Below are 57,671 nucleotides of genomic sequence, written 5' to 3' on the forward strand. Positions count from 1 at the left end.
CGACCCCGATGGTTACCGCTGTTCGGGGCACGAGCGGAAATTTTATTATGCAATTCCCCCCATTGAGCGCGATGATAACTGCTCAAAAGCTCTCGCCCACTACAATTGAGGTAATGAAAACGGCAGTAAATCATTATACTGAAAATAGAAATCAAACATGTTGCCTTCGTCTAGTTCAAAAGATGTTCGGTCGCAGCCGTATCAAGTCTTCATGCTTGCCTTGTGTCTCTATGCCTTGGGGACATTGGCCTTTGAATCTTTCTTCTTGCTCGATCCATCCACCCACAAAATCCTTAAGTACGCTGACAATGCCGTTTGTGCGTTATTTTTTGTTGACTTTCTCATCAGTTTGTACCGCGCGCCAAACAAATGGCGGTATCTGTACACTTGGGGCTGGATAGATCTGGCATCGAGTATCCCTACCGTAGAAGCACTTCGCTGGGGTCGTATGACTCGCGTCGTGCGTATCTTCCGCGTCCTGCGCGGTGTTCGCGCCACAAAACTGCTGATATCTTTGATTTTGGACTGGCGATCGCAAGGAACCTTCCTAGCCGCAGCTTTGGTATCGATTGTGGTCATCGTCTTCTCAAGTGTGGCGATACTTCAATTTGAGGCGGGTGCCTACAACAGCAACATCACAACCGCAGAAGATGCCCTCTGGTGGGCTGTTGTGACTATCACGACCGTCGGATACGGAGACCGATACCCAGTGACCGCCGAAGGGCGAATTGTAGCAGTCTTGCTGATGATAGTAGGTGTAGGTCTGTTCGCTACATTCTCAGGATTTGTAGCGGCATGGTTTCTGACACCCGAAGCCAAACAGCAAGAAAGCGAGCTGGAAAGTCTACGGCAGGAATTAGCCACTATCAGGGAGCTGCTGGAGAAACGAGACCGGGATGAAGCGGCTTAATCATCAAAATCTTTGGGTTTGAAACCCCGTCCTTCTAGGACGGCTTTACAGCATCAGCGCTTAGTTCACAGATTAAATGCTATAGTGTAAACATGACGCAAAAAGCTTTCAACTACCGATTCTACCCAACTCCTGAGCAAGAGAATTTACTCTTGCGAACAATGGGTTGTACTCGTTTGGTTTACAACCGTGCTTTAGCTGCCAGAACCGAAGCATGGTACCAAGAGCAAAAACGAGTCGGGTATGCTGAAACTTGATCAATGCTCACTCAGTGGAAGAAAACCAAAGAATTGGATTTCCTCAACGAAGTGAGCTGCGTACCATTACAACAGGGATGGCGCCATCTACAAACCCCATTTAATAACTTCTTCGCCGGACGGGCTAAATATCCAGTTTTTAAGAAGAAGAGAAATGGTGGCAGTGCTGAATTCACGCCTGTCAGCATTTAGGTTTAGGGATGGTCAAGTATTCTTAGCCAAATGCACTCAACCGCTGCCAATTCGCTGGAGTCGGATGTTGCCCTCAAGGACCCGACCATCAACTATCACTGTGAAGCTTTCCGCTTCTGGTCGATGGTCAGTATCCCTACTGGTGGATGTTGAAATCGAGAAGTTGCCTGAATTATCCAGCCAAGTTGGAATTGACTTGGGCATCACCAGCTTACTCACTCTCAGTACTGGCGAGAAAATAGTCAATCCCAAAGGCTTCAAAGCTAAGTATCGCAAACTTAGACGGGCGCAAAAAGCGTTAAATCGTAAGCAAAAAGGCTCTCTCAATCGCCATAAAGCAAGGCTAGTTGTAGCAAAAGTACATCAGGAAATTGCTGATGCCAGAATTGATTATCTTGACAAACTAACAACTCGATTGGTACGCGAAAACCAAGTAATTGCCATTCAGGATTTAGCGGTGAAGAATATGATGAAGAATCCCAAACTGGCTCAAGCAATTAGCGATGCGAGTTGGGGAGAGTTGGTTAGACAACTTGAGTACAAGTGCGATTGGTATGGTCGTACTTTAATCAAGATTGACCGTTGGTTTCCCAGTTCTAAACGATGTGGCAACTGCGGTCACATGGTTGAAAAAATGCCGCTCAATATTCGTCAATGGGACTGTCCCCAATGCGGAACGCACCACGACCGGGATATTAATGCGGCAAATAACATCTTGGCGGCAGGGGAAGCCCTTGTCAGTCTGTGGAGCAACTGTAAGACCCCATGAGAGCTATTCTCGCAAGGCAGGTGCTACGAAGCAGAAACCGCGCCGAAGTGAGGTTTAGGAATCACCGTGCGTTCACGCCGGTGAGGATGTCAAAAAATTACTCGCTTCCCACTGGAACAGGACTTACGCAAATCACCTTTCTTTCTATGAAAAATCGTCGCTTTGGAAATAGAGATATGCCTCCCTTCCGCACTCGCGGAAGCAGCTTGAAACTTTGGTGATAGGATCTTCTTGCGTAAGTCCTGTGGAAGAATAGCCCCCGCGAAGCGCAGACACGAAGGACAGGAAAGAAGAGAAAAGAAGAAGTAGGTAATCTTCTAGCGGGACGGGAGTGATATAGTTTCCGGTTGGATCGGAATTACTCAACCCGGTCATGGCAAGCTCGCAATTAGCCATTAGCAATTAGCAATTAGCAATTAGCATTCCACTTGAGCTACTTGAGAAGATTTTGCAGTTCTTCCGATCGCTGTTTGAGGCGTTCTGCCAGCAAGTTGACAATAAATTTATGAATGGTTGCTGCTAACTTTGGCTCTTGATTCTCCATCCGCTCAAAAGCCTCAGGGTCGAGATAATAAAGACGACTGTTCTGGTCAGCCACCACTGAAGCCGTGCGGGGTTCTTTCCGGTAAAGACCCATTTCGCCCAGGATAGTGCCGCTGTCATAGGTCGCTAGTCGTTGAGTCTGACCGTTGGGTAGTTCGAGGACGACGCTGACTTGACCGGATTCCAGGAAGTAAAAACCATCGGCAGGGTCTCCTTGGTGCAGTAAGAATTCACCTTGCTTGATTTGAACCTGTTCCAGATACTGCATCAACTGGGAGCCATTCTCAAGATCGGGAAGCAGGATTTTAAGTTGCAGTGCTAAAGGCAAAAAGCGGCGACGACGCAATTTAGCTGTTTCTAGAATTTGGTTTTCACACCATTCCAGACCTCGATCTAAATCGGGAAATAATTGGCAGACGGGATCTTTAGGTTCTAAGCAACCCCCTTGCTCGAGTTGTTTAATGTTCTGGGATGAAAGGTTGGTAAACAACAAAGAGATCTGCTTTTGTTTGGCAATCTGTTTGAGCTTGGAAAAACTCATCACCCCTGAAGAGTCCAATCCACTGACCCGGCGAAAGTCTAGTACGAGAAAACCCACTGTAGGAAGCTCTGGATTTTCTAGCCGTTCGCGAATCCGATCGAGCAATTTGCGAGCCGTACCAAAAAAGATTAATCCTTGCAGTTCGAGAATATGAATTTGCTCTCCTTTTTGACGCAGCAGGCGTTCCTCGTTTGGCGGTCTTTGCACTTGGCTGTGGCGGTTTGCTCCACTGAAGGTATGCTTGGTGACAGCAATCTGACTGGTGTTGATGGCAAAGAGAATGACCGCAGCAATCATCCCAACAATAACACCTTGAAGAAAGCCGAATGCGGTCATGAAAAATATAATTAGGACGATCAGACAGTAATCGAATAGAGGAAATTTAAACCACGCCGAGTAGACCCAGGTTACGAGAGCGGATAAGCCGTTGAATATCAGTAGTCCACCAATAACTTGTTTTGGGCAGAAGGATAAAATTGATGCTCCCAACATCAGCATCGTTGCACAAAGTAGGGCGACCAACAACCCAGCTAAGCGACTTCTTGCCCCCAATCTGTAAACGAGACCTGACTGACTCAGATGGTGGAAGCCACCGATACCACCTCCAACAGCAGATACTAAGGTGGCTATTCCTGCTGTTTTGAGTTCGCGATCGAGATCGATATCTCGCTGGCTAACGACCTCAATCCCGCTGATATTGAGCAGGATGGAAATCGCTTGAATAAACCAAAGCGTGGCGAAATTGCCAATCAGTCCGAAGATAGTTTGCCAATTAGCTCCTGTCACGGCTGATAAAGTTAATGTTGATGCCTGCCACATTCCTGCTTCTGGAAAAGGACCTAGCAGTAGCCCTTTTTGACTGGCTGCGGCAACAGATGTGCCAGTCCACAGCAACACTAAGTAAAACGTCGCAATCCCAGCCAGTACCATTCCCGGCACTATCAGGAAATGACTATAGCGCTTCAAAATCAAAAATAGCAGCACCGCAAATATCAGTGCCGGTATCCAATTGATTAGTTGCTCTGACTGGACAAGCTTTGGCAAGGTAGAGAATTCCAGGGATAAACCCGTGACAATCCGAAAACCCCCCTTTACCAGCAGCCAGCCAGATCCAGCCAGGAATCCGCCGACGACTGGATAAGGAACAAACCGGATTAGTTCGCCGATTCTAAAGCGACCCAAAATTAAGAAAAAAATCGCGGTGACGGTGGAATTGAACGCAATTGCTGCGATAACCGTCAGCAAGATTTCTTCTGTTGAATTCGTTCCAGACATCGTGGCAGCAATTGTGCTAGTAACCAAACCCAAAATAGCTGCGGTAGTCTCTTGAGGACCGGCGATCGCGGTGGGATTGGCACTGAACAAAGCAACGATTGCGCTGACTACCGTCGAGGTAAACAGGGTCAATCCCAAGCCGATTGGTAAATACTGGGAGATATTTCCTGAGAAAATCAGGGTAGCAAAGGAGACACTGTAAATAACTGCAAAAATCCCGGCGACTAGACCAGCTGTGAGACTGGGTAGAAGGCGCGTCGGCTGCAATTCTTGTCGGCACCATTCGAGGTTCATAATAATGCTTTTTCCCTGACGCAAATAAATTATCAATCTCTTTTTGTGCAGATGATAACCTTAGCTATTCAGGCAAATCAAGGGTTGGCTGATTGACGCCAAGCTGTACTAGGGAGAATCTGTCACACGCAGAACATCAAATTTTACAAGATACAGAAGGGTACGAAGTAATTGTGTGGGGGAAACATCTGTATGAGAGTTGAGGATTGTTGCAATTGAGACTCGGCCGTTTTGGGCGAGCGCAGCTAATACAGCATCTATAGTTGAATTTGGGTTTCTTTTGTCTGCGCCAAAATTGGTTATCCAATTCTGCCGGATTTGTTGCAAACGCTCTGGTGTACTCATCGCACCAAGTTCGAGAACTAAATCCTGGTTGGGTGTTGTACTGGTGTAATGCGCAAACAATCTAAAAGGATCGTCACATAAAGGTACTGGTGGGTTACCTGGCTGAAGCGGTGCAGACATTGGTGCAGCAGCACGAATTTCTGCTAGTTCCTGCCAGAAATTTTCGTAAGCTGCGATTACAACTTTCCAATCATAAGTTTTCTGAGCGCGTTGTCGTCCGTTTTTTCCCAGACGCTTTCTCAGTTCAGGATTAGCAATCAAATCTACTATTGCTCTTGATGCTGCGTCAATATCAACTGCTATTGCCATTGATGAATGAGCAATATAGCCGCTGTAATTTAAAGTATTACTGAGATATGCAAAGGCCAAATCCAGCCCTAATCCTGGCTGAGGCATCAGTGTAGGAATTCTCAAACCATCGATTTCATGACGCACAGACTCTTGATAACCATTCCAATCTGAGACAATTACAGGTAACTCAGCAGCCATTGCCTCAATTGGTGTCAGTCCAAAAGTTTCTTGGATATTATCTACTAAGGACATAAAAATATCGGCGGCAGACCAAATCCCCGAACGAATTTCTGGTTTGCGTCCATCGACAAAAAGACAATTGACCGATGGACAGAAAATTTGGGCACTTTGTTTAAAGCTAACTTCCTCTGTTGCATCTTCAAACCAGCCAGCCTGCACAAAATGAATTTTGGCTTTGGTCGCTTGTGCCGCTTTTTCTAAAGCCAAATACATTGGCACAGGATGAGCCTTGGCATAAAAGCACAATCTACCCACAAACAGCACAACAATATCATCTTGGGGAATGCCGAGTGTTTGACGCAGACTTTTCCGGGTGTTTGTGGCATTATCCCCAAGATTAAAGGCATCGCAATCAATACCTAGAGGAATAATTGGCAGTTGGATATGAATATTTGGTTTACCGCCTGTGCGTTGAGCTAAATATTCAGCCCAGGTATTAAGAAGACGTTCAATGGCATTTTTAACTGCAACGGATGTACAGATGAGAGCATCCCAAGGCTGAAGCGGGGCAATAAGTAAATCACCAATGCTTGCCATGCCATCCATACTTGCAATAGTATGAGTTACTCCGCAGATACTGTATGCGCGTTGATCGTAAAATCGTCTATTCCAAGCATATTTAGATAGCATAGGGTCTGGGTGATAGATTGTTCCCGCTTGTGCCAGCACTTGATGATTGCTGGTAGATAACCACTTAACTTGGCGAGGACGTTTCATCCAAGGTTGAATGCGTAGGCAAAATTCAACGAATTCTTTTTGGCTAGATGTATAGCAATATAGTGAATCGGCTGTTCCATGTTGCACTAAAGCTTTCAGAAAACCTTCACCCGCAGCTTGACGACCTAGAAGCCTTACCCCAGATGTATCGTAACCATCTCTTTTGTAGAAAATTGCGGCTGTGTTATTCATATTTTGGATTGAATCAACCAAGCTACTCATCAATTTCTGCTCATCACTGCCTATTTTTACATAAAGGCTTATGAATGAAATATGCCTGATAGAGAAATCCTAATTGAATTGGGAAAATTTGTCGGGGTAGCGCCCCCGTGCCTACCCCGTTTGCCGTGGTAACCACGGTACGGTAGCCCCTACATTCATTTCACAACTCAAGAGGGATTGCTATATCATGTCAGGTTGCATTGATATCGTCAACAATGGGACAAGGGGGACAAGGGGGAATTGGGTAAAAAAACCCTGGCACTTGCACAACCGATGCGAAGCGACACGATATGATGATACAACCCTCGATAGGAGTGGATTGAAATAATTTTGGTCATGGTTTTTCCTTTGTTTTTCTAAGCCGATTATGCCAGTAAATTATCAATCTCTTTTTGAGCAGATGATACCCACAACAGTTAACAGCAATTCTTCAGAGGTTGCACCACTGGGCATCTTGGCGGCAATCGCAGCTGCGATCGCTCCTAAAATGGTCATCACTGACGGTACGGGAAGCACAATCGTCCCGACAAAGGAACGCCGCAGCGCCACTACTGTCCCGATGACGGCGGTGCTAAATAAAGTCATGCCAATTCCTGTTGCTAAAAAAGGTTCCAGCTTGCCGGAAAAAACCAGTGCTGCCATCGGGGTAATATAGGTCAGCACTCGGATTAATCCTAATATTAAACCAGCCGTGATATCATGTGCGTTGAATCACCCGTAATAAAAACCTTCTCTTGTGCGTTGTCTTGTAGGGAACATCAATTGGTTAAAAGTTTTTTCACGCAGCTGTTGGATGTTCCCTACTCCTAATTCAGGGTAATCGACCGGACATGATATGAGACTGGATAATAAATTGCGCGGTTGAAATTCTTCTTTCATAGATGGATGCACGCTTTAGACTAAAGTTTGGGTTAATTTAAAAAGTTTTGCAATTCCAGCGAGCAGTTTTTCAAACGTTCGGCTAGCAAATTCACGATAAATTTGTGAAAGGTGGCTGCTAGTAGCGGTTCTTCGGTTTCGATGCGAGCAAAAGCTTGGTTAGAAAGATGGTAAAGGCGACTGTTGCGCTCGCTAACTACTGACGCAAAACGAGGTGCGTTACCATACAAACCCATTTCGCCAACAATCGCGCCGGTGGTGTAAGTCCGCAATCGTTTTGTCTCACCATCGGAGAGTGCGACGACAACGCTAATTTGACCGGACTCTATAAAATAAAGCCCTTCAGAAGGATCGCCTTGGCGAAATAGAAATTCACCTTCAGATAGATGCACCAATTCCAGATATTGCATTAGTTTAGTCGCTTGCTCCGCAGAAAGAAAGCTGGTGCAAAGCTGCATGACCAATGGTAAAAAACGAGAACGGTGCAATTGACTAACTTCTAAAATTTGACTTTCGCACCACTCTAATCCTCGATCTAAATCGGGAAAAACCTGAAACACGGGATCGGGAGTTTCGAGGACGCCTCCCTGGTGGAATTGTTTGGCAGCAGTTGGCGGTAAATCGGTCAAAACTAACTGCAATGACTGCTTTTTAGCAATTTGCTTGAGTTTGGCAAAGCTCAAAACAGCGGAGGAGTCGAGTCCCGTTACCTGGCGAAAATCTAGGACGACAAAATGCAAGTTTTCCTTAGCAAGATCGAGTCGCTCTCGAATTTGATTGAGTAACTTGTTCGCCGTCCCAAAGAAGATTAACCCTTGCAGTTCCAGAATGTAAGTTTGCTCGCCTTTTTGCCGCAGTATCTCTGCTTGGTTTGGCGGTCTTTGCACGCGACTGCGGTAGTTGACGCCGGAATCTACCCGTTTTGCCACATCAATGCGGCTATAGTTGACGACAAATAGAATAATCTCTGCAACTAAACCGACTCCCACGCCTTGGAGAAAGCCAACTGCACCGACAACGACTAGAATTAACAAGAAGATAAAATATTCAGCTTTGGGCAGTTTATCTCCAGCATCCCAAAGGGATTCAATCAGTAAAGATCAACCGAAAAATAACAGCAAGCCGCCTAAAATTGGCTTGGGAAATAAGGATAAAGTAGCAGCGCAGAAAAATAATGCGCTCGCAAATACACCGGCTGAAACTAAACCCAAGAGGCGATTTCTAGCACCCAAGCGATACACTAACAATGAATCGCTCAATGTATGGTAACCAACCAGACCGCCACCCACTCCCACTGCTAAATTGGCAATGCCAGCCGCTTTTAATTCTTGATTAAAGTCAATATCGCATTCAGCAAAATCGCAATGGGACTGATAGCGGCAATCGTTAATATATCGCCAATTTGAGTTGAAATGACTGACCAATCCACCTGGATTAATTTTACGGGATTGAAAGGTTGCCAAAGACTTCCAGAGGTAAAAGTTTCTAGCAGCCAACCTTTAGCGATCGCATCTTCAAAAGAAGTATGGCTTGTCCATAAAAATAGATAAAACAATCCAATTGCCGCCACAATTGCAGTTGGCACGATCGACCAATGGTTGTAACGGCGTGAAATTAACACCAGCACGGCGGCAAATATCAATCCGGGTAACCACCGCAGCAATATGTCAGTTTGAAACATCACCGCAAGGTTGGAAAAATTCAGCTTTACATCGGTCATAATTTCGAGAGAACCGCGAAATAATAACCAACCCGTTCCTGCTAAAAATCCCGCGATCGCTGGGTAGGGAATAAACCGAATCAATTCCCCCACTTTGAATTGTCCCAACGCTAGGAGAAATGCTCCCGTTAACCAAGCAGTAAGGGCAAATGTGGCAAGTATCGTCACAAAAATTGTTTCTGCATCGGCGCTATCGGACAAACTGCTGTTAATTGCTGCTGCACTTCCCGCTAAAACTGCTATTGGTAGCGTGTCTATATCCGCCGTAATTGTGGGGAAGGAACTAATCAAAGAAATTACAACGCGAACTGCCATCGCGCTCGACAAAACAATGCCAATTCCCTGAGCGACTTGTCAAATCTCCTGAAAACAGCCGCCAAAAAAGTATCAAATAATACCCCAATGATGCCGAGCGGGAGTCCGGCTACCAGACTGATCGGCAATGTTTTAGCATCAAACTCTTGAAAGAAATTGGCAACCGGAAACGAAAGGTTGGCGATCGCGTTGTTAAAATTGCTATCCTCACTTTTTGTCATAAAATTCCTGAGTTGTGAACCTAGCCAGTAGGATGGAATTACACTTACTTAATTGGTTTGTCGCCAAGGCTCTAAATGTAGGGTGCGTTAGCCGAAAGTACGGCGGCTCAACCACCACATATGGTGTTGCAATGGGTTTGTAGTCAGCGACATTCCCCAGAGGTTGTGGTGTGTTAGGTTTCACTAACGCACCCTACACAAAATATTAAGCGACATTCCCCAGAGGTTGTGGTGTGTTAGGTTTCACTAACGCACCCTACACAAAATAGTCAGCGACATTCCCCAGAGGTTGTGGTGTGTTAGGTTTCACTAACGCACCCTACACAAAATAGTCAGCGACATTCCCCAGAGGTTGTGGTGCGTTACGTTTCACTAACGCACCCTACACAAAATAGTCAGCGACATTCCCCAGAGGTTGTGGTGCGTTACGTTTCACTAACGCACCCTACACAAAATAGCCTTGACCATGAGCAATTAGCAATTAGCAATTAACCAATAGCTCACGTTTGTACTAATGGTATCTCTTCCTTGACAGCAGAATCTCCTGATAGTGCCAAGTAGATGCCCAACAAAATTACGGCAAAACCTAGCAAGTTTAAAAATGTTAATCCTTCGGAGAAAAATACCCAAGCACCGATTGCTGCTAACACTGGATCGAGCATGAGAAAGAGGGCGACAAATCCCGATGACAAGCGATTGAGACTATAAACTAAAAGTCCTTGACCTACTACTTGGCAAATGATGGCGAGAGAAATAACTGCCACCCACCCTTGCCAAGTATAGGGGAAAATTCGCTCTCCAGCGCTCAGGACAAAGGGTAAGGTTAATAGAGTCGCACTCGCAGAACACCCCAACATAATTGCGATCGCATTTAACCGGGTTTGCAGTTGCTCTAAAAGCAGCAAATAAATCCCAAAGCACAGCGCCGCCAGTAAAGCCATAATATCACCAATGAGTTTGTCGGGACTCAGTTGCAGGTCATTGATTCCCAGAGCGATCGATCCGCCAATGGCAACGATCATACCGATGACAAATTTGCGATCAAATCGCTTACCCCAAAACAACCATCCTCCCAAGGTCGTAAACAGCGGCGTAAAGTTTACCAGCACCGTTGCATTAGCAACGCTGGTTTGAGTTAAAGACCATGCCCAAAGCATCAAGTCAGCTGCTAAAAAAATTCCCACCCCCAACAACTGCAACAGCACCCAACCTGTATAGATTGAATTAGGTTGGGGTTGTTGTTCCATTTCTTGAGTGCGCGTCCCACTCAATTTATGCCACAGCAGCATCACAATTGTGCTAATCCAAAAGCGATTAAACGCGGTAGAATAGGGACTGATTTCTTGTTCGCTCCATTTGATAAAAATGGCTGCCAAAGAGATGGAAACTAAGGCAACAATTAGACAAACCAGCGCCACTCCTGTTTCGTTTTTGTCTAAGTTTGGTCGGGATTCGAGTTGATGATTCATTCTAGTTTAAATTTTGGATTGGTAGATTGGTAGATTGACCTTTTTTAATAAGCTGAAAGTTTATTAGCAGCACTTTCTAAAATCCCAAAAGCACTTTGTGCCATCGGATTTCCTCGTCCATCCAACACGGGATTAATTTCGCAGATTTCAAACCAGCAAACTTTCCCTTGTTGGATTAAGCGAGAGATTAATTGACCAGCTTCTGTATCCGTCAATCCCCCCGCTACAGGGGTTCCCGTGCCTTCAGACACGATTTCCGGGTCCATGCTATTAACGTCAAAGGAAATGTAGATGCGATTGCAATCCTCTAACCTTTCCCTTACCTCTCGCACCACTTGAGGTACGCCTTTTTCCCGCACTTCTGCGGTGGTAAAGTTCTTGACGTTATGCTTTGCGATTAAATGGTCTTCTTGCAGTTCGGTATCTCGAACGGCGATGTAGACCAAATCATTATAACTTAGTTTCGGTGCAATTTCCCTAAGTTTTTTATCTTGTTCTAATATTCAATAGTTTTGGGATTGGGTGAGTTGATTTTGCACGTGCTTAACTAGGCGCAAACCCTCAATAATCGCTCGATAACCAACGTCTTTTTCACGAAGCTATCTACTTCTGTTTCAATACCACCAAAGTAATATCATCAAAAACTTTTTGCTCCCCAATATGCCGCCGCACATCTTCTATTACCGCTTGTCGGATTTCTTGTGGCGATCGCGCACAATTTAGTTTGACGATTTCACATAACCGTTCCACTCCATATAGCTGGCAATTAATATTTTCCGCTTCCGTAATTCCATCGGTGTATAACACCACTACATCACCCGGATTAAGTTGCACTTGTTCGGAAGCAATGAAATCAGCAATCTCCTCATCCAAGCCAATGGGAAAGCCGAGATTTATTGTATCAATCCGCTCAACTTGACCCCCAGCACGCACCACAATTATCTCTTCATGTTGCCCGCTGATTTTCAAAATGCCGTCGGCATAATCCAAAAGAGCCAGCGTCAGGTTTTTATCGGGGTTGATGCGCTGGATGTTGTGATAAATCGTGCGGTTGAGAATATCCAAAAATTGCACTGGATCGGTTTGGTTACTTTCCTGTAAAGTGCGAACGGCGGTTTGTGTCATCAGCATCAACACGCCACTTTCTAAACCATGTCCGGTGACATCGCCGATGCTAATTTTGACATTTCCATCTTGTTGCAGTACGTCGTAGTAGTCGCCGCCCACTTCATCGGCAGGTTGCATAAAACCAGCGATTTCTAATCCCTCAATTGACTCTAATTCCGACTGCTTGGGTAGAATCATCTGTTGCAGTTTGCGCGTTACCTCTAACTCGGCACTCAGGCGGAGATTTTCTTCTTTGAGGCGTGAGTTGAGTGCCATAATTTCTTGGTTAGCTGCGGCGAGTTGGGCAGTACGTTCTTTAACTTGCTCTTCTAGGGTACGATTGTATTCGGCGATTAATTTTTCGGCTTGTTTGCGTTGCGTGATGTCTTGAAAGGCAGCGATCGCATAAACAATTTTCCCCGTTTTATCGAAAATTGGCGTGGTGGAAATTTCCAATGCGATAGTTTGATTGGGATGGTGGAGTTCCAGATCGTCAGCTTTTGCAGGTTCGCCAGAAAGCGATCGCGCGATTGGCAGTTGGTCGGTGGGATACAACTGATTAGTTCCGGCACGATAAACTTGATATGTCTCTGACAATTGCTCGGTTTTGGCTTCCGGTATAACTTTTATACCCAGCAACTCCTGTGCTACCTGATTGGTGTAGTAGAGTTGTCCATTTGGTTGGTGAACAGATACACCCACAGGCATTGCTTCCAGGTACTGAGTCAACCGTCTTTCGCTGGCGGTGACTTCTTCATAAAGTTTGGCATTAGCAATCGAGATGGCGGCTTGACTAGATAAGATGTTTAAAACTGCCAACCTATCGGTTGTAAATGCCTTGGTAGTTAAATGATTTTCTAAATACAGAATGCCTACGAGTTTACCCTGATTGACAATGGGGGTACAGAGGAGTGATTTTGGTTGATTAGCAATGATGTAGGGGTCAGCAGAAAAGCTATTTTGGGCATCAGGATTGTCGAGTACCAGAGTTTCGCGGGTGCGATAGACGTAGTTAATTAAACTAACAGGAATTTCCTGGCTTTCTTCGACAGGCATCGATTGAAGTACAGTGATTTCCCCACCAGCAACACCAGTTGCTTCAATCACCAAATTAGCGGTCTGGGATAAAATCAAAGCGCATTTAGAAGCTCCAGCATTTTCTAGCACAACTCGCATCAAAGTGGAGAGCAATTTATCCAGATGAATTTCACTAGAGAGAGCTTGAGAGGCTTTGAGTACCGTTGCCAAGTCTAGAACATCTGAACTGCCCGAACTTGAACTGCTGGAAGAGAGGGTTGTCGCGAGCTTTTGGAAAATTGTTTCCCCTAGTTTTGGCGTTTTTGCCTGAACGAGAATGGGAGCAAGTAATTGAGGATAACGTTTTTCTAAATCTGCAAGTTTTGCCTTAGCTCCCCAACGAGCATAGCAGTAGTAGGCATTAGTTAGGTAAGTTTGGGCAATGGTTTGTTTGCCCCAACCTAGATAGAATTTGGCAGCGAGTTCGTTGGCTAGGGCTTCTTCGTTGACGTACTTGTTTTCTTGGGCTAATGCTATAGCGCGATCGTAGTAGTCCATTGCCTCTACATTTTGCCCCATAACTCGGTGACGCTCTGCTTCTACTAAATTAAATTTATGTGAATGATTCATCGGAGCATGATGCGCCCATTTCTGCATCTTTTCCTGGATGTCTGCTACTTGTTTGAGCAGTTTCTCTTGCTCAAATTCATCCACATTGGCATACACTGCCAGTGCTGTCAGAGACTCGTAGAAATAGAATACAGGCACGTTTATAAACCCTATACCTCCCGCCAAATACTGCTTGCCTATAGCCGCATTTTCGACGGCTTGAGAAAAATCTTCAAATAAATAACAAAGAATTAGTTTATGTAAATATATATAGTGCAGTCCTAGAATGACATTGGCTTCAATCAGGAGCGGTACAAATTTTTCTTCATTATAAATTTCACCTAACAAACAGCAGGGATTTTCAGCCTGTCCTAGCAAATTAAGCACTACTTGCAAAAAGATTTGAGTAAAGTTTAGTGTTGTTTCTTGCTTGAGGTTATCCAACACTTGACTGTATGCCCTTATTTCTTGTTCTAGTTCAGTCAGTTCCTGTCCCATTAAATAGGAATATTGACACTTATCTTTAACGCAATAACCAACGAATTCTAAATCACCTGTTTCTAATCCACTTTGATAGCCTTCTAAAAGAAGTGGCAAGGTTTCCCTGATATGATACTTTCCATGTATAATGAAAGCTGCAACGACGAAATATACTTTACTTTTAAGTTTTTTGTCATTAAATTTGGCAATCAAACTCAAAGCCAGTTTTCCAAATTGATAAGCAGATTCAACATCTTCAAGGACTCCATTTAATATAATGCCGTAATCAGCATAAAAAAAGGCAGACAAAGGTGCATTACCATATTGAAGAGATAAATTAACTTGGGAACATATAATTAGTGGAAACAGGGTAGGATCTGCAATAAAAGTACCAGGAACTATACTCGCTACAATCCTCATTGCTGCTAGCTTTTCCGCAGATGTCATGGTCGGTAGGTTAATTAAATCCTGGATATTTTTTCCAGCACATAGTGCAGCGGTTTCCTCCAATCCTCTTTGAATATCTAACTGGGTCGGCTCCTCTGGAAAGCTCACTCCTAGCTGCCTCAGTACTTGTAACCCCATATTGACAGCCTCTAGTGGTTTGTTCTGACCTGCATAAGCTTGGATTTTCACTTCATAGACTTTCAGTTTGTCCACAATAGTATTGGCTTCTTTCAGAATAACTTCTGCCCATTGCTCCATCCGCTCAAAATCGCTGTTAAGGTACGCTGTCTCCACTCCTGACTCATAGAGTGCCAGGGTTAAATCATACTGAGTTTGCCAACTATTAAAAGCTAGGAGTTCCATCCCCACAGTTAAATACTTTTGAGCTGCTGCATAAGCTGTAGAACCCTTAGCTTTACGTCCGGCAATTAAATTTAATTGAGCTAATTCATCTTTTTCAGTTTGATAGTCAATTAAATCCACCCCAATATTCAACTGGTTGACAATATCAAAAATCTTTTCTTCTCGTTCCTCTTCGGTCGTATTACGCAACAGCAGTCGCCCAATTTTCAAGTGGCTTGCCTGTTTTTGGTTTTCGGGAATCAGAAAATAAGCCGCTTGTTGGACGCGATCGTGCAAAAACCTGTAGGGGACGGAAAACTCCGATGTTTGTTTAACTTCAACTGCTTGAGAATCCTGAAAGAATTTGTAAAATTCACTAATAGGAATAATCAGCCCTTCTTGCAATGCTCTCCACAGGTCAGCCGCCGTCTCGGAAAGGGATTTCTCATGGACAATCGAGAGAGTGGCTAAGTCAAATTGGTTGCCAATGCAAGCGGCTAACTTCAACACTTCCTGAGTATTTTGAGGCAGCTTTTGCAATTGAGTTGCCATAAACTCGACCACATCATCGCTGACAGCTAGTGCCCTGACTTTGGCAATGTCGCACTGCCACCCCCCCGTTGCCCCCCCTTGGTAAGGGGGGGTTGGGGGGGTAAAATCAAAGAAGATTAACCCTGACTCATAGAGAGATTTGAGGAATTGATTGCTAAAGAAAGGATTGCTTTTAGTTTTGGTTAAAACCTGCTTCGTTAAAGGAACTGCCTGCTTTGGCGGACAGGAAAGAGTATCGGCAATCAGGCGGTTTAGGGAAGATTGGTCTAGGGGTGCTAAAGTAATTTGATTGACTGTCGCCTCAGTTTTCCGAATCTCATCTAACGTCAGCACCAACGGGTGTGCTGGAAATACTTCATTATCTCGATAAGCTCCTAACAATAAAAGATGGCTAGTATCCCCTTTGCTCATCAACAACTGCATCAACTTCAGAGAAGCAGAATCTGCCCACTGCAAGTCATCTAAGAAAATGACTAGGGGATGCTCTTGGGTCGCGAACACTCGGATAAACTTCTCAAACAGCAAATTGAAGCGATTTTGGGCAGCAGTCCCCTCCAGTTCTGGCACTTCTGGCTGCTTACCAATCAATAGCTCTAATTCTGGGATGACATCAATAATTACCTGAGAGTTTTCACCCAAAGCTGCCAATATTTTGGCTTTCCACGCTGCTAAAGAGGCAGTACTTTCGGTGAGCAATTGCCGCATCAAATTCTGGAATGCTTGTACCCAAGCAGAGAAGGGAATATCGCGCTTGAACTGGTCAAATTTCCCTTTAATGAAGTAACCGCGTTGCCGGACAATTGGTTTATGAACTTCATTAACTACAGCCGTTTTTCCAATCCCCGAAAAACCTGCTACTAACATCATCTCGGTGCTTCCAGAGCTAACTCTGTCAAAGGCAGCTAACAGGGTTGCCACTTCTGTTTCTCTGCCGTAAAGTTTTTCGGGAATCGTGAAGCGCTCGCAGATATCCCTTTGTGCCAATTCAAACAGAGCGATACTGCCTGTAGCTGAGTATTGTTCTAAACACCTTTGCAGGTCATGCTTGATGCCAAAAGCTGATTGATAGCGCTCCTCAGCCGTTTTCGCCATCAATTTCATCACCATATCATTTAATACCTGCGGGATGGCGGGATTGATTTCGATTAGGGGAGTCGGGTGTCTGGCAATGTGACAGTGGACTAACTCGAGTGGGTCATCCGACTCGAAGGGAAGTTTTCCGGTGAGCAATTGGTAGAACGTTACCCCTAGAGAGTAAAAGTCGGTGCGGTAGTCGATACCCCGATTCATCCTTCCTGTCTGTTCCGGGGATATATACGCTAGCGTTCCTTCCAACATATTGGGGTTAGTAATCTCCTGGTTCTCTCTCGGTAATAGGGAGGAGATACTGAAGTCAATTAGTTTTACTTCTTTAGTTTGGGGGTTAATTAGAATATTCTGGGGCTTGATATCTTTGTGAATAACTCGGTTGTGATAGAGTCCTTCTAGAGTTTGAACAATTTGGATAGCAATATTGAGAAATTCGCTTAAGATACCAGGAGCGGTAAATGGGGAATTTTCCCCATCACCTAAAGAGGTGATGTAATCAGAAAGCGAAACGCCGCCACAGTCCTCCATCACCAGTACAAAACCATTGCGGTAGGTTTCTAAACTCAGATGCTTGATCGCTCCTGGCAAATCGAGATTTTTGCCAATCGTGTACTGATTGCGGAACTGCACCAGTTCATTGAAGGTGGGATACTCATTCAATAGCAGTTTGAGTACCACTCCTGTTTGGTCTGATTCACAAATTGCCCGATGAACCTGGGTTCTGGACCCTGAATACAACTGCTGGGTGACGCGATAGCCAGGAATTGTCATCATAGTCATAGTTTATTCAATGCTTTTAGCTAGTATCTTTTTGATTAGCAATTAGCCAATCGCTTACCATTGCACTAATGGTATCTGTTCCTTGACAGATAAATATGGCAAAGGCTTCCCTGGAAAATTTATGCTCGCATTATACATTGTTTCTGATTTTTTTAATAGATTTTTTGAGCTAAAGTTTTGTTAATTTTATCGACCGCTCCCAAAGCCGATGACAATTGCAATCATCAAGGTGGCGAAACTTAGCATATAACGAATTCAGGACTTAGGCAAAGAAACAAGGGGCGATACGAGAAATCGTCAACGAAGCAACCGGGTTTTTAGCAACGCCCGATCTACCATTAGCCATTAGCTATTAGCCAAGTTAGGTTAGTTACACTTTAAAGATCGATCCCGCTTAATTTTCCAACCTCTCCTCATCGCAGCGCTTGAGAACCACCAAGGTAATATCATCAAACACCTTTTGTTCTCCAATAAATTCCCGCAGGTGATCGATCGCTGCTTGCTTAATTTGTTCGGCACTTTTATGCCAATTAAGAGAAACAACTTCACAAAGTCTTTCCAGACCATAGAATTTTTTATTAATATCTTTGGCTTCCGGGATACCATCGGTGTACAGCACCACCCCATCCCCCGGTTCTAATGCCACTGTTGTCTGGCTAATAAAATCAGCAATTTCTTCATCTAACCCAATGGGAAATCCCAAATCAGTCGTTTTAATGCGCTCGATTTTACCGCCTTTTCTCACAACAATTGCTTCCTCATGTTGACCGCTAATACTAATATTACCAAACGCATAATTAACGATAGACAGCGTCAAGTTTTTGTCAGAGTTCATCCGCTGAACATTTTTATAAATCGTGCGATTGAGGGTATCTAAAAAGCGCACCGGGTCGGTTTCTTGTATTTCTTTGAGGGTGCGAACAACCGCTTGAGTCATCACCATCAAAATGCCGCTTTCGAGTCCATGTCCGGTGACATCGCCAATGCCAATTGTGACCACGCCATCTGTGTGCAGGACATCATAATAATCGCCGCCGACTTCGTCAGCAGGTTCCATGAATCCGGCAATATCTAATCCTTCAATTGACTCCATTTCTTCGGGTTTAGGCAGAATCAACTGCTGCATTTCTCGCAAGATATCGAGTTCGGCACTCATGCGGATATTGTCCGCTTTCAATTTTTCGTTAAGTTTAGTAATTTCCTGATTAGCATTAGCGAGTTGGTCGTTCGCCGTTGCTAGTTCAGCGGTGCGTTGTTGAACTTTGTCTTCCAGGGTGTGGGCGTAATCTTCTAATTGACGATAGGAAAGCATGAGGTTTTGCCACAGCACTTGCCCGACGCTGACTACAGCAGCGCCAGCTACCGCCAGTAAAGGCGTAAATACAGGCACTAACCAACCGGATAAAAAGGCAATATAGGAACTGTTTACGATAATTAATCCGGCGATTAATATCCCTATTACTGTTACCAAGCGTCTCTTAATGTAGAGCGTACCGAGACTTGCACTGTAACCAGACCAAAAGACAATTAATAGCCAATTGAACGGTTTAGCTGAAGCTCGCAGCATGGGACGACCTTCTAATGCTGCACTGAGAATTTGGCTGGTTAAATTGGCGTGAATAACTACTCCCGGCATTAACTCAGTTGGGGCAAACAAGTTGTTATTGTAAGGCGTGCGGTAATTATCATTAAGGCTGGGTGCTTTTGATCCGAAAAATACCAAGCGATCGCGCATTAAATCCCCAGGAATTCGATTCTCCAAAACATCGGTCATGGAGATATGCTTAAAACGGTCGAGTCCACCCCGATAATTCAACAGAATTTGATATCCTCCCATGTCTGCTTCGTTGTACTGTCCATCGTTACCAGACAGGGGAACAAACTTAGCTTTACCTAAACCGTATATCTGTTTATCGGCATCGATCTCCTTTAGCTCGACTTTTTCTTTTTCTAGATACATCAATGCCATTCTCACGCCTAATCCTTGACTCAAACTGCCATCAGGTTTGCCTAATAAAACGAGGCCGCGTCGCATTTTACCATCGGTATCTGCGACTATATCGTTAGACCCGACTTGACCCAGTTTAGCCAAGGTGGGGGGCGGCGCAATCGGATTGCCTGCAACTTTTTCAATCCCAATTAAATTAGGAGTATTTTTAAATATTTCTACCAGTTCTTGATGTCCGGGTTCGACGGGCAAATCTCGATAAACATCAATAATAATTCCTCTGGGTTGTTGAGCGTTAATATTGCGAATAACTCTTGCCATCACCCGATCTGACATGGGCCATTGCTTGACGTATTTGATATCGGGTTCGTCAATCGTGACAACAACAATGCGTTTGTCAACGGGTTCTTGAGGACGGATGAGAAAGAATTGATCTAAAGTCACCCATTCTAAAATGCGAAAAAGTCCGGCATTACTCCCTAGGATTGCTAATCCAGCTATACAGGCAGTAACTATCAGCGTTCCTTGGCATTCTTTCAGTTTTTGTTTGGTTTTATTCCACATCTGATTTCTCGTTTCCACTCAAAGAGGACGCTCGCGATGCAGAGAGGATTGTTAAAAAACTCCCCGCGTCCCCGCAAAGCGAGCGTCAGAGCGTCATCTTGTTGGCAGGCTATCTATTATCTCTAATCTGCAAGGGGTTGGGAAGCAATCGCTTCTAATCCCACTTGCTTTAATAAATCTCCCCATTCCTTGACAAAGGTCTGATTATCAGGTTGGGAGCGTTGAGCATCTGCTAACACTTTTAAGGTGTCGTACCAAATACCAGCTTTGGCATAAGCAGTTGCCAATTCGACGGGAGATGAAGCTAATGCTTGCTCGTTCACCGTTGAGGCTACGAGTGCATAATTATCAGGTCGGAGCATTCCCCCCGGTTCAATCGGAGCAAAGTACCACAAATAGTTTTTACCTATTGGCAATTCTGGCGCTTCTGCGGGTAGTGTAATCGCGATTGTGCCTCCAGAAGCAGGAACCTTAACCGTTACTTTATAGAAGGGATTTCCCTCTTCGTCTTGTAAGCTCAAAAAGGCTTCTTCTGCGCCAATGGGAGGCAAATAAACAAAAATAGTTGGACGCGCTGATACGGTGTGTCCCTGTTTGGTAGGCGGAACCAAAGCCGTTAGTTCGGGGTGTTCTTCACCTCGGACACCTGCACCGACACTGGTTCTGGGAGTTGCGCCACTTGGGAGCGTGAATTGCACATTCCCGCGCACGCCCCCTCCGACGCTGGTTCTGGGAGTTGCACCACTTGGGAGCGTGAATTGCACATTCCCGCGCACACCGCCTCCCACGCTAGTTTTGGGAACCGCATCCCCTGGAAGTGCAAACTGCATACTAATGAGAGAATTATTTGGTAAAATTTCTCCCGTTTGAGGGGATGAATTAGCGCCTGCGGCATTAGAGGTTATGACTAATGCTGCGGTAACGCTGGCAGAGAGGAAAGTTTGATAAACTAAGTTAGTCATTGCAGTCCCTTCCTTTTAATTTATAACCAATTTCCCACTAAAACAAAAGCAGCCCAAAAATAAGGATGTTTGAATTGGGGATTTTGCAACACATTCAGTTGTGCCTGTCGCAATGCTTCCGCTTTGCTAACCCCCTTATTAGCGATCAGCTGTTGATAAAATTCGCTCATCAAGTTAGCTGTTGATTCATCGCTCACCGACCACAAACTTGCTACAGTACTTCTAGCACCATATCCCAGGGCAAATCCGGCTAATCCTAAAGTAGCACGGTTATCGCCTGTAGCTGTTTGACAAGCACTCATGACTAATAATTCAATCGGTTCGCCGCCGACCAAATTTCTGTTTTGGAACAGCAGATCGAAGTCTTTAATCGAAATGCGAGCGCTCCAAGTCAGCAAAAATGTTTCATCTGGGTTAGAACTAAATTGACCGTGGGTTGCCAAGTGAACTACGGGGAAAGGTTGGCTCTCAATTGCCTTTTTAAAACTCTCGTTAGTAAATTCCCCATTCAGCAACACTTTCGAGGTAATTTCCTGCTTAATTTCTGCCACTGCTTCTGCTACTCCCGGCAGGGGTTTAAAACCTTGGCGTGCTTCCGTCAATCCAGCGGCTAATCCGGAAAGTTTTTCTTGTTTCAATCCTTGAGCAAATAACTGCAATCCCGGACTGAGGGCAACGTTATATTTAGCAATTAAATACTGTTTTCCATCATAAAGAACAGCCATTGGCAAGTTGCGGAAGAACCCATCGGGGATAAACACCAAGGTTTTGATATCGCTGCCACTTAACACCGTTTCCGCCGGTTTAATCAACCAGTTATAAACTTGATCGGAGAAGCGCAAACGCTCGTCGTTGGGATAACCAGGAGAAAGAGAAGAGTAAAGTTGTTTGAGAGTAGCTTCTACTTTTTCCCTAGATAGTTGGGTAGTGTAATGGCGCAGGGGTTGGTGCGGAATGGAGAGGATAACTTCTAACCGATCGCTTAAAATAATCGGATATATAACCGCCGCTTTTGTATCGATATTATCGATTTGAACCGGCTGAGTTTTCAGGCAAGCATCGCCAAAAAAGTTATCTAATTCTGCCAGTTGCAAAGCTTCAAGAACTTCGCGAGCTTTTTTCAGGTTAGCTTGCGAGATCCCCCCCTGCCCCCCCTTGCCAAGGGGGGGATCTGCTGCCCCCAATGCCTTGGGGGGTTGGGGGGATCTGCTGCCCCCCTTGTGAAGGGGGGTTGGGGGGATCGAGAGGTGTTAATAGAACGCTGACGAATTCTCGATAAACGGGTTCGATTGTTTCTCTGAACTCAAACTGAACCTCGCGATTAATTGCTACTAAATCGCTTCGCAAAGATTGCAGGCTATTAAAAGATCTTTCATAAGCTGCGATCGCTCGCGTTATATCCCCCTGTTGTCTCAAAATTCGACCCAGTTGCCAAGCCGCACGAGCTGTTATATCATCCGCTTCAATTCCCTGTACAATTTGCAGCGCTTGCTCGCTTACAGTTTGGGCATCTTGCCACTGCTGATTTTTTTCGTATAGCTTTCCAACTTGAGTTAAAGCATAGGCTTCCGCTCTGCGATCGCCTAATTCTTTCGCCTGCTTCACCGCCGTTGCTAATATTTGACCAATCTCTCGTTTGGGAATTGGTAATTGGTCATTTTTTACTAATTCAACTGGCTGCATTTTCATCAAGTTTTCGGCGAAATTTACCCTGGCATAAACCGCATCTCTACTGGGTGATAAATTAGCTAACTTCGTCTGAATTTCGCCAGCAAGCACCCAAGTTTCCGACCACTGTTGAACTGCAACAAAAAGACTTAATTGATTGAGTTGCGCCTGCACTTTTGTCAAGTCATCAGCTGCCAGATTCGCTGCTTCTTGATAGTAGATCAGTGCTGCCTCATATTCTTGGAAGATTTTGGCAAGGTTCCCCAGGCTAAAAAGAGTAGCGCTAGTATCGACTGGGGAATTCAGTTTATCGCTAATCGCCCAACTTTGCTCTAAAATTTGCTTGGCTCTAACTAAATCGCCAATCCTTTGCAGGGTATTGCCCAAACTCCTCAAAATATCGGCTTTGAGCAGCGTATCCGGTTGATTTTGTAACTGTGCGTTAATTTGTTCTAATAAATCGAGCGCGCGCCGATTCTGCCCCAATGCTTGCAAAGCCAACGCTTGGTTCATGCGGCTACCCAATTTTCCGCTTTCATTACCTGCACTGGCGTCAGCTGCTTCTGCTTGTTTCCCAGTTTCTAATGCCGCTTCGGTGTTGCCCACAGCCAGTTGCATTCTACCCCGCACGTTGAGCGCAAGCGCCAGAACCGCAGTACCTTTGGCATCGATTTCCTGAATACTTTGCCATAGATTGATGCTGCGTTCAATTGCCTGCTGCGCTTGCTGCCATTGTCCCAACTTCTGATAGGCTAACGAAAGGTGATTGAGGGTTTGCGCCAACTTTAGGTTGTCTTTGCCATCACTATAACCCTGCGCCGCTTGTTCAAAAAGGCTTGCAGCTTCCCGAAACTGTCCCGCCTGGTAGCGAGATCTTCCCCGTTGCCACAACTGCGATGCCGTTAACTGCTGGGCGATACCCGCGCCTTGTTGCACCGCAGGTGGGGAAGTTGGGGAGGTGGCGATCGCAGGCACAACAGTTGTTACCACCAACACAGCCAGCAAAAAGTAAACCGGCAACGCCTTATATGCCGCCAAGACTTGCTTCCTGTTGCGCTTTCCTCCACCCCAGGGACGTTGTTTTTTGCCTGTTTGGTTAACCTTCGCCATAGCCTTCAATATCCATCTTTGCGATCGTTTTGAAGATCGCTCCTTTCGGTTTTATATGCCGGACGCCTCGCAGCTGCTTTTAGTTCTCTTTAAGATTGAGTAATGCAACAAACTCGATCTATATCATAGAGCCTATTTTTTTTATACTTTCATATATAAATTTTTTTTCGATCTTTTTTCCCCATTTTTCTCAAACTCAAAAGTAGGAAAACTAGGAAAAGTAGGAAAACTTAGAGCTTGCACCTTGTGAGGAGGCAGAGCCTGCCCTCACTCGTTCCCAGGCTCTTGCCTGGGAACGAGAGGAAACTCTTGTGGGGTAGGCATCCTGCCTGCGAGCGACTTTCTTTTTTGGATAATTCAATTTTCCCAAAACTGATCGATATCGAGATTTCCCACTTCTGCTTGTAAGTCTTGAAAGTAATCGGCTTGGGTAATTTCTGCGACTTCGCGCGCGCGCTTTTGTTGGTCGATTTCGATGCGGAGTTCTTGCAATTGACGTTTAAGGGCTTCTTGTTCTTGCTTGCGCTGGGTGACATCTTCGACAATGCCTTCGTAGTAGAGTAACTTACCATAGCGATCGCGCACTGCTCTAGTATTCTCTTTAACCCATATTTTGCTGCCGTCTTTGCGATAAACTTGAGATACCCAATCCTTGACTTCGCCGTATTCTTCCATCAAGTTTTGGAACTCCTCTCTCCCATTAGGAACGACATAAATTTGAGTCGAAATATCCTTCACCTCTGCCATCATTTCTTCAGGAAATTCATAACCATAAATGCGAGCCATTGCTGGATTAACGCTAATATAATGCCCATCCGGACTAGATTGAAAAATTCCTTCCAGCGCGTTTTCAAAGATACTGCGATATTTTTCTTCAGCAATGCGTAAAGCTTCTTCCGCTCGTTTGCGTTCCGTTACATCAATTCCCACAGATACAGTTGCGTTACCTTGCTGATATTTCTGCGCCGCCATTAAGTAATACTTCACAGTATCATTGACCGACGTTTCAACAATTTGAGAAGCATATTCTTGCGTACTTGCTAAAAACTGGCGCATAAAATTTGCGAAATCAGATCTTCCTTTGAGAAAGCCGACTTCTTTACCAATAAAAGCATCTTGGGAAAGATTACAACTTTCCGCGAGATAGCTATTCACGCCAATGTATAACCCGTCCGAATCAATCCAAGAAATGGAACCAGGAACGGCATTTAAAACCGCTTCCAGTTGCTCTTTTGCCGTAGCTAGTTCTTGCTCGCGAGTTTTGATCGTTTGCACCATCTGAGTAAATACTCGTGCCAGATGACCGAGTTCATCATCCCGTGCAGCGACTTGTTTTAAATTTCCTGCCTCAAAGCTGTTGTTTTCCACCGCAGCAGCAGCATCTGTCAGCTTTTCCACCTGCTGGATGTAGCTTTGCATCTGTTTATTCTTCTGATGGATTTGGTTTTCCAGGTAGGTAGCATGTTCGGTAACAGTTTCCATCATGATTTCTAAGTCGGCTTTTTCTTCAGTGACTTCGGTGATTTGCCGATTTAGATCTGCAATTTGCGCCAGTAATTCCTCTCTAGATAGTTCATTCATTTCTTTATACACCCTGATTTTTCTGTAAATACCCAGATACCGCGCCAATTTTTAGGGATGCCCTGGTTTGCTAGCTGTGCAATTCGCTTCAGATAGAGTTTTACAGTTTTATCCAGCGGATTGGCGCTCAACACTTGCTTAAAACAGGTTTGATCTGCTTTGAGATCGCCATTGCGGTAATGGTCAAATCCTTGCTCAAAATCCGGTAATGTTTGCAGTTTTAAAGTTTGAATGAACTCGGTTTCTACATGCAAAACTTCGTAGGCGGTAATGGGTTGGCTTCTTCCTTTCACGATTGCGCGATCGATCGATCGGACTTTATATTGCTCCGGATGGCTCAATCTTTCTAGGACATCGCCAGAAATCACCATTGACACCCCGTAGTATTTGGTCAATTCCTCCCAGCGGCAGGTAAGGTTAACTGTATCTGATAGGGTATCCTCCTGAAGTCGATCCTGTTCTCCCACCACTCCCACCATCATATGACCAAGATGAATTCCCATACCCACCTGGATAGGTGAATACCCCTGAGATTCTCGTTCCTGATTGAATGCTTGCACCTTGGAATGTTCGGTAATCGTTTCCAGCAGAATTTCTAAGTCGGCTTTTTCTTGATTGACTTCTGTCAGTTGCCGACTCAGATCTTCAATTTGTGCCAGTAATTCCTCTTTGGATAGTTCAGTCATGCTGGAAATTTAACCTGGCTTTACTCTAGTTGTAGTTGCAAGGTAGGCAGCAGTTTTTGCAAGTTTGCAAGGGATTTTTCTTGCCAAGGAATCTCTGTTGACCCCATTACTACAACTTCAGTCGTTTTCTTTTTACGAACGTTGATCGCAAACTTAGATAGCATACTGATGCCGGAACTGTTGAGAAATTCCAATTGTTTTAAGTTGAGGTTGATCGTGGATGGTGCTTGATTGAGGACATCTTCTAACAACTGGGCAATCGGTGCATACTCTGGGGGGCTACCCAAGCTGAGTTCGCCTTGGAAATAAAACGTCACCGAGTTTGGATCGTATTGCACGCTATAGTCTTCACCTTTAATTTCTTGCATTGCCATTGTTTTTTGCTCTCCTGGCTGAACTGGTTCTGAACATGGGCTTAATTATAAGCTAAGCTGAACCATTGTTGTCACTGCAATCGCATCGGGACGATCCGACATCGCCTCAAATTTCCAACCGATTTTTGCTCCATAATCATTAATCATCGTCAGCAGACCTAATCCGGAAGTCTGATTTTCTTCATCTTCGGCGCTGCGCTCTAGTTTCAGGATATACAATTCCTGCGGATCGGAGGCGATTAACTCCTGAATAAATGTCTGATATTTATCCTTGCCTTCCGGTGCGATCGCATTGCTAGCGAACAAGATAATTTTCAGTTCTGGATCTTCCATGAAGTGAATGCCAAACCTCATTGGTGACTTTCCAGTTGGGATATGAAACTTCATCGAATTTTCTAATAACTCATTCGCAATGTAAGCTACTGCCCCTTTACACTGTTCTTTTCTCCTTTCCTTGCCTGGATCTTCATCGTTTACTGGCAGAAAAACTGCTAAATAATCAGCCACAAAGTGCGCGGATAATCGATTCGTTTTCCACCGCTTCTTAATCGTGTGAGAACCCGCTGAAAAACCTATATCCAAATAATCTTCACAAATGGGAAGATTGTCAATAAAATCTCCAAATATTTGTACCATATTCATAGTCAGCGCCTTAATTGAAAAACTAGGGTAAGCCGAGGTATAAAACCTTGACAATTTATTCACTTTATTCATAAATAAGCCCGGTTTCTGGATGTTTTTTGGCGAGAAACCGTCAGAGAAACCGGGTTTCTTTCCGTCAGCCCTATACTGGCTGCTTTTCTATCTGAAACACCTCAATTTCTTCCTTCCCATTACGGAGATCGGAACCCACCACATAAAAATCCTGGGGATAGATCCAATGAGTGTCCATTGGGCCGTGAATTTGAATCCCCGTCATCACTGCATATTTGAATATCGCAGCATCTAAAGTTCCCAACAGCTTCTCTACATCCTGGGAAATAACCCGACAAGCCAACTTAGTTATCTCTACCAAATTCGGTTTTTCGCCATATTTAATAGTCGATAAAATTTTCTGCCGTATAATCGATTGTTCGATATCTTGCATATCGGTTGCTAGGTTAATAAATCCAGAATCTAGTTCTTTAACAATTGCTTCTAACGCACCGCAGGCATGAGAAGCTTTGTGGATACCTTCTCGGTAAACTTTGCCAATTTCTCCTGTTTTGGAAATTGCGATATGGGGCATGGCATAAAAAGTAAAGCGACGCACGCCGTCAAAAATCGGGGTATGGTCTGTTGCTGCTGCTAATCCGGTTTTTCCCATCAACACGAACCCAGCTAAACTACAGCAATTAAACGTTTTGCCCCAATATTTAACCACTTCATACCATAAGGCATCGGCAATTTCGTCCCGACAAATTGCCAGCATTCCCATTGTGTTTTGGTCTTCAAATCCATAGCTATCAAGAGAGTTATAGGTTTGTTTCATGTAATCTTTCATCGGCAACGCCCCAGGAAAATGATGTTGCAAAGTTTCGTGGAAGACTTTGTTAGCTGTTGGGTCATAACCATCTATGGCTTGAAAAGTTTGGTTTCGCATTCGCTCTAAGTAGTAGTTCCCGGTCATTTGATTGCTCCTCAAATTTGTAATATATTGTCCAGTTGCATCGGTATTGTATCAGGAAGAACCTGGGAATATGCACGGCTGTCTATCTTTGGTAGGACTTACGCGCAAGTTCCCGGTTTCTCCGAAAAATCCTTGGGAAACGGAACCAGAGATCGACGGTCGAAACCGGGTTTCTGTGAAAAATCGTGGCGCAAGGAACTAGAGATAGACGCAGAAACTTTGGTGATGGCTTCGTCGTGGGTAAGTTTTGTTTGGCATAGATTGAAATTGACACTCCCCACCCCTAAAGGGTTTGTCGTTACCCACATTTTCTCAGGAATCCGATTGACCCTTTCCCCGTCAACCCACCCGGAGATTGAAATCCCACAGCGAGTAGCTCTAGTCCACGTCATGGACTAAAGAAATCTTTCGAGTCCATTTGAATCGACTTTGGCTTTTATTCCCCGGCGGGTTTTATGGCGAGCGACAAGGCGTGAGATGTGGGTAACGACAAGGTCTAAAGTCAGGGTCCCTCATGCAAGTTTTTCGGTAAGGAACAATCCTGAGTGACTTACCAACTATCTACCGAATCGCCTCCTTCGACCCAGTCTTTTAAATCTCGTTCTGGTTTTGCCACATTAAATAGATGCAACCCAAAATCTCTGGCGAGGTCTTCACAAACTTTGATCCCTCTGACACTATTTCCCTTGATATCTACGAGTGGCGAAAAAGTCCCAATCCCCAATTTTGAGGGAACTAAGGCAGTAATTCCGCCGCAAACGCCGCTTTTTGCTGGCATTCCTACCCGGTACGCCCATTCGCCAGAATAGTTGTACATGCCGCATGTAAGCATGACACTAATCACATCTTGCACGTAACGTTCATCAATCGCACGTTCCCCGCTAATTGGATTAATGCCTCCGTTAGCAAGAGTAGCTGCCATCATTGCCAAGTCGTGAGCGTTGACCATGATGGAACATTGTTGAAAATACAGGTCGAGGGTTTCCTCAATTCGGTCGGTTACCATGCCAAAATTGAGCATTAGATATGCGATCGCTCGATGGCGATTCCCCGTTGCTTTCTCTGACAAAAACACCGGCACGTTAATATCTGGCGTCCTCCCCGTATAGCGGCGGAACATCTCCAAAATGCGCTTAAGTCTTTCCGTAGCGCTGTTTCCTTTGATTAAGTCTGTGGTGGCGATCGCTCCTGCATTTACCATTGGATTGTAGGGCCGATTGGTTTTTTCATCCAACACAATCGAGTTAAATGCTTCTCCCGTTGGCTCGACGCTGACTTTACTATTAACATATTCCCGCCCGCGATCTTCCAGCGCCAAGCCATAGATAAAGGGTTTAGAAATTGACCCAATTGTAAACTGTTTGTCCCCATCCCCAACATCAAACACCTGACCCTCCACTGTCACCGCACAAATACCAAACCATTCGGGTTTTGCCAGTGCCAGTTCGGGAATGTAATCAGCTACAGTACCATCGTTCAAATATCGATATTTTTCGTGCAATTCGCTCAAATAGGAGCGAAACGGCGAAGCGACTGCCTGAATTGAACTTGCTAGCGCTCTCAGATCGTGTTTTTCTGCCATAGATAGTTGGAAGAATTTACCATTAAAGTTTGCCTTCGCCTTTGGATTTTGGTTTATTCCATAATCTGCTGCGCGACTTTTTTAAATTCATTGCTGACGTAATGGTCGGGGAATTGCACGCAGAACACCCCGTTGCTTGCCAGTTGCACTAAATCTTCCGATAAGGGAAATATCCCCGCTACGGAAGCGTCGTAAGTAGCTTCTATCTTTTGCCTCAGGGCGTCAAAATTCATAGTTTTTAAGACTTTGTTGACTGCCAACAGCATTTTGCGAACTTTTAACTGCCGCGCCACATCGATAGTTACCGCCGTACCTTGGTAGTCTTGTTTATCCGGTCGCAGAATTAATATTAAAACGTGGGAAATTGCAATCGTCAGAAAGGTTTCTTTGGACAAACCGGGGTGGGTGTCGATGAACAGGTAGTCGAGTTGAAGATTTTTAACTAATTTGCGAAAACCATCGTTGAGCAATCTGACATCGTATCCCTCGCTCAAGATGCGGGAAATGTCGTCTGCTTTGACGCTGGAGGGAACTAAAAACAAACTGCCATTCCCATTTAAACCGATATTGGCACTCACATCGTAGGCTGTATCTTCGATGGGTGCTTGTCCCCACAGATAGTTGTTGAGGGTTTTGTTCATAGTTTCCGATTCCAAACCGAAAAGGTTGTGAATTCCCGGCGACTGAATATCGGTGTCTACTACACCAACTCGATGACCTTGTAGCGCCACGGTGGTAGCAAGGTTGGCGGTAAAGTTGGATTTGCCAGTACCGCCCCGATAAGAGTGTATTGAGACTACTTTAGGCATTTGAGTAATTGAGGATATAAGATTCTGTTGCGACTAATTATGACTATATAGTTCTTTGCCGTCAATACAACGGCAAACAAAAATATTTTGATTTTTAGGACTTACGCTCATATTCCGGGTTTCTCTGAAAAATCCTTGGTTTGGCAACTGGAACAGAAACCCGGTTTCTTGGTCGCCCAAGCGTAAGTCCTGATTTTCTTACTTTCCCTTATTCTTTTACCAATCTCTCATTTATTACTTTAGGTAAAGCTGCTTTTTTCCTACTTTTGCGACCTTTCCGACCTTTCCGACCTTTCCGACTTTTCCGACTTTTCCGACTTTTTAACCATCAAAATCCCAAACAATTGGGAGTGCTTTGAGGCAGATGTTCTACCAATTCTATTTGCCCGGATGCATTAATTATCCAGCCGGTTGCTTCTACAATTCGGTCGGGAGGGGACAAGGAAGAGGACGCACCGGACGCACCGGACGCACCGGACGCGGGGGAAGAGGAGGCGAGGAATGTCTCTCCAGAATTCGACCCGTCCCCCCGTCTCCCCCTCTCCCCTCTCCCTTGTCTCCCCCTCTCCCTTGTCTCCCCCGTCTCCCCCTCTCCCCTCTCCCCCTCTCCCCTCTCCCCCTCTCCCCTCTCCCCCTCTCCCCTCTCCCCCTCTCCCCGTCCCCCCGTCTCCCCCTCTCCCCGTCTCCCCCTCTCCCCGTCTTTTTGATCCGGCATACTTCTTTCCCCCATCGCGGTAAAATCTTGCAAATCGCGCCAAACGGTCTGACCTCGAATCGTTGTCGTCGGGTCTTCTGGTAAACCGCCGCGGAAGGTAACGGTAAAAGAGTTGCCATACGCCGCTCTACACCCGACGATGACTTGGTTGCTGTCCCTCACCTGAGTTGGCAATTCGACTAATCCCTGACTGGTATTGACGTTGGGCGTATTAACGGTGACGATGCCATTGACGCCGAATGGGGAACTGGCAGCGATCCCACTACCAAAACCGATAAAAATACCTTGGGTAAATATGCCGATTTGACCTCCACTTCCTTTAAAAGCGTTGGCGTTGATGCCGCTTCCTTCTAAAAGCGCAACCGTATCGGCGGTGAGGGTAATGTTCCCTCCATTACCAGTAACCCCGGCAGCGGCGGCAATTTGGCTTTCCGAACGCAACTGCACAGACCCCACTTGCAGGTTAATATTCCCCCCACTGCCGGAAGCGGTGGCAGTGGCAATCCGACCTCGGTTTTCCAGAGCGATCGTCTGTGCGCGAATTTGCAAATTCCCCGCTGCTCCCGATCCCCTGGCACTCACGGAAATTTCCGCCCGGTCTCGCACATTTAATTGGTTCGTTTCCACAAACAAGTTTCCCCCATCCCCCGTTGCTTCGTTGGCGGCGATATTCGGTCTTTCTTCTCCAGAAAGGGCAAACAACCCGCTCTCAAATCGACCGTCTGCGCTGGTTCCCCTCAGTTCTACCGACTCGCTGGCAATCACGTTGAGATTTCCCCCCCCGTCCCCCGCGAGCGGTTTGATTTCCCCGACCGCGAGTAGAAACGGATACCCGCGCCCCATCCCTGACGCTAAAACGGGGAGTAATAACGGTAATGCTACCCCCATCTTGGATGCCTTCGGTGGCGGCAAACAGTCCGCTGCGACTAAAATCCCTGGGATTAGCAGGATTAATCCGCGCGCCAAACAAGTCTACAAACTCAGAAGCATTAACAGTCAGATTTCCCGACTTCCCCTCACCAAAAGCAGTAACCGATATATCCGCTCCTCCTCCCACCCGCAATCGATTCGTTTGAATTAAAATATCCCCTGAATCTCCCAGACTGCGAGACGTAGCGTCTAAAGTACCCGATACTTGAACGTTAGGCGAATCAACTATTTCCACATCCGTCGCACGCACGGTTACATTTCCCGACCGCCCGATACCGTAGGAACCCGCAGACAGAACCGCTCCATCCTGCACAAGCAACCTATTGGTGTTAATCGTTACATCTCCCCCTTGACCTGTCGGTTGCAAGGCAACTCCTCTGGATCCAACCGAAGCAATAATGCCGCTGCGAAACGGTTCTCTGGAAACAATTCCGATTGTTTCTACGGCATCTTTGGCATTGATGCTAATATTTCCCCCCGCACCTGAGCCAAAAGTAATCGCCAAGATGAAAGCTCCATTGTCTACCCTCAATCTGCCAGTATTAATCGTTAAATCCCCTGCCTTTCCCATCCCGAACGTTCCCGATATTAAGCCAGCGTTGTTGAGTTGGACTGTACCTGTATGGGGAGTGTTTACAGTTAAATTTCCTCCCGCTTCTACTGTCAAAGGGTAAAAATTGGTGGCTGAAATCATCCCGCCATTCCTAACCGTTAAGTTACCAGTTTCAATCGTTAAATTGCCCGTTCTTCCAAACCCAAAACTATTAGCAAACAATCCGCTTTGTTCGTCTGCCAAAGTGGCGGGAATTCCAGCCAAAAATTGATTTAACAGGGGAATTCCCGTTCCGGTTATCTCTACCGCATCGGTGGTGCGGATGGTAAGATTTCCCCCAGGTAGGGAACCCAGGGTAGAAGTGGAGATCAGCGAGCGATCGCCAACTTCCAATCTCCTCCCCTGCACCTGAATATCGCCGCCATTTGTCACGACTCCCGCTTGTTGCGACAGTTGGATATCCCCAAAGTTCTGCACCCCAAGATAGCCGAAAACCCAACCGGGCGCTATACTAACCTCACCGAAAACGCGCGCTCTTATCCCCTGGCGCCTACCATGGGGAGGAAGCTTGAAAAGCGATTTTAATCGCAGTCAAGTTCCGGGCTTCCACTTCTGATTTTCGATATATTTCTTAACCACATCAAGTGGAGCGCCACCCACAGTAGCGACAAAATAAGAATTAGTCCATAGGGTAGGCAACCTACTTTTAAGCCAAGGAAATTCTTGACGCAGGTAGCGAGAAGATCTACCTTTCATTAGTTTAACTACCTTCTGTCCGCCAAATTGCGGGTCAATCTTAATCAATAAATGGACATGATCTGGCATAACCTCAAGCTCGATAATGTCGCACTTTGTCTCCGCAGCCACCTGTTGGATAATCTCTTTCAGGCGAGTATCAACACCGTTAACCAAAACCTTTCGGCGATACTTCGGACACCACACTATGTGGTATTGACAGCAGTATAAGATATTCTTATTAGTTTTAAACTGATTAGAGTTTTTTGCTATATAATAGTGGCACGTCAACGTCGTTATCGTCAATGACCAGCCAAAACTGTAGCAAGAAAACAAAAACCCTTTCGTTTGTAACCGAAATACCATTGGTGGTATCGGCTATAGATGAGAGGGTTTTGCTGTCTAGATTTGAAGCTGGCAGGCAACTTTACAACGCCTGTTTGGGCGAAGCAATGCGGCGATTGAGATTGGTTAAGCAATCAAAGCTGTACCAAAAGGCTAAAAAGATTAAAGGCAACAAAAAGGGAAGATATGCCGCCTTTGCTGATGCAAACAAAGTTTACAAGTACAGCGAGTACGACCTACATACTTTCGCTACCATAGTTAGACGTTCCTGGATAGGGGAACATATAGATTCCAACACAGCGCAGAAACTGGCGACGAGGGCATTTAACGCATCGCAAAAAGTTGCCTTCGGCCTCGCCAAGAAAATCAGATTCAAGGGGAAGAGTCAGTTAGATTCTTTGGAAGGGAAAACGAACACAACCGGGATTCGTTGGCATCAACAAGCACTGGTGTGGGGTTCTGAGCTAAAGCTCCAGCCCTATCTTAAAGGCAACGATCCGGTTATCCTGCACGGATTGAACAGTCGAGTTAAGTACGTGCGCCTAGTTCGCCGACGCTTAAATAACCAGACTCGCTACTACGCGCAATTAATTTGTGAAGGTCAACCCTTTATCAAACCCAAAAATCAAATTGGTTCTGGGGTAGTCGGATTAGATATTGGGCCATCAACAATAGCGATAGTTGGAGAGACTGGGGCAAAATTAGATTTATTTGCCCCCCAACTGAAGTCACAAGAAAAGCAAATCCGCCGACTTCAGAGGCGAATGGAAAGATCCAGAAGGGCGAACAATCCAGAGAATTACAATAGCGATTTTGTTGACAGCCAGGGAAAGCAGAAAAAAGGAACCGTCAAAAAAGGCGACAAAAAATGGAACGATTCTAAGTCTTACAGATCTGCAAGAAGTGCCAAGGCTAATTTAGAAAGAAAGCTAGCCGCACATCGCAAGTCGTTACACGGGAGATTGGTGCATGAAATTCTGAGGTTGGGTGACACAATCAAACTAGAGAAGCTATCCTACAAAGCATTCCAGAAACTGTTTGGAAAATCTGTAGGAAAGCGCGCGCCGGGAGAACTCGTATCTCATCTAAAACGCTTGGCTGAAAGTGCTGGCGTCAACGTGGTCGAATTCTCCACCAAAACAACCAAACTATCTCAAACTTGCCATCAATGCGGAACTGTAAAAAAGAAAAGCCTAATGACTAGAGTCCACAAATGCAATTGTGGTGTTCTCTGTCAAAGAGACTTGTACTCGGCATTTTTGGCGAGGTTTGTAGACAATGACCTGCTCCAAGTAGACCTCGCTCATCTTGCCTGGTCGGGTGCCCAAGCGCTCCTGATGGCGGCCCCGTGACAGGCGACCGAAGAAAATAACTTGCGATTAGGAGGAATTGTTCCTTCTTCCTTTGGAAAACCTCCAGAGTCAGAGCAAGTCGCCACGAAAGTTCTAATTCCTGATACTGAGATCTTGGGTGTTGTACCTAGAAATAGGGAGAGTCAAGAAGAGGTTTAAAGCGAATTAGAACCCCCTCGCCTTTAGGCATGGGGTGGCTTCAGCGTTACTCCCTACACTCCCCAGTTCTATCCTCCCTTGGGGTGCCGTCAGCCAACCTGCAACTAAGTTGACATTTCCACCAATAAGTGCTAATGTTTGACCCGGTTGTACTGCCAAGCCAACGGGTTGAGATTGGTTGATAATATTGGCTGGCTGAGAACCAAATTGCCAGCCAATCGGGACGTTAATCGTCAGCAAAGGTGGATTTTGGGGATTTTTAGCGCTGAAAGTGCTGCCATCGGCAAAGCGAATGCTATCGGCAGTACTGCCAATAAATGCACCGCCAATATTCAATTGCGCGTTCGCTCCAAAGATAATGCCGCTGGGGTTAATTAAAAATAAATTCGCCCCTCCATTGGCACGAATTAACCCGTCAATGTGAGAAACTTGCCCTCCAGTAACGCGGGTAATAATGTTATTAATCGTCAAAGCATTATTGAAAAATGCCTCAGATCCAGTGGTCAGGGAAAATTCCCGCAAGCTGTGGAAAAGGTTACCCCCGGCGCTAGTTCCTCCTTCAATAGTGAAAGTATTGCCCGCTTCGGTAACCCTGGAATTATGCGGCAGGGTGCTATCGGGGACAATTTGGGCAACCCCAGGAGTATTGGTGGCGATGATAGCGATCGCCAACATCGCGCTAGCTAATTTCAATTTACCCAATCCCATTTTCCCGTCAAGGCGCTACACCCCGAATCGAATTTGGCGGATTATTTAAATTATCTGATCGCGATAAAATCGCTTGATCAAAAAATACCCACCACGCCCAACCAAAGAAAACGCTGCCCCGCGCCCACAATGCCGATCCCCTTGCTGGGAGGTGTCCGGTAGGGGCATTGAGGGAAAAAGTCAGGTCGTCGTAGTTGAGCCAGGTATTGTTGACCCGCCACCCGACGCGATCGCCCAAACTCCGCTCGGTTTGATAATCTACTTGTCCGCCAAGTTCTTGCCAAATGCGCTTTTGTATGCTACAGCCAAAGCGACTTTTGCTGTAGTACAGCCAGATTTGGTTAATTTGGCGCAGGTCTTCCCAAGGAAATTTGTGGATCAATTCTAAGTTAAGCCAGTCGTCTTTATCGGTTCTAGCGACTTGAAGCATGACAATTTCAGTTTCTAAGTCAGCTTCCTTCCATTTTCTAGCGGCTAGCAACCGTTGCAGTTTTGTGTAATCTGGTTTTAGCGCGATCGCCACAGGCGTCACTGGCGGTGGTGGCGGTGGATTAATCGCCTCAAGTGCAACAGGCGGTGCTGGCACGATTTGGGGTGCAATCCCGCCCAATAATTCCAGCCACTCTGGTACTGACTGGGGGCGATTTTCTGGCTCAAACTCCATGCCCTTGAGAATCGCTTGATTGACGCGAGCGCTGATATTCGGATTGTATTCCTGCGGTGGCACTAAAGGCTGTTTAGCCGCTCTAGCGGGAGCTGGAGTCGGTACTTTACCCGTCAGCAAATAATACAGCGTCGCCGCTAGAGAGTAGACATCGGTACACTCGTTGCGTTTCGCTTGTGGGGCATATTGTTCAATCGGGGAAAACCCTCCCGTATAACTTGTCGTGTGATAATTGCTCGGATTGGGGATAAACTCCCGTGCAATGCCAAAGTCAATCAGAACCGCTTCCGGTTTACCTTGCCGCACCATAATGTTAGGCGGCTTGATATCCTGATGTAACATGCCTTTATCGTGCAAGACGATTAATGCTTGACCGATCTGCCAGATATAGCGCAACGCTTCGATTTCGGCGAGGGCGCCGTTATTTTTCACTCGTTGTCGTAAATCCTCTCCTTGGACGTATTCCATGGCGATACAAGGCAGTTCTCCCTCATAAAAAGCGTTTTCTATCCGCACTATGTGGGGGTGGCGACAAAGCGCTAGCCGCAAGGCTTCTTCCCGAAAACTCAGCTTGTATTTCAGTCGGTACGCTGCCAGTTTTGGATTTGTCAGTACCTCCTGTTTGAGGGTTTTGATTGCAACGCGATCGCCTTTTTTATTCGTCGCCAGATAAGTGACGCCAAAACCACCTTGCCCCAAATATCTTTCGATAGTGTAGCGATCGCCGTATAATTTTTGCCCAGCTACCCAAACCATTAGTCGCTATTTGCAAAGATTTATCAAAACTTGAGTTGATTTTTGCACGGATAACAAAGCTTCCCAGATGACAACATCCTATTACGCTACAGATGGCAGCCAAAGTCAACCCCATAAGTTAAAAGTTTGCTGCCTTTTTTGTGGGAATTGAGTTAAATAATATCAGACCGAGGGTCAATCAAACCGGCAAGGCAAGGATTGAAGCTCTTCCAACAGCAGCAATTGACTGCTTGCTCAGGAATGGAGGCTCTTGACCTTAACCAGTGCTAGGCTCATTTTCAGCTCAGTCTAATTTTATCAGGATTGAATAAAAGCTGACGCCAGCAACAAAAATTAGGAGACTGCTGTTATGGCTGTGGAATACGATGTGGTGGTGATTGGTGGGGGTTCTGGTGGTTTGGTAATTGCGGCGGCGGCGGCGCAGCTAAAAGCCAAAGTCGCCCTAGTGGAACGAGATCGCTTGGGTGGTGACTGTCTTTGGTATGGCTGCGTTCCGAGTAAATCCCTCATCCACGCTTCAAGAATTGCTTATGAGGTCAAAAATGCCGCCCGCTTTGGCATTTACTGCCAAAATCTGGAAATTGATTTTGCTCTCGCTAACGGACACGTGCAAAAAGCGATCGCCGCCATTCAACCCCACGACTCCCCAGAACGGTTTCAATCCTTAGGGGTCGAAGTTATCTTTGGATCGGGTCAATTTATCGACCGACAAACGTTTGAAGTCAACAACAGACAACTCAAAGCACGCGCGTTTGCTTGCGCCACTGGTTCGCGTCCTAAAATCCCTTCCATACCGGGACTAAAAGCAGCCGGTTATCTAACTAACGAGCAAGTATTTTCTCTCAAACAACGTCCTTCATCCCTTGCTGTAATTGGCGGTGGACCAATTGGCTGCGAATTGGGGCAAGCGTTTTCTCGACTGGGTTCACAAGTAACAATTATTGCCAGTAGCGACCATCTTTTACCCAAAGAAGACCCAGAAGCCGCATTAGTAGTTCAGCAACAATTAGAATCAGAAGGCATTCGCGTTATCACCGCTACCCGCGTCGAACGAGTTGAACAAATCGATGGTAAAAAACACCTATGGGCAGGGACCCAAAAAATTACCGTAGATGAAATTTTAGTCGCCGCTGGACGGATGCCTAATGTGGAATCGCTTAACTTAGAAGCGGCTGGTGTAGAATTAGGAGAACGGGGAATTCGCGTCAATGAAAAACTCCAAACAACCAACCCGCGCATCTATGCCTGCGGCGATGTGATTGGCGGCTACCAGTTTACCCACGTTGCTGGTTATGAAGCGAGCGTTGTACTAAAAAATGTCTTATTTTTTCCCGTCACTAAAGCAAATTATCGAGTCATTCCTTGGGCAACATTTACCGATCCAGAATTAGCGCGAGTTGGTTTAACCGAAAAGCAAGCTAAAGAGCGATATGGAGATGATATTTACGTGCTAAAACAAGAATTCGCTGGAGTTGACCGCGCCCAAGCCGAAGCCGCAACGAAAGGTTTTGCTAAAATTATTACTAGGGGAAATGGAGAAATTCTCGGCGCTCATTTAGTAGGTGCTTCCGCCGGAGAATTACTCCACGAAATTGTTTTGGCAATGTCGAACAATTTAAAAGTTTCTGCCCTCAGCGGTATAATCCACATATACCCGACCCTGGCGGAGGTGAATAGCAAGGCAGCACTGCTGCTAACTAAGCAAAAATACGCTAAAAATCAGAAATTGCAGAACCTGCTCTTGAGGTTTTTTAGTTTGATGCGAGCGCTCGCTTAAAGGTATATTACTCCCTGGCGATCGCTATGTTATTACTTTCTTCTTTCTTGGCGTTCTTGGCGTCTACCCTACGGGAAGCCGCTGGCGCGTCTATGGCGGTTCAATAAATAACGCAAGTGGCTATTTACATCCTTTGCGGACTGGTAATAGGTAATGGGTAATTGGTAATTGCCACTCTTGAGACTGCCAATGAATCCAATTACCAATTACCAAGCTTGCAACTTATAACTAGCAACTTGAGTTAAATAGATATTCTTCAGGCGGGAAAGGAGTAAGACCGATAGGTTATGCTGGAGGCGCTTTTCTAGTAAGCAAGCAGCAGCATTATGCACAGTATCCTCACCGGGGCGTTGAGTATCGAACAGATAACGGTTGCGATCGCCGATTTACCCCCATCCTTAGCAGGCACGACGTTAGTACAACTATCTGATTTCCACTACGATGGTCTGCGACTGTCTGATGACTTGCTAGAACAAGCGATACAAGCTAGCAATCAAGCAAAACCAGATCTAGTTCTACTCACCGGCGACTACGTCACCGATGACCCAAAACCGATTCACCGCCTGGTGTCGCGACTCAAAAACCTCCAAAGTCGCGCCGGAATCTATGCCGTCTTAGGCAACCACGACTACTATTATCGCCACTCAAAAGCAGAAGTTACCAACGCTTTGAGTAGCATCGGCATCTCTGTCCTTTGCAATCAAGTCGCTTACCCCTTGGGAGAAAGATTAGCATTGGTAGGAATCGCCGATAAGTGGTCAAAAGAATTTTTACCCGCGACGGTAATGGATAAACTAGATCCAAATATTCCCCGCATCGTATTATCCCACAATCCCGATACCGCCCAGATATTGAGGGCTTGGCGGGTCGATTTGCAACTTTCCGGACATACCCACGGCGGTCAAATCTGGCTTCCCGGATTAGGTCCTGCGGTGCATTATATGCGAAATCTCAAAATAATTCTCCGCTACATTCCCCAACCACTGCGGCGAATTTTGCCATTTAATCTCGGCACTTGTTTACAAGTTGTTCGCCATTGGGAATGGGCGCAAGGACTGCATAGAGTTGGCACAAACCTACTCTACGTCAATCGAGGTTTGGGAACCTATCTACCCGGACGCCTGTTTTGTCCCCCAGAAGTTACGGTAATTCGGCTAATTGCTAATTGCTAATTGCTAATTGCTAATTGCTAGCTTTATTTAACGATTACCCATTACCCATCCTAAAACTTTAAACCCGCCCATCTACTTTAGGAAAGACTGAGTAGACTTAGGCGGGTTTTACTTCGAGGTGAAACGAACAATAAGAAGCTAATTCCAAATAAAGCAGCGATTTAACTCAACTAAGGTGGACTTGACGCGCAACTTTCGCTTTCCGACTTTTTTCTCACCTCCGTCGATTCAGACAGTTACTCTGGAGCGTTCAAAAACACTAGGTCAAAAACACTAGGTCAAAAACACTATGCCGAACGCTATATCCCTTTTACGATGAAGCTTGAACCGAGCGTTAGTTGCGTTGGATTTAGAGCGGGTAGGCACAGGCTTAAATCCAGACTTTTTTTGGTTGAAGATCTTTTTCATTTGTGCCTTATGTTTTTTAAGTTAGCACCTTCTTTTTTGCCAAACAAGCACTATTTACTAAACTTTATAATCTTTTAACTTTGTCAAAATAACCAAGTGTTTGTTAATAGTCTTGACAATTTATCCCAAATATGAATTGCGGTTCATAGTAGTTTTTACCTACAGGACTTAGGCAAAAAAACAAAGGGCGATCCGAAAAATCGTGGGTTTGGGAATCAGAGATATGCATACCCTAGCTGGCGCGAACGACGGTCGAAACGGGGTTTCTGGCTTCTTCTGGCGTAAGTCCTGACTTTGAGACAAACGACAAAACTTACCGATGGGTCCCTACCCGCGTTGGTGCAACAAAAGACCGATCAATTAGATAGGTCAAGGCAATAAAACCCTCCAAGTGGCAGGTCCGACAATGCCATCGGGGGGAAGGCGAAATTTTTCTTGAGCCGCTTTGACAGCGATTTCGGTTGCTTCGCCAAAAATACCGTCTACCGGACCGCGGAAAAACCCGGTGGCTTGCAGTCGCGTTTGCAACCAAAATACGGCAGGGCCGCGCGTTCCTACTCTCAAAACGGGTAAATTACTGATAGCAGGTTGTGGGGTACTTGCCGCCGCCTGGTTGTTGGTTGCTGGTTGGTTGGTAGGGGAGGACGGTTCAGAAGCCGCATTTGAAGGGGTTGCGGCAGATGGGGAGGGTGACGGCGGTGAGGGTTGGGGGAACAGTCGCTGCCAAGTAGCAGCGCCAACAATTCCGTCGGCGGTGATACCAGCGGCGCGTTGAAATTGAGTCACTGCGAGCGCTGTACTCTCACGATAAACTCCATCAACCGTGCCCGTATAATACCCCAACAGTTTCAGAACTGCTTGCAATTCCGATACAGCCGCTCCCTCACTCCCCTTTCTCAGTATGGGTCTTGTGCCGCTAGTGACAGGCGCAGTCTGGGCAATACCCTGAGGCACGTAAAAAGTAAAAAGTAAAAAGGTAAAAGAAAAACACCACTGCCACAATCGGGTTGCTTTTTTTTGTCTGTTGTCTGCGTTATTGTTCCCAAGCAGGGGCAAGAAATGCTTTTTACTTCTTAGTAAACTCAAGATACTACCTCCAATCCACGAGCATAACTCCTCGATCAGAGTTTACCTTCTGGTTGGATTGATCTCGCACCTGCTCATATCGAGTCCGGTAGTAGGGGCGGGTTTTACCAACCATTGAGTGGGGAACCACGAGATATTTCGTTAAACCCGCCCCTACCTCCCTACATTGCTCACCTGCTCACTTGCTCACCTGCTCAGCTGGCCCGACTAAAGATAGATAAGGCTCGATAAAATAGCGGCAGGCGACGGCTTGCGCTTCCTCAAGGGTAACGGCGGCGACGGTATCGCTGAATTTGTCGTCAAACTCAATTCCCAAGCCGATAATTTCGTACCAGCCTAAAACTTGGGCAATTTGGGCGTTGGTTTGCTTACCTAAAGCATACTGACCCAACAGTTTATTTTTAGCCGCTTGCAGTTCTTGGGCACTTAAAATAGTTTGGCAGAGGCGATCGACTTCGGCGCGCAGACTATCGCAAGCGATCGCCGTATTTTCCGGTGCGGTTCCCATATAAACTACAAAGTGGGACTCATCTAAGCGCGTGGGGTAAAAAGCCGACACTTCATAAGCCAAGCCGCGTTTTTCCCGCAATTCTACAAACAAGCGACTGGAAAGACCATTTCCCAAGTAAGTATTGAGCAATTTCAGCGCTGCGTAGTCGGGACTTTTGACCGATGCGGCGAGATATCCCAACATCACAATCGATTGCTGAGTTTGCTGCTTGACGAAGCTGTTGCGGGGCGCGGGAGCGATCGCTGGTAGCGACAGGACAGGTAAACTGGTTGACGGGGGTTCCCAGTCGCCCAAGACTTTTTCTACTAATGCGATCGCGCGCTCCGGTACAATGCGACCGACAATAGTAATCACCAGATTATCGGGGCGAAAGTAAGTGCCGTGATACCGTCGCAAATCCTCGCGACTCAGTTGCGATACCGTCGTTTCATCTCCCAAACTCGATAAAGCATAGGGATGATCTTGGTAAATAGCATGGCGCAACTGTTCAAACGCGATGGTAAACGGCTGTTCTTGTTGCGAACGAATTGCCTGAATAGTCAAGCGGCGTTCTAATTCTACTTCTGATGCGGGGAACGTGGGATTTCGCAACAATTCGGCTGCCAATTCCAACATTTCTGGGAAATCTGCCGAAACTGTTTTCACGCTCATTAAGAAATAATCTGCGGTAGTATCTGCTCCTAAACTAGCGCCCAACGACTCGACTTTTTCGGCAATTTCCGCTGCATCTAGTCCTGGGGTTCCCTTAGTCAGAACCGATGCCAACAGGTGAGACAACCCGGCTTTTTCTCTTGACTCGCACCGACTCCCAGCACCGACAAAAATCCGCGCTGCAATAATATCGGCGGCGGGATTTTCCACTGCGATAACTGTAATGCCATTCTTTAAAACGGTTCGCTGTAGCGTGCGGTTCAGTAGAGATTTTCTCTCCTGTTGATTCACGTAATTTTCCATTTTAACTCTCTGAATATTGCAGATTGCCGATTGCCGATTGCGGATTTTAATTCTACCTAATATCCCCATTTTGTAGATTGCAGATTTTAATTTAATTGCCAATCTGAAATCTGCCATCTCAAATCTGAAATTCTCAAAACGGTTTTAGGACAGTTACGGCATAGCGTTCTGGGGAAATATACTGCTGGATTAGTTGCTGGATATCCCACGGCTGAAAACTTTGTATTTGGTAGGGATAAGTGACTGAAATTTCAGCAGAGGTAATCGTGTTGTAGTAGCCGTAGAGTCCTGCGAGTTGACAGGGCGCTTCGGTAGAAAAGGCGTAGTCATTGCACAGCAGGCGCTTGCACCGTGCTAGTTCGGCGTCGGTTACGGGTTGGTTGTGCAACTCTAAGAGGCGTGAGCATATCAGCGCTTCCACTCTCTCCAGGTGTTGCGGTTCTAAATGTACGCCAATGGTAAACAAACTCGAATCTTGCTGAAGCGAAAAACTGCTGCTAATCCCATGCACCAATTGCAATTCTTCCCGCAACTCCCTGACTAAACGAGAAGCACGCCCTTCTGCTAACAATACCGAGATTAAGTCCAAACCGTAGGCATCGCGGATTTGATCGACCCCTGGACCAACCCAACCCATCATCAGGCGGGCATGTTCTAACCTGGGTAAACATAGTTCTTGGCGGCGAATTTCTGTTATCGGCGGTTCGGCTTCTGCCTCAAACCGGGGACAATCAGATCTAGTCGTAAAATTCTGGAACGACTGATTCACCAGTTCTAATGCCACCGTTTGACTAATTCCCCCCACCACCACCACGGTCATGTTTTCCGGTTGGTAGTGACTGGCGTGGAAGCGGCGCATGTCTTCTGGCGAGTGCTGCCAAAGTTTTTCTTCCGTTCCCAAAACGGGACGCCCGTAAGGATGACACTGGTAAACGCCTTCCAGCAGTGCTTGGAAACCCAACCAATCTGGGTTATCATAAGCCCCGCGAATTTCCTCCAGCACTACATCTCGTTCCCGTTCAAATTCATCATCCGGGATCGATGCACCCAGCAGCAGTTCTGCTAGATAGGGCAGGGTATCTTCCAGGTACGGGACTGCCGTGGTAATAAAGAAGTGGGCGTAATCGTGGCTGGTGGCGGCATTGGTCATCCCGCCCGTATTTTCTACCACTTGGTCAAATGCCCCTGGAGGCACTTTGTCAGTGCCTTTAAAGATCATGTGTTCGAGGAAATGAGCCATTCCAGACCAACGATCTGGTTCTCTGACAGCGCCTGCTTTTACCCATACATCAACTACCGCGACTGGTGTGGCGGGGATGTATTGGTGAATCATCGTTAATCCGTTATCCAGCTTAAATATATCGGCTGGGAACGCTGTCACGGTTTGCCATTGCGATAAAACGTTGAGCTTCAAACCCTTGTGCAATAGAATTTCACTTATGGTAGCGCTTATTGTAAAGTTTATTCGACTCAATTTATACAAAATATGACAAAAAATCCCCTGTCTTGCGGACAGAGGATTTTGATTATTTTTGGTTTCCCGCAGCGCCGTTTTACCTCAGTTTATGACCTGGTTAAACCAGGTGGGTACGCTTGGCTTCTGTTTTAAGTTTCCGGGTACTTTCGCCCGGTCTACTGTAACTAAAGCATCTTGGTTCCCTTATTGTTCGAGCATAGATCAAAAAACGTTATTGGCAGTCACCAACGCTGTAGGAGAACCTGTATTCCATTATAGGGTGTCCTGGCATGGAAGGGGAAAATTTTTATCGCGGGAAAGCAGTTGGAGAAGAGGACGCGGTGACGCTCCCGACGCGGTGACGCGGGGAATCTGTTCCAAGAATTCTCCCCCTCACCGCGTCTCCCCCTCACCGCATCTCCCCCTCACCGCGTCTCCCCCTCACCGCGTCTCCCCCTCACCGCGTCTCCCCCTCACCGCGTCTCCCCCTCACCGCGTCTCCCCCTCGCCGCGTCTTCCTATTGTTGATCCCCGTACCAGATAGACTCGACTTGGCGAGCGAGTTCCAGCAGTTGGTCCCGTTGATTTGCCGATGGTTCGTCGAGCAAAACGGTGACGTGACCTAGTTTGCGTCCGGGGCGAGATTCGGTTTTACCGTACCAGTGGATGCGGGCGTTGGGTATGGCGGCGATTAATTGCCGTTTGAGGCTGTAGTATTCGGTTTGGGAATGCTCGTAACCGAGCAAGTTCACCATGACAGCGGGTTTTAGCAAGTCTACCTCGCCCAGGGGCAGACCGCAGACGGCGCGCAGGTGCTGTTCAAATTGGGAGGTTTTGCAGGCATCGATCGTGTAGTGTCCGCTGTTGTGGGTGCGGGGGGAGATTTCGTTGACTATTACTTGACCTTCTGGGGTTAAAAATAGCTCGATGCCGAAGACGCCGACTGCTTGTAATTTATCTAGAATCCTGCGCGCGATCGTTTCTACCTCCTCCTTGACAGCAGACGAGATATCAGCCGGAGCCAGCACTCGCCGACAAACATAGTTTTCCTGTTGAGTTTCCACCACCGGATAAACCACAATCTCACCTTCTTGGGAACGAGCAGCAACAACCGCCAATTCCCGCTCAAAGGGAATAAATTGTTCTAAAATTGCGGGCGTTTGTCCCAATTCATCCAAAACATTCCAGAATTCTTCTTTTTCTTCCACGATAAAGATTCCCTGACCGTCATAACCCAGGCGTCGCACTTTTATGACAAGTCGGGGATCGGTGTCGGGTAGGGGTTCGGGAGGAGGTGGGGGAATAAAATCCTTCTCCTGTGCTTCCATTGCTGCGAGTTCTTCATCGGTATACCTTTCGTGTTCCGGAAGTGGTACTTGCTGGATAGCGACAAATCGCGGCACGGTAAGACCTAGATCCTGCAAAAAGGAGCGTTGGTCGTATTTATCTAATAATGGAGCCATTGAGTCTAATCTGGGGCGGAAATCTACGCCAGACTCTTCTAGCAACCTTAACGCGCCCAGATTAATAAATTCATTTTCAAACGTAATCGCCTCGCAGCGACGTGCCAAATTGACGGTCGCCGAGGCGTCATCAACGGCAGCAAAGATTGTATCCGATGCAATAGACACTGCCGGATCGGTTTGATGGGGAGTTTGAATCACCAATTCAATTCCCAAGGACGAGGCGGCGTTCCCCATCATCCAAGCTAACTGTCCACCGCCTATTACACCTAAACGTTTGATCGACATCCCAAAGACTCGCGAGTTGGTACACCTGTTTTATAATTCACGCCGCTGGCTTTGGCACAAAGTTGTCTAATTTGAGTTGGGTCCAAAATTGCCTCGCCAAAATCAGCAAGGGCGATATTCGCGCCGTCAAAGATCGACCCCAGCAAAATGGTTTCTGCCAAAACAGCATCGCTCAGATCGGCATTGGTAAAGTTTACCTGATCGACAAGGGCGTTGGTCAAATCCGCCCCGTGCAAATTCGCCGCCAGCAATATGGAAGCACTCAAAACCGCGCCTCGCAAGTCGGCGTCTGTAAAGTTTGCCCGTTCCAAATTCGCATTGGAAAACTCCGCCAATTGTAGCGTTTGACCGGAAAAATCGCGCCCCCGCAGTTGTGCGTTACTGAACGACAGGGGTGGCGGATAGGGGTACGCTTGTGCTGGAGAGGGAAAGCAGCAGAGGATTAGCGCTAGGAGTAACGCCGCCAGTTGCCGAAAAATCATCGTTAAAACGTTTAATTGTATTAAATCGCGATCTTTCATTGGTTGATTCTGTAAAATCCTGGAATAAGTTGAAAATTGAGCAGGGATATGTATCGCAAATTTATCGCAACTTGGCTGATTACGGCGCTGGTGCTGCTGATCTCAGCTAATTTTATACCCGGTTTGATCGTCGGAAACACGAATGCTGCCATTTACGCGGCGCTGATTTTGGGGTTGGTGACTGCGATTTTCCGACCCGTGTTATTAATTTTTACATCATTTCCCCTCACGCTTGTCACCTTTAGTTTGTTTGTGTTTATCATCAACTCTACTACGATTTCGCTAACTAGCCTTCTCGCACCCGGTTTTCAAGTGAGAGGGTTTCCCCCTGCTTTGATGACTTCTATTGTTTTGGCTTTAGTTGCTAGTTGGCTGAATTCTAAGTTTGCTAAACAAGAAGATTGATGCGCCATCGCTTTCCGCTTCGCCGAGAAACCCGGTTTTTTGGAAAAACCGGGTTTCTCAAGTTTCTAAACCGCAGCTAACTGACGGCTTTTTGTTTTTATCGTTAATGCGATCGCCAATTCCGTTCCTTTACCCACTGCGGAATTTACCTCAATTTTACCCCCATGTTTTTCGATGATTTGGTAGCTAATCGAAAGTCCTAAACCCGTGCCTTTTCCCACGGGTTTTGTCGTAAAAAATGGGTCAAATAATTTATCTTTAATTTCTGGTGGAATTCCAGGGCCATTATCTAAAATCCGTATTGTTATATAATTGTCTCCAGTTATTTCAGTGCGAATCAGGATGGTTGGTAATGGGTAATTGGTAATTGGTAATTGGTAATTGGGGCTTTCTTTACGGCTACTCATTACTTCTTCCAGGGCGTCAATTGCATTGGCGAGGATATTCATAAAAACCTGGTTTAATTGCGCTGGATAACACTCAATCGGGGGTAAATTTCCATAATTTTTAACCACTTCAATTCCGGTTTTGAGTCGTTGATTTAGAATTAACAGTGCATTTTCAATTCCTTCATGGATATCAACTGTTTTCATCTCTGCTTCATCGAGGCGGGAGAAATTACGCAAAGACAAAACAATCTTCTGGATGCGTTCCGTTCCCACTTTCATTGAAAATAGGATTTTCTGAAAATCTTCGTTGATAAAGTTTAGATCGATTGCTTCTATTTGCGCTTGAATTAAAGGCGTTGGATGGGGATACTGCTGCTGGTAAAGCTGGACTAACTCTAGCAATTCTTCAGCATATTGTTTAGCATATTGGATATTTCCGTGAATAAAATTAACAGGATTGTTAATTTCATGGGCAATACCAGCCACCATTTGTCCCAAACTCGACATTTTTTCTGTTTGAATCAGTTGCGTTTGAGTTGCTTGGAGTTTTTCGAGTGTTTCCTGAAGTTCTTGGGTGCGTTCTTCTACTCGTTGTTCTAATGTTTTGCGTGCGAGTTCTAGCGCCAGGGTATACTCTTCTACCCACTCGACTAGCTGATTTAAAGAAGTTGCTAACGACCCGATTTCATCTTGAGTTGTAACAGAACTGCGGAGGTGAAAATTAGCTTCTTTAATAATGGCATTTGCCACTTGAGTTACTGCTACTAAAGGACTGGCGATCGCTCGACTTGTACTCGTCGCCAATATGGCAGCGATACCCACTGATAATATCAGAATCGAACCAATAATTATCACCCTGATTTTTTCAGCTTTTTCTAGCTTTATATCCGATTGGATTTTTTGTCTTTCAGCCTCATTTTTAATTTGATTTAAACTTTCGCTGAGTCGATCGAATTGAACGCTGACACCCGTCGCTTGCTTTTCTCGGTAAAAATTCAGCATTGCATGATTTGCTGTCTCAATTTCATCAGCTTTTACGTTAGCTGTATTTATTTGAGACCACAAGATTTTAATTAACTCGGTATAGGAGTCTGTATTTGTTTTGTAACCGTTCAGTAATTGTTTTAAATCCGTCGCATTTCTTGCTAATTCACCGGGATGGTTTTCGACAAAAGTTTCAAATTCAGAAATAACTTTTTTCACTTGACGCACATCAGTAAAAAACTTGGCAGTTTCGTAGTCAAACCAAATTGATTGACCCACCACACTCATCAATCTTTGGGGATGGGATCGCATTTCCCGCACGCTAATGTTTAGATCGTAAATCAAATACTGCTGTTGATGGGCAATTTCATGTTGTTGCTTGGCTTTTTTTTGGTAGTATTCTCCCACAACCAAACCCATCGTTGTCCCTAAAACGGATATTCCAATAGCCAATCCATACCCATAACCAATCTTTTTGGCAATACTCAAGCGACTGAACATATTTTTGCCCCAGTTTGAGTAAAATTTTGCACGGGAAGTTTGTCTATTGAACATTTGGCGACCAAGTTTATTGAACAAAATTACCTTGTCCGATAGCTTTATAAACTTCGCGAATCATGTCGTACTCAGAATCATTCACCGGAACTATATTAGAACCTTTATACTTACCTGATTCGACAGTTGAAAGACTTTGAAGGATTTTTTCCTGATTTTTAATTAAAAGCGAATTGATTCGTTCAAGCGTTTCAGGTTCAAGTTGGCTGCTAGCAACAAATAAATCTTTGGGAAGCAATGGCCCTTTTGCTATCACCGGCAATGAACTTTCTGATAAACTTTGCTCTTGCAGAAATTGTTCGTACTTAACAGCCGACCCTCCCCAAGCATCAACCTCGCCTTTTTGTAAGCTGGGGAGTCCCTTACTTCCTAATATCAGAATTTTGACATCAGATTGAGGATTTAATCCGGCATCGATTAAAAGTTTTGTCGGACCAAGATAACCGCTGGTTGAACCAACTTTCCACATAGCTATTTTTTTACCTTTCAACTGGGTTACCGACTTAATTTTGCTGTTAGCAGAAACACAGATAACCGTGCGGTAGTTGGGTCGGGTAATACCGAGGACGGGAACGGCATTTGTCCTCGCACGCATGACCACATATTCTGATGGACCTGTGAGAACAAAGTCGAGTTGATCTGATTGTAAGGCAGAAGCTGCTGCGGTGTAACTTTCGACGGGAACGAGTTCAATTTCTGTTTGAAGTATTTCTTTTAAAGCCGCTTGCAATCCCCCATAATCCCTCTGTAACTCTTCCATTCCTAGGGCATCTGTGACTGTAAATCGCAGCTTTTTGGGCTGACTTCCTGTGGTATTATTGGTAACAAATGTACAGCCTGCTATGAATAATAGAGAGTATAGCAGCAAATTTCGCCTTCTCATATTTTGATTTTTAAATATAAGAAACCGTTCAATTATAGTTGAGGTTAATTATGCGTTGATTAACTAGAGGTTAATGTCTGTTTAAACACTCAAAGTATAATTGGAGGCACGCTGGGCGAACGCATCTGAATTAACAAAAACCCGGTTTCTTAAAGAAACCGGGTTTTTCGATTATTCGCTCTCGCCTATTTGATAACCGCGAGGAGTAATCATCCATTCGGCATGATTGCGAGTATTAGAATTGCCGATTAAAACAATCGTCAGCATATCGATGGACGCTGACAGCAATTTATCCAATGTCGTGATACTAATTTGTTCATCTTGCCGATAAGCAGATCGAACAATTGCCACCGGAGTATTCGGATCGCGGTATTGCAGAAAAATCTCCTGGGCGCGGACAATTTGTTCTGTACGATTAGCCGATTTTGGATTATACAAAGCCGTGACAAAATCTGCCATAGCAGCAGCAGTTAAACGCTTTTCGATTGCCGACCAAGGAGTGAGTAAATCGCTTAAACTAATCGCACAAAAATCATGCATTAAAGGCGCACCCACCCGCGAGGCAGCCGCTTGCAAAGCACTGATACCTGGAAACACTTGAACTCTTGGTGAAATGCCATCCCAACCTGCGAAACGAAGCTCTTCTAAAACTAATCCAGCCATGCCGTAAATGCCGCAGTCCCCAGATGAAACAACGGCAACTGTTAAACCCCATCGCGCAAGTTGAATTGCCCTTTGGGCCCTTTGCTTTTCTTGGGTAATAGGTAACGCTTCGACAATTTGACCTGGACGCAACAAAGGGGAAATTAAATCGATATATAAAGAGTAACCGATGACTGCATCCGCACTCGATATTGCTGTTTGCGCCGCTGGAGTAATTTGGTTTAATTGTCCGGGACCAGTTCCCACCAAAAATAAACAACCCGTGCGCCCGGTGTATTCTTTTTCTGCTAAAGCAACGGCAACGGTAACTGCACCGGGTTCTCCTTCTAACCGAAATATTTGTTTGGGAACCAACAGTATTGTGGGGTGGGCATCTTGCCCGCCATTTCCGATTGACAGGCAAGATGCCTGTCCCACAAGAATATCAGCTGCTTTGCTATTTCCGATTGACAGGCAAGATTCTTGTCCGGCAAGAATAGCAGCTGGTTTGCTATTTCCGATTGACAGGCAAGATTCTTGTCCGGCAAGAATAGCAGCTGCTTCGGCGACACTGGGGGTGCCAACTTCGGTTTCTACAACGGTGGAAGGAGTGGGAACGGCAATTGAGCGTAAAATTTCAGCAGGGAAAGTTTGTAAAGGCCAATTGCGATCGCGGCATAATTCCACCAAACCCGCTTCATCGGCTTTAATATCTATTGTGGCAATGCCTGCGATCGCACCCATCGCCAAATGATGAGCTTGAAACACCCGCTCAATCGCCGTTTCAATTAATTCTCTAGATGTCCCCCGTTCGCATCCAATTCCTACCCACAAAACTCGTGGATGCCATTGCACTTTTGGCAACTCAGACTCTGGAGAAAACCGTCGTTGGGTAAAACCGATCCAAATGCGGGATTTGGTAATTGGTAATTGGTAATTGGTAGTTGTGGATGAAGAATTAAGCAGATCTTTTGTCTCCTCTGCTCCTCTGCTCCCGGAGTCCTCTGCTGCTTCAAAATAAAATGGGTGTCCTTTTGGCAGGTGCTTTTGCCACAAAGTAGAACCAACTTCTTGAATTACCTCAACAGGTTCGCCTCTCGCAATTGTCGCCGCCACTTTTGTCCAATTCCCTTCACCTTTTCTCCAACCAAAAGGAACCCCCAGCATATCCACTGCGGGCAATCCTAACCCAACCGATGCCCCACTCAAAACCGGCGTTGCGCCAATTTGGAGGGCGACAAGTCTGGCGAGTCTATCCGCCCCTCCCTGGTGTCCGCTGCATAAACTAATCGCAAATTGTCCCATTTCATCGACTACCACCACCGCCGGATCGCGCGATTTATCTTCCAACAAAGGTGAAATCAAGCGAACGACTGCTCCCGTTGCCAAGCCAAAAATAAAGCCTTGATATTGATGCCAAATCGTTGCTAGATGGGTTTTGAGCGAACCCGCATACACCTGTATTGTGGGGTGGGCATCTTGCCCGCCAGAGGCGTCAGTAAATCCAGTCAATGATTCCGGAATCCACAAGGTTGCACCTGTAGCTATAGTCAGGGGCAAAAGCTTTTTGGCGGCGGTGGGGGTGGTAGCGATCGCGGCTAAGGGTTGGAAATCTTGAAACAACACAACTATAGATGGGTGCAAGGATTTTCTACTTCTCCCTTATTATCCAGCTTTTTGTATTTCTGAAGATAGATTGACTAAAAGTTAAATCCGTTCCTTTGGGTAGAAGCTTATCCCGATCTTCCGACAGAAGGCGACATGACTCTAATTATTTTACATTTCTTATAACAAGCAACACGGGTCTTTTTTACCGCTATTTACCTGAAGTTTATAGCGACTAAGTAAAGGGTGCATATTTAAACAAGCTCTAGGGCAAGTGCTGAGATTTTGCCTCTAAACTTTGCTGTTTATTTTTTGCTTCAACCTCAACCAGGAATAAATTCATGAAAAACAATCCACCCGCACAACTGGCGACTTTTTTAGGCAACCTCAGAAACGGTGTTTGGCTGATCGGGATTCCATCTTGGCTATTTGGAGTTACAGATAGAACAATTGCTGCCTTTGCAGATGGATACATATCTGCCATCGAATTAGCTCAATTATTCACAGCGGCATTCTTTTTATTGGGATGGTTATCTTTAAAACCAGAGTCAAGTTTTAATATTAGCGATTTGGGTACAATAGCCAGCTATAAACCGGATTCTGACTTTAGGGAAATAACGCTCTATCGCGAACCAATTAGATTGAAACAGCGGCATATGATTAGCCAAGAATACGTTTTGCCTTTTTCATATGTCTGTCAAATCTATCATTTGTTGAACTTGAAGCATTTAGAACACGTCCACTATTTTAGTTTGGGCAATTTGAGGATAATTCAAGTCACCGATTATCAGCCAACAGAAATAGGGGGAACGATCAAATTTCAAACCGTTTTAGATTCTTCCTTCAATGCTTTGAGAATTTGGCGACAACCGATTGTAGAAGTTATCCTGATTTTGCACAATCCTTACACCGTTGAACTCAACATCCCGGTTTACAACGATAAGCGAATCGTCGTCATGTTTAACGTGGAACCGATAAGCGATAAAGAACACAAGTTGTTTATTGATATTTACAGCGACTTAAACTGGTTTAAACCCTTGTTGCAAATACTCTTACACTTCGCCGCTTGTCTGACACTTTTTGAAGACTTGCCGTACTTGCAAAAACTAGCAGAAAGAACCGAACGCCTAGTTAATTTAAATGCGCTTCCAACTCACGAAACCATGTTACTCTTCAGAAGATTTGTTGAACTTTACGGTTCTTTCGCGAAACCTTCTTTACCAGCTAACACTATTGAATCTACATAAGTTTAGTTGGCAAATATAGAATCCCGGTTTCTTAAAGAAACCGGGATTCTATAGCAGTTTAAAGTCCCCCTTTTCCAGGGGTATCTTCTACAGAACTTACGCAACTTATCTATATGTAGGGTGCGTTAACCCAGTGTAACGCACCATGTCCACTATATCTGGAGTTGCTGCGTAAGTCCTGTATGGTGTTATGGTGCGTTACCCTATCGCTAACGCACCCTACATCTAAAAACTATATGTAGGGTGCGTTAACCCAGTGTAACGCACCATGTCCACTATATCTGGAGTTGCTGCGTAAGTCCTGTATGGTGTTATGGTGCGTTACCCTATCGCTAACGCACCCTACATCTAAAAACTTTGCGTCAGTTATGGTACGTTACTGGAGTTGCTGCGTAATTCCTGTATGGTGTTATAGTGCGTTACCCTATCGCTAACGCACCCTACATCTAAAAACTTTGCATCAGTTATGGTGCGTTACGAAGAAAGCTAACGCACCCTACATCTAAAAACTTTGCGTAAGTCCTGTTCTAGTTAAAGTCCCCCTTGGCAAGGGGTATCTGATAGTTAAAGTCCCCCTTGGCAAGGGGGATTTAGGGGGATCGATTCACAACCATAAAAGTATTACTTGTCCGACCATATAGTCCAGGCAGAATACAAGTCCTCAGTGACAAATCTTTTCCTACCAGAATCTTCAGAAGCGACTAAAACTTTCAGCGTTGTCGTATAACCGCTATCGAGAATTTGGTGTCCGAAACCAATAACTTCACCAATCTCTCCAGTTTTTTGATTGCACAAGTAATCGCCAATGCTAAACATAATTTTGCCTCTTTCACTTGATTTTTTTCAGCGGTTTTTTTATATTTAACCGCAGCTTTAACAATACCTACCTCTGACTTTAGAGTGTTTTTACCTTTACCAAAGTAAGTATGTTGGATTGAGGTGGTATCGCTACTACCAACTAACCCGAAGCCCATGTTTCTTCAAGTGTTGATGCAACTTCGGCATCAACTTTTTCGGCACAATTTCTGCAGGCGTCAAATTTGGTTGAGGTTGCTTAATTAACCACGCCGCAGTCCCCCCCGCCGCCGCGCCGAAAGTCCATTCTCCGTAATGAAGCCGAGTAGCGGCATTAACAATATGACTAACAGCAATACCCTTACCACCAATCAGTAAATTATCAACTCCCTGGGGTATCAAAGCTTCTAAAGGAATGTAGATAGGATGGACAAAATCTTCTTGAACGCCAGCACTAACAGCTTCCCAAGGGTTATGCCAATTGCGGTACATGCAACCCTGAATATCCACATCGTAGTGAGTCACCGCCACAGCAGTCGGATTAAATTTGCGTCCCCCCTGCATATCATTTCTCACATCAGGTTCGCGAATCATAAACTCAGTTTGCCCGTAAGCACTGCGTCCCAAAATTCGCCGTCCTTCCCGGATATAAGGCATCATACTTAAACCGGAAACCGTACCCATTGGCGAATCGGAACCTGATAGCTGGGCGAGGGGAAACTTAGGATTGCTTTGAGTTTCCATCACCCATTCTGAAAATAGCAGCGCCCGTTCTTCTGCGTGGCGCAGCGCACTTAAAGAAAGTCCCCCCATCCAATTTTGATATTGCCCGGTTTGAATCAGCCTTTCCTCAGTCAAAAGCAAGGGAGGATTCATCCAATTCCAGTTATTACCGAACACCCAATTTACCATTGCCATATCCCCCGGTACTGGAGTGCCAGTAAACCGCCCATCGTTTCCCAGACTGACAATGCGCCTATACTTAAAAAAGCTGCGACCTTCAAACATGGAATACCCTTTTAAATAAAATTCCCGGTGATGTTCTCTTCTGGAATATTCCGGTTTAATTTGATTTAAAGTCTTTAAACTTGCCTTGTCATCATTTTTAATTGTAAGTACAAAAGGAAACGTAAATGCCTGCGTACATTCGGGATTACTTTTTGCCGGTGCGTGCTTTTCACCCGTAATTGCCTTTGCTTCCGAACCCAAGCTATAGGGAACCCGCGCCCATGCCATTAACTCGCCCGTATCCGTCGCATCAATCACAATTAACCTTTTCCCTGGAGGTGCTTCTAAACGCAGCGGTACTTTCTCAAATTCCGGATTTGGCGACCAAGAATACCAGTCATCTAATTCTTGGGAGGGGCGACCTTTAGGGACATAATCGGGACTGCGGGGAATGCGTTGCACGGCATAAATCGCCGTAATAAAACGACCTGTAGAATCAAATTCGGCACCTTTAAAAGCAGTAGAAGTTTCCCAACGACTACCGCCTGCAAATTTAACCGATGATTCTAGCAATTGTTTGGCTGCCATTGCCCCTACTTTAGGAGGAAAGCAAAGCCGCCCCACCCAACAACTATTGATATCGTCAACGGCTAATTTTTTAGTTTGTTTAGCCCAAGCAGGCAGTTTAACGGGTTGCTTTCTAATTAATCCCTTAAAATCTTTCCAGTTTTGGGAAAAATTATTCTTGGTCATCATTGTGACCGACTCATCGATGGCAGACACGCCTTGAGAACTAATTTGTCCGCCCAACCAAGGAGTTAATTCAATCAAACAAGTTTTTGCCTTAGATTTCATTGCCACAGATGCTGCTGCAACTCCCCCCAAAGAACCTCCAACTACAATCACTTCGCATTGCCAAACCTGTTTAGCCGTAGGAAGAGGCGATAACTGAGGTCTGCCATTGGGTAACAATTCTAAACTTGTGGTTAAATTCTCCTGGGTTTGCTGTTCATCTTCAGCAGATTTCCAGTTGAGGAGGGAGACTTGCGAACCATTGTTTAAAGCACCCAGTACGAGTGCCGCGCTACCTGCAAACAGAAAGATAAAGGTGAGTATTCGCAAAATTTTTTTTCGGGGTGATTGCTGCATAGTTAGGGAGAGGTAGAAGGACGAGGGAGAGGGGAGTCATTAGACTTCTTGTCTCTTCCTTTTGAGCAAAATTGTTTTTTGGGCAGGCAAGATGCCTACCCCACAAAACAAGGCATCTTCTGTTTGGGCAGGCAAGATGCCTACCCCACAAAACAAGGCAAATGTTAAAAGATAAAAGCAAAAAGTAAGGAGGTTCAACTTTTAATTTTTGCTTTTTTACTTTTCTTGTGGGGTGGGCATCCTGCCTGCCCCAGGTGTTTTGCCAACACGTCTATTCTTCCATGAAAAATTACCAATTACCAATTACCCATTACCATATACCTTGAAAAAAACGCCTGACAGCAAAGTCAGACGTTTTTATCTAATATCCTGCTTACAGACTGATTAATTGCGTTGAGTCTGCTGCAAAACCTGAGTTGTCGAGATTGGCGTTGGGGATTGGACTTGTACGATCGCACTCTGTAACATGGGTGTACGCGCGATCGCACTGTTCGACAAGCTAAACAGCGGGTTCGATAATATACCCGCAATCGAAGTAGCAATTACTGTCAGCACCAAACCGACTTGCAAAGGTCGCATTCCGGGCAAATTCCAGCTAATTTCTGGATAATTCTTGACCGTATCGGACATTTCGTGAGGTTCTTTGACCACCATCATCTTGACGACGCGGATGTAGTAGTAAATCGATACCACGCTTGTCAGTAACCCCAACAGCACTAAGCCGTAGAGTCCAGCTTGCCAACCTGCCCAGAACAGGTAAAGCTTACCAAAGAACCCAGCCAGGGGCGGAATGCCACCCAAGGACAGCAGACAAATACTGAGTCCCAAAGTCAGGAGGGGGTCTTTTTGATACAAACCGGAGTATTCGCTAATTTGGTCGGTTCCCGTCCGCAGGGTGAACAGAATTACGCAAATAAAGCCGCCCAGGTTCATGAATAGGTAAACCAGCATGTAAAATATCATACTGGAGTATCCGGCTTCGGTTCCCGCGATCAAGCCA

Annotated in this window: 44 protein-coding genes, 1 other RNA gene and 1 pseudogene (1 of these 46 running past the window's edge); 7 read left to right on the forward strand and 39 right to left on the reverse strand. The window is 45.6% G+C overall.

Features of this window, described 5'->3' with window-relative positions:
- The first annotated feature begins 157 nt into the window (after nt 1-157).
- A complete protein-coding gene (locus ACE1CM_RS05670; protein ID WP_374876431.1) occupies nt 158-910 on the forward strand; it encodes an ion transporter in 753 nt (250 codons plus the stop codon).
- Nucleotides 911-1,002: 92 nt separating this feature from the next.
- Nucleotides 1,003-2,186, forward strand: a pseudogene (locus ACE1CM_RS05675) (RNA-guided endonuclease InsQ/TnpB family protein).
- Nucleotides 2,187-2,561: 375 nt separating this feature from the next.
- On the opposite strand, the gene ACE1CM_RS05680 reads toward ACE1CM_RS05675, so the two are convergent.
- The 25 genes from ACE1CM_RS05680 to tnpA all read right to left on the reverse strand — a co-directional run bounded on the left by ACE1CM_RS05680 (nt 2,562) and on the right by tnpA (nt 33,722).
- Nucleotides 2,562-4,781: a SulP family inorganic anion transporter gene (locus ACE1CM_RS05680; RefSeq protein WP_374876432.1), complete on the reverse strand. Its 2,220-nt coding sequence runs from the start codon at nt 4,779-4,781 to the stop codon at nt 2,562-2,564.
- Nucleotides 4,782-4,889: 108 nt separating this feature from the next.
- The gene (locus tag ACE1CM_RS05685; protein WP_374876433.1) at nt 4,890-6,566 is read right to left on the reverse strand and encodes a glycosyltransferase family 4 protein; all 1,677 of its coding nucleotides are present in this window, start codon (nt 6,564-6,566) and stop codon (nt 4,890-4,892) included.
- Nucleotides 6,567-6,977: 411 nt separating this feature from the next.
- Entirely contained in the window at nt 6,978-7,259 is a 282-nt protein-coding gene (locus ACE1CM_RS05690; RefSeq protein WP_374876434.1) for a hypothetical protein, read from the reverse strand.
- A 248-nt stretch (nt 7,260-7,507) separates the two neighbouring features.
- The gene (locus ACE1CM_RS05695; protein ID WP_374876435.1) at nt 7,508-8,509 is read right to left on the reverse strand and encodes a cyclic nucleotide-binding domain-containing protein; all 1,002 of its coding nucleotides are present in this window, start codon (nt 8,507-8,509) and stop codon (nt 7,508-7,510) included.
- Nucleotides 8,510-8,575: 66 nt separating this feature from the next.
- Nucleotides 8,576-8,770, reverse strand: coding sequence for a SulP family inorganic anion transporter (locus ACE1CM_RS05700; protein WP_374876436.1), 195 nt, complete (start codon nt 8,768-8,770; stop codon nt 8,576-8,578).
- A gap of 26 nt (nt 8,771-8,796) precedes the next feature.
- Nucleotides 8,797-9,510, reverse strand: a complete 714-nt coding sequence (locus tag ACE1CM_RS05705) for a SulP family inorganic anion transporter (RefSeq protein WP_374876437.1) — start codon at nt 9,508-9,510, stop codon at nt 8,797-8,799.
- Nucleotides 9,492-9,731, reverse strand: a complete 240-nt coding sequence (locus ACE1CM_RS05710) for a hypothetical protein (RefSeq protein WP_374876438.1) — start codon at nt 9,729-9,731, stop codon at nt 9,492-9,494. The genes ACE1CM_RS05705 and ACE1CM_RS05710 overlap by 19 nt, the downstream gene beginning before the upstream one ends.
- Nucleotides 9,732-10,231: 500 nt before the next feature.
- Nucleotides 10,232-11,200, reverse strand: a complete 969-nt coding sequence (locus ACE1CM_RS05715) for a DMT family transporter (RefSeq protein ID WP_374876439.1) — start codon at nt 11,198-11,200, stop codon at nt 10,232-10,234.
- A gap of 44 nt (nt 11,201-11,244) precedes the next feature.
- The gene (locus ACE1CM_RS05720) at nt 11,245-11,703 is read right to left on the reverse strand and encodes an arginase family protein (RefSeq protein WP_374876522.1); all 459 of its coding nucleotides are present in this window, start codon (nt 11,701-11,703) and stop codon (nt 11,245-11,247) included.
- A gap of 100 nt (nt 11,704-11,803) precedes the next feature.
- Nucleotides 11,804-17,623: an AAA family ATPase gene (locus ACE1CM_RS05725; protein ID WP_374876440.1), complete on the reverse strand. Its 5,820-nt coding sequence runs from the start codon at nt 17,621-17,623 to the stop codon at nt 11,804-11,806.
- Between the two features lie 394 nt (nt 17,624-18,017).
- A complete protein-coding gene (locus tag ACE1CM_RS05730; RefSeq protein WP_374876441.1) occupies nt 18,018-20,135 on the reverse strand; it encodes a CHASE2 domain-containing protein in 2,118 nt (705 codons plus the stop codon).
- 122 nt (nt 20,136-20,257) lie between these two features.
- Nucleotides 20,258-21,097 carry a DUF928 domain-containing protein gene (locus ACE1CM_RS05735; RefSeq protein ID WP_374876442.1) on the reverse strand — a complete coding sequence of 280 codons (840 nt, stop codon included), beginning with the start codon at nt 21,095-21,097 and terminating at the stop codon, nt 20,258-20,260.
- A gap of 20 nt (nt 21,098-21,117) precedes the next feature.
- Nucleotides 21,118-22,191: a CHAT domain-containing protein gene (locus tag ACE1CM_RS05740; protein ID WP_374876443.1), complete on the reverse strand. Its 1,074-nt coding sequence runs from the start codon at nt 22,189-22,191 to the stop codon at nt 21,118-21,120.
- 31 nt (nt 22,192-22,222) lie between these two features.
- Nucleotides 22,223-23,875 (reverse strand): tetratricopeptide repeat protein, encoded by a 1,653-nt coding sequence (locus tag ACE1CM_RS05745; RefSeq protein ID WP_374876444.1) that lies wholly within the window; start codon nt 23,873-23,875, stop codon nt 22,223-22,225.
- 357 nt (nt 23,876-24,232) lie between these two features.
- Nucleotides 24,233-25,456: a PAS domain S-box protein gene (locus ACE1CM_RS05750; protein ID WP_374876445.1), complete on the reverse strand. Its 1,224-nt coding sequence runs from the start codon at nt 25,454-25,456 to the stop codon at nt 24,233-24,235.
- On the reverse strand, nt 25,453-26,142 hold the full coding sequence (locus ACE1CM_RS05755) for an adenylate/guanylate cyclase domain-containing protein (RefSeq protein WP_374876446.1): 690 nt from the start codon (nt 26,140-26,142) through the stop codon (nt 25,453-25,455). Before ACE1CM_RS05755 ends, ACE1CM_RS05750 begins: the two co-directional genes overlap by 4 nt.
- A 20-nt stretch (nt 26,143-26,162) precedes the next feature.
- Nucleotides 26,163-26,516: a hypothetical protein gene (locus ACE1CM_RS05760; protein WP_374876447.1), complete on the reverse strand. Its 354-nt coding sequence runs from the start codon at nt 26,514-26,516 to the stop codon at nt 26,163-26,165.
- Nucleotides 26,517-26,561: 45 nt separating this feature from the next.
- Nucleotides 26,562-27,158: a DUF6272 family protein gene (locus ACE1CM_RS05765; RefSeq protein ID WP_374876448.1), complete on the reverse strand. Its 597-nt coding sequence runs from the start codon at nt 27,156-27,158 to the stop codon at nt 26,562-26,564.
- Between the two features lie 142 nt (nt 27,159-27,300).
- Nucleotides 27,301-28,125, reverse strand: a complete 825-nt coding sequence (locus ACE1CM_RS05770; RefSeq protein WP_374876449.1) for a hypothetical protein — start codon at nt 28,123-28,125, stop codon at nt 27,301-27,303.
- A gap of 98 nt (nt 28,126-28,223) precedes the next feature.
- On the reverse strand, nt 28,224-28,517 hold the full coding sequence (locus ACE1CM_RS05775) for a hypothetical protein (RefSeq protein ID WP_374876450.1): 294 nt from the start codon (nt 28,515-28,517) through the stop codon (nt 28,224-28,226).
- Between the two features lie 158 nt (nt 28,518-28,675).
- Complete coding sequence (gene glsA, locus ACE1CM_RS05780) at nt 28,676-29,707, reverse strand: glutaminase A (protein ID WP_374876451.1); 1,032 nt, start codon at nt 29,705-29,707, stop codon at nt 28,676-28,678.
- 53 nt (nt 29,708-29,760) lie between these two features.
- Nucleotides 29,761-30,516, reverse strand: coding sequence for a MinD/ParA family protein (locus tag ACE1CM_RS05785; RefSeq protein ID WP_374876452.1), 756 nt, complete (start codon nt 30,514-30,516; stop codon nt 29,761-29,763).
- A gap of 328 nt (nt 30,517-30,844) precedes the next feature.
- Nucleotides 30,845-31,996 carry a hypothetical protein gene (locus ACE1CM_RS05790; protein ID WP_374876453.1) on the reverse strand — a complete coding sequence of 384 codons (1,152 nt, stop codon included), beginning with the start codon at nt 31,994-31,996 and terminating at the stop codon, nt 30,845-30,847.
- Nucleotides 31,941-33,191, reverse strand: coding sequence for a hypothetical protein (locus ACE1CM_RS05795; protein ID WP_374876454.1), 1,251 nt, complete (start codon nt 33,189-33,191; stop codon nt 31,941-31,943). The genes ACE1CM_RS05790 and ACE1CM_RS05795 overlap by 56 nt, the downstream gene beginning before the upstream one ends.
- Nucleotides 33,192-33,305: 114 nt before the next feature.
- Nucleotides 33,306-33,722: an IS200/IS605 family transposase gene (gene tnpA, locus ACE1CM_RS05800; RefSeq protein ID WP_374876523.1), complete on the reverse strand. Its 417-nt coding sequence runs from the start codon at nt 33,720-33,722 to the stop codon at nt 33,306-33,308.
- A 95-nt stretch (nt 33,723-33,817) separates the two neighbouring features.
- Here tnpA and ACE1CM_RS05805 point away from each other — a divergent pair, with 95 nt between their 5' ends.
- Nucleotides 33,818-35,146: an RNA-guided endonuclease TnpB family protein gene (locus tag ACE1CM_RS05805; RefSeq protein WP_374876455.1), complete on the forward strand. Its 1,329-nt coding sequence runs from the start codon at nt 33,818-33,820 to the stop codon at nt 35,144-35,146.
- A gap of 165 nt (nt 35,147-35,311) precedes the next feature.
- Here the strand turns inward: ACE1CM_RS05805 and ACE1CM_RS05810 are convergent, their stop codons facing one another.
- Together ACE1CM_RS05810 and ACE1CM_RS05815 are read right to left on the reverse strand one after the other, a co-directional pair.
- Complete coding sequence (locus ACE1CM_RS05810; RefSeq protein ID WP_374876456.1) at nt 35,312-35,998, reverse strand: filamentous hemagglutinin N-terminal domain-containing protein; 687 nt, start codon at nt 35,996-35,998, stop codon at nt 35,312-35,314.
- Nucleotides 35,999-36,020: 22 nt separating this feature from the next.
- Nucleotides 36,021-37,433 (reverse strand): GUN4 domain-containing protein, encoded by a 1,413-nt coding sequence (locus ACE1CM_RS05815; protein WP_374876457.1) that lies wholly within the window; start codon nt 37,431-37,433, stop codon nt 36,021-36,023.
- Nucleotides 37,434-37,782: 349 nt separating this feature from the next.
- Here ACE1CM_RS05815 and ACE1CM_RS05820 point away from each other — a divergent pair, with 349 nt between their 5' ends.
- The gene (locus ACE1CM_RS05820; RefSeq protein WP_374876458.1) at nt 37,783-39,210 is read left to right on the forward strand and encodes a dihydrolipoyl dehydrogenase family protein; all 1,428 of its coding nucleotides are present in this window, start codon (nt 37,783-37,785) and stop codon (nt 39,208-39,210) included.
- 326 nt (nt 39,211-39,536) lie between these two features.
- On the forward strand, nt 39,537-40,382 hold the full coding sequence (locus ACE1CM_RS05825) for a metallophosphoesterase (RefSeq protein WP_374876459.1): 846 nt from the start codon (nt 39,537-39,539) through the stop codon (nt 40,380-40,382).
- Nucleotides 40,383-41,159: 777 nt separating this feature from the next.
- Here ACE1CM_RS05825 and ACE1CM_RS05830 read toward each other — a convergent pair.
- From ACE1CM_RS05830 to ACE1CM_RS05855, 6 genes are all read right to left on the reverse strand, one after another.
- A complete protein-coding gene (locus tag ACE1CM_RS05830) occupies nt 41,160-41,876 on the reverse strand; it encodes a peptidoglycan-binding protein (protein WP_374876460.1) in 717 nt (238 codons plus the stop codon).
- A gap of 178 nt (nt 41,877-42,054) precedes the next feature.
- A complete protein-coding gene (locus ACE1CM_RS05835) occupies nt 42,055-43,341 on the reverse strand; it encodes a M16 family metallopeptidase (protein WP_374876524.1) in 1,287 nt (428 codons plus the stop codon).
- A 133-nt stretch (nt 43,342-43,474) separates the two neighbouring features.
- Nucleotides 43,475-44,755 (reverse strand): M16 family metallopeptidase, encoded by a 1,281-nt coding sequence (locus ACE1CM_RS05840; protein WP_374876461.1) that lies wholly within the window; start codon nt 44,753-44,755, stop codon nt 43,475-43,477.
- A gap of 119 nt (nt 44,756-44,874) precedes the next feature.
- Nucleotides 44,875-45,060: non-coding RNA, 6S RNA (ssrS, locus tag ACE1CM_RS05845), on the reverse strand.
- A 255-nt stretch (nt 45,061-45,315) separates the two neighbouring features.
- Nucleotides 45,316-46,548, reverse strand: coding sequence for a 5-(carboxyamino)imidazole ribonucleotide synthase (locus ACE1CM_RS05850; RefSeq protein WP_374876462.1), 1,233 nt, complete (start codon nt 46,546-46,548; stop codon nt 45,316-45,318).
- Nucleotides 46,530-47,069 (reverse strand): pentapeptide repeat-containing protein, encoded by a 540-nt coding sequence (locus ACE1CM_RS05855; RefSeq protein WP_374876463.1) that lies wholly within the window; start codon nt 47,067-47,069, stop codon nt 46,530-46,532. The genes ACE1CM_RS05850 and ACE1CM_RS05855 overlap by 19 nt, the downstream gene beginning before the upstream one ends.
- Nucleotides 47,070-47,117: 48 nt before the next feature.
- On the opposite strand from ACE1CM_RS05855, the gene ACE1CM_RS05860 reads away from it, so the two are divergent.
- Nucleotides 47,118-47,474 carry a phage holin family protein gene (locus ACE1CM_RS05860; RefSeq protein WP_374876464.1) on the forward strand — a complete coding sequence of 119 codons (357 nt, stop codon included), beginning with the start codon at nt 47,118-47,120 and terminating at the stop codon, nt 47,472-47,474.
- 65 nt (nt 47,475-47,539) lie between these two features.
- Here ACE1CM_RS05860 and ACE1CM_RS05865 read toward each other — a convergent pair whose 3' ends face one another.
- The 3 genes from ACE1CM_RS05865 to cobJ all read right to left on the reverse strand — a co-directional run bounded on the left by ACE1CM_RS05865 (nt 47,540) and on the right by cobJ (nt 52,559).
- Nucleotides 47,540-49,426 carry a sensor histidine kinase gene (locus ACE1CM_RS05865; RefSeq protein WP_374876465.1) on the reverse strand — a complete coding sequence of 629 codons (1,887 nt, stop codon included), beginning with the start codon at nt 49,424-49,426 and terminating at the stop codon, nt 47,540-47,542.
- Nucleotides 49,416-50,285: a PhnD/SsuA/transferrin family substrate-binding protein gene (locus ACE1CM_RS05870; protein WP_374876466.1), complete on the reverse strand. Its 870-nt coding sequence runs from the start codon at nt 50,283-50,285 to the stop codon at nt 49,416-49,418. The genes ACE1CM_RS05865 and ACE1CM_RS05870 overlap by 11 nt, the downstream gene beginning before the upstream one ends.
- 171 nt (nt 50,286-50,456) lie before the next feature.
- Nucleotides 50,457-52,559: a precorrin-3B C(17)-methyltransferase gene (gene cobJ, locus ACE1CM_RS05875; protein WP_374876525.1), complete on the reverse strand. Its 2,103-nt coding sequence runs from the start codon at nt 52,557-52,559 to the stop codon at nt 50,457-50,459.
- Nucleotides 52,560-52,873: 314 nt separating this feature from the next.
- On the opposite strand from cobJ, the gene ACE1CM_RS05880 reads away from it, so the two are divergent.
- Entirely contained in the window at nt 52,874-53,779 is a 906-nt protein-coding gene (locus ACE1CM_RS05880; RefSeq protein WP_374876467.1) for a hypothetical protein, read from the forward strand.
- Between the two features lie 621 nt (nt 53,780-54,400).
- Here ACE1CM_RS05880 and ACE1CM_RS05885 read toward each other — a convergent pair.
- The 3 genes from ACE1CM_RS05885 to ACE1CM_RS05895 form a co-directional block, all read right to left on the reverse strand.
- Entirely contained in the window at nt 54,401-54,595 is a 195-nt protein-coding gene (locus tag ACE1CM_RS05885; protein ID WP_374876468.1) for a hypothetical protein, read from the reverse strand.
- A gap of 135 nt (nt 54,596-54,730) precedes the next feature.
- Nucleotides 54,731-56,671 (reverse strand): FAD-dependent oxidoreductase, encoded by a 1,941-nt coding sequence (locus ACE1CM_RS05890; protein WP_374876469.1) that lies wholly within the window; start codon nt 56,669-56,671, stop codon nt 54,731-54,733.
- A gap of 384 nt (nt 56,672-57,055) precedes the next feature.
- On the reverse strand, nt 57,056-57,671 hold the final stretch of the coding sequence (locus ACE1CM_RS05895; protein ID WP_374876470.1) for an NAD(P)H-quinone oxidoreductase subunit N. It continues 959 nt past the right edge of the window; the window shows 616 of its 1,575 coding nt (coding positions 960-1,575); its start codon lies off the right edge, out of view — the gene reads right to left on this strand; it ends in the stop codon at nt 57,056-57,058.

Source organism: Microseira sp. BLCC-F43 (genome assembly GCF_041929235.1).
Classification (GTDB): domain Bacteria; phylum Cyanobacteriota; class Cyanobacteriia; order Cyanobacteriales; family Aerosakkonemataceae; genus Microseira.

Excerpts from the sequence above, each read along its gene's own strand:
- ACE1CM_RS05755 (WP_374876446.1), bottom strand. The coding sequence starts at position 26,142 with ATGACTGAACTATCCAAAGAGGAATTACTGGCACAAATTGAAGATCTG.
- ACE1CM_RS05705 (WP_374876437.1), bottom strand. The coding sequence starts at position 9,510 with ATGGCAGTTCGCGTTGTAATTTCTTTGATTAGTTCCTTCCCCACAATT.
- ACE1CM_RS05860 (WP_374876464.1), top strand. The coding sequence starts at position 47,118 with ATGTATCGCAAATTTATCGCAACTTGGCTGATTACGGCGCTGGTGCTG.
- ACE1CM_RS05680 (WP_374876432.1), bottom strand. The coding sequence starts at position 4,781 with ATGAACCTCGAATGGTGCCGACAAGAATTGCAGCCGACGCGCCTTCTA.
- ACE1CM_RS05765 (WP_374876448.1), bottom strand. The coding sequence starts at position 27,158 with ATGAATATGGTACAAATATTTGGAGATTTTATTGACAATCTTCCCATT.
- ACE1CM_RS05885 (WP_374876468.1), bottom strand. The coding sequence starts at position 54,595 with ATGTTTAGCATTGGCGATTACTTGTGCAATCAAAAAACTGGAGAGATT.
- ACE1CM_RS05775 (WP_374876450.1), bottom strand. The coding sequence starts at position 28,517 with ATGACGTGGACTAGAGCTACTCGCTGTGGGATTTCAATCTCCGGGTGG.
- ACE1CM_RS05815 (WP_374876457.1), bottom strand. The coding sequence starts at position 37,433 with ATGGTTTGGGTAGCTGGGCAAAAATTATACGGCGATCGCTACACTATC.
- ACE1CM_RS05735 (WP_374876442.1), bottom strand. The coding sequence starts at position 21,097 with ATGACTAACTTAGTTTATCAAACTTTCCTCTCTGCCAGCGTTACCGCA.
- ACE1CM_RS05855 (WP_374876463.1), bottom strand. The coding sequence starts at position 47,069 with ATGAAAGATCGCGATTTAATACAATTAAACGTTTTAACGATGATTTTT.
- ACE1CM_RS05820 (WP_374876458.1), top strand. The coding sequence starts at position 37,783 with ATGGCTGTGGAATACGATGTGGTGGTGATTGGTGGGGGTTCTGGTGGT.
- ACE1CM_RS05715 (WP_374876439.1), bottom strand. The coding sequence starts at position 11,200 with ATGAATCATCAACTCGAATCCCGACCAAACTTAGACAAAAACGAAACA.
- ACE1CM_RS05850 (WP_374876462.1), bottom strand. The coding sequence starts at position 46,548 with ATGTCGATCAAACGTTTAGGTGTAATAGGCGGTGGACAGTTAGCTTGG.
- ACE1CM_RS05750 (WP_374876445.1), bottom strand. The coding sequence starts at position 25,456 with ATGAATGAACTATCTAGAGAGGAATTACTGGCGCAAATTGCAGATCTA.
- ACE1CM_RS05710 (WP_374876438.1), bottom strand. The coding sequence starts at position 9,731 with ATGACAAAAAGTGAGGATAGCAATTTTAACAACGCGATCGCCAACCTT.
- ACE1CM_RS05670 (WP_374876431.1), top strand. The coding sequence starts at position 158 with ATGTTGCCTTCGTCTAGTTCAAAAGATGTTCGGTCGCAGCCGTATCAA.
- ACE1CM_RS05870 (WP_374876466.1), bottom strand. The coding sequence starts at position 50,285 with ATGAGAAGGCGAAATTTGCTGCTATACTCTCTATTATTCATAGCAGGC.
- ACE1CM_RS05745 (WP_374876444.1), bottom strand. The coding sequence starts at position 23,875 with ATGGCGAAGGTTAACCAAACAGGCAAAAAACAACGTCCCTGGGGTGGA.
- ACE1CM_RS05725 (WP_374876440.1), bottom strand. The coding sequence starts at position 17,623 with ATGACTATGATGACAATTCCTGGCTATCGCGTCACCCAGCAGTTGTAT.
- ACE1CM_RS05825 (WP_374876459.1), top strand. The coding sequence starts at position 39,537 with ATGCACAGTATCCTCACCGGGGCGTTGAGTATCGAACAGATAACGGTT.
- ACE1CM_RS05730 (WP_374876441.1), bottom strand. The coding sequence starts at position 20,135 with ATGTGGAATAAAACCAAACAAAAACTGAAAGAATGCCAAGGAACGCTG.
- ACE1CM_RS05890 (WP_374876469.1), bottom strand. The coding sequence starts at position 56,671 with ATGCAGCAATCACCCCGAAAAAAAATTTTGCGAATACTCACCTTTATC.
- ACE1CM_RS05835 (WP_374876524.1), bottom strand. The coding sequence starts at position 43,341 with ATGGAAAATTACGTGAATCAACAGGAGAGAAAATCTCTACTGAACCGC.
- ACE1CM_RS05880 (WP_374876467.1), top strand. The coding sequence starts at position 52,874 with ATGAAAAACAATCCACCCGCACAACTGGCGACTTTTTTAGGCAACCTC.
- ACE1CM_RS05785 (WP_374876452.1), bottom strand. The coding sequence starts at position 30,516 with ATGCCTAAAGTAGTCTCAATACACTCTTATCGGGGCGGTACTGGCAAA.
- glsA (WP_374876451.1), bottom strand. The coding sequence starts at position 29,707 with ATGGCAGAAAAACACGATCTGAGAGCGCTAGCAAGTTCAATTCAGGCA.
- ACE1CM_RS05760 (WP_374876447.1), bottom strand. The coding sequence starts at position 26,516 with ATGGCAATGCAAGAAATTAAAGGTGAAGACTATAGCGTGCAATACGAT.
- ACE1CM_RS05770 (WP_374876449.1), bottom strand. The coding sequence starts at position 28,125 with ATGACCGGGAACTACTACTTAGAGCGAATGCGAAACCAAACTTTTCAA.
- ACE1CM_RS05685 (WP_374876433.1), bottom strand. The coding sequence starts at position 6,566 with ATGAATAACACAGCCGCAATTTTCTACAAAAGAGATGGTTACGATACA.